Source organism: Nocardioides sp. NPDC058538 (genome assembly GCF_042719275.1).
Taxonomy (GTDB): Bacteria; Actinomycetota; Actinomycetes; order Propionibacteriales; family Nocardioidaceae; genus Nocardioides.
In genome coordinates this window covers 1-57,072 of record NZ_JBHXNY010000021.1, presented here as the reverse complement: position 1 = coordinate 57,072, position 57,072 = coordinate 1, and the positions used below count along the sequence as shown (strand labels likewise).

The window sequence follows — 57,072 nt, the reverse complement described above, 5'->3', positions numbered from 1 at the left end:
GCCGGCGGACGCGTCTGATGCCGATCGCACCCGACAGCACTGCCGTCGTCACCGGCGCCGCGGGCGGGATCGGCCGAGCCCTCGCCGCCCGACTCGTCGCCGAGGGCGTCCGCGTCGTGGTCAATGACATCGACGACGTACGCCTGACCGAGACGGCCAAGGAGATCGGCGCCCACCCGGTGGCCGGCGACGCGGCGTCGGTCGAGGGCGTGGCCCGCCTCGTCGAGGCGGCCAAGGACCACCTCGGCCAGATCGACGCGTGGTACGGGAATGCCGGTATCGACCGCGGCATCGGCCTGGACTGCTCCGAGGAGGACTGGCAGGCGTCGCACGAGGTCAACGTGATGGCCCACGTCCGGGCGGCGCGCCTCCTCGTCCCCGACTGGGTCGAGCGCGGTACCGACTCTGGGGCAGGTCGCTTCGTGGTGACCGCGAGCGCGGCGGGGCTTCTGATGATGGTCGGTACGCCGACCTACTCGGTCACCAAGCACGCCGCGGTCGCCTTCGCGGAGTGGCTCTCGGCGACATATCGCCACCACGGGATCGTCGTCCAGGCGATCTGCCCGCAGGGCGTACAGACCGGGATGCTCGAGCGATCGGGACCGATGGCCGGCCTGCTCAGCCGCGACGGAGCGCTGACCCCCGAGCAGGTCGCCGACGCGGCCTGGGAGGCGACGACCGATGACCGTTTCCTGGTGCTGCCGCACCCGGAGGTGGGCGACTACTACGCCGCGCGGGCGACGCAGACCGACAAGTGGCTCGGCGGGATGAACCGACTCTGGCAGCACGTGGAAGGACAGGTATGAAGGCGTGGCGGATCGGCTCGCTCGGCGAGCCCAAGGACGTGATGCGGCTCGAGGAGGTGCCCGACCCGACCCCCGGGGCCGGACAGCTCGTCGTGAAGGTGCTGGCCAGCCCGGCCAACTTCCCGGATGTCCTGATGGCCCGAGGTCTCTATCAGGTCAAGCCCGAGCTGCCGTTCACCGCGGGCGTCGAGCTGTGCGGTGAGGTCGTCGCGCTCGGCGAAGGCGTGGTCTCGACAGGCTCGACCAGCGAACTGAAGGTCGGCGACCGGGTCATCGGCGGCGGATCGCTGCCGTACGGCGGCTTCGGCGAGCTCGCGCTGATGGACGCCGCGACCACGTTCCCGGCTCCCGAGGCGCTCACCGACGCCGAGGCGTCGAGCCTCTACATCGGCTACCAGACCGGCTGGTTCGCGCTCCACCGCCGCGCCCACATCCAGCCCGGCGAGACGCTGCTCGTGCACGCCGCGGCCGGCGGGGTCGGCAGCGCCGCGATCCAGCTCGGCAAGGCCGCCGGAGCCACCGTGATCGGTGTCGTCGGCGGTCCGGAGAAGGCCGCGGTCGCCAAGCAGCTCGGCGCGGATGTCGTGATCGACCGCCACACCGAGGACTTCGTGAAGGTCGTCAAGGAGGTCACCGGCGGCAAGGGCGCCGACGTGATCTACGACCCGGTCGGTGGCGACACCTACGACCGCTCCACCAAGTGCGTCGCCTTCGAGGGCCGGATCCTGATCATCGGCTTCGCCGGCGGGCGCATCCAGGAGGCAGCGCTCAACCACTCGCTGATCAAGAACTACTCGATCGTCGGGCTCCACTGGGGCCTCTACAACGCGCTCGCGCCCGATCTCGTCGCCCAGTGCCACCGCGAGCTCACCCGGATGGCGGACGAGGGCTCGATCAAGCCGCTGGTCAGCGAGGAGCTGTCCCTGGACGAGGTGGCCGACGGCGTACAGCGCCTTGCCGACGGCACCACCGTCGGACGGGTCGTGTACGTCGCATGAAGGCTGTCATCTTCGACTACGGCGGAGTGCTGACCACGCCCATCGGCGACTCGATCCGGGCCTGGCTGGAGGCTGACGGCATCAAGCCGGAGAGCTTCACGAAGGTGCTCAAGGAGTGGCTGGGCCGCTACGCCGACGCCGGCACCCCGATCCATCGCCTCGAGCTCGGCGAGCTCTCGGTCAAGGAGTTCGACACGCTCCTGGCCGCCCGCCTGGAGACGTACGACGGCAACCCGGTCGATCCCGACGGCGTCCTGTCCCGGCTCTTCGCCGGGATGCGGCCCAACCCGGAGATGTTCGCGCTGGCCGAGGAGCTCCGCGACGCCGGTGTCCGGCTCGCCCTGCTCTCCAACAGCTGGGGCAACTTCTACCCACGCAAGCAGGTCGACGCGCTGTTCGAGGTGGTGGTGATCTCCGAGGAGGTCGCCATGCGCAAGCCGGAGCGGCCGATCTTCGACCGCACCCTGAGCAGGCTCGGCCTACCGGCCGAGGAGTGCCTCTTCATCGACGACGCGGAGCCCAACGTCCTCGGCGCCCGGGCGGTCGGTCTCGACGCACTGCTGCACACAGACCCGGCGAGCACCCGTGCAGCGCTCGCCCGAATGATTCCCACCCTCGGAGGTGCCGCGTGAGTAACACCCCACGACGTCCTCGCTCCGCTCCGGGCGCCGCGGGGACCCCGAAAAACACGACCGAATCCCTGCCCGGGCTCGACCTGGACCGGCTCGGCCCCTGGCTCGCCGAGAACGTCGACGGCGCGGGCAGCACCCTGAGTGCCACCCACATCTCCGGAGGCAAGTCCAACCTGACGTACGCCGTCTCCGACGGCACCCACGAGTGGATCGTCCGGCGCCCGCCGCTGGGGCACGTGCTCGCCACCGCGCACGACATGAAGCGCGAGCACACGGTGATCACCGCGCTGCGCGACACCGACGTGCCGGTGCCGCACACCTACGCGTTCTGTGCCGACGAGGAGGTGCTCGGGGCACCGTTCTACGTGATGGAGAAGGTCGACGGCCGGCCCTATCGCTACGCCCGCGAGCTCGAGCCGCTCGGTGCCGAGCGGACCCGGGCGATCTCGGAGCAGCTCATCGACGTGATGGCCGCGCTGCACGCGGTCGACCCGGCCACGGTCGGACTGAGCGAGTTCGGCCGCCCCGAGGGGTTCCTGTCGCGCCAGGTCAGGCGCTGGAAGAAGCAGCTCGAGGCGTCGTACTCCCGCGATCTCCCCGCAGCCGACGAGCTCCACTCGCTGCTGGAGGCGCGGGTGGGTGCCGCCGAGGCCGCCTCGACCGGGCCGGGCATCGTGCACGGTGACTACCGGCTCGACAACGTCCTCACCGACGGGACCGACCAGATCAGGGCCGTCGTCGACTGGGAGATGGCCACGCTCGGCGACCCGGTCACCGACCTGGCGATCCTGCTCACCTACCAGCGGATGGCCACGGTCTCCGGCGACGGCACCGTGACCGACGTCAGCAACGCCCCCGGCTGGCTCTCCGAGGACGAGATCATCGCCCGCTACGACGCGGCCAGCCCGCGCGACCTGAGCGAGTTCGGCTTCTACCTCGGGCTCGCCGCCTACAAGCTCGCCGCGATCCTCGAGGGGATCCACTACCGCTACCTCAAGGGCCAGACAGTCGGGCCCGGTTTCGACAAGATCGGGGACGGGATCCACCCGCTCCTGGACATGGGCATCACCGCGATGAAGGGACAGTAAGCGTGGACTTCGCACCCGACGCCAGGACCGAGGAGCTCGTCGCCTCGGTATGGGACTTCCAGAAGACGTACGTCGAGCCGAACGAGGCCGTCTTCGACGAGCAGCTCGCGGCTCAGGACGACAAGTGGGCCTGGGACAGCGTCCCGGTACTCGGCGAGATTCGCGCCGAGGCCCGCAAGCGCGGCCTGTGGAACCTCTTCCTGCCCGGTGAGGGCGGGGCGGGGCTGACCAACCTGCAGTACGCCCCGCTGGCCGAGATCACCGGCCGCAGCCACCTCGCGCCGGCCGCGTTCAACTGCGCCGCGCCCGACACGGGCAACATGGAGGTCCTGCACGACTTCGGCAACGAGGCGCAGCAGAAGGAGTGGCTGGAGCCGCTCCTGGAGGGGCAGATCCGCAGCGCCTTCGCGATGACCGAGCCGGCCGTCGCCTCCTCCGACGCGACCAACATCGAGACCTCGATCGCGCTCGACGGCGACGAGTACGTCATCAACGGTCGCAAGTGGTGGATCACCGGCGCGATGAACCCCAACGCCAAGATCCTCATCGTGATGGGCAAGACCGACCCGTCCGCCGAGCGCCACAAGCAGCAGTCGATGATCCTGGTGCCCCGCGACACCCCAGGCCTCACGATCAAGCGGGGCATGGAGGTCTTCGGCTACGACGACCACGACCACGGCGGTCACGCGGAGCTCGTCTTTGAGGACGTACGCGTGCCGGCGGGCAATCTCATCGGCACCGAGGGCATGGGGTTCGCGATCGCGCAGGCTCGCCTGGGCCCGGGCCGTATCCACCACTGCATGCGCTCCATCGGCCTGGCCGAGCGGGCGATCGAGCTGATGTGTGCCCGGGTCGAGGAGCGGGTCGCCTTCGGCAAGCCGCTCTCCGAGCAGGGCGTGATCCGGGACTGGATCGCCGAGTCGCGGGTGCGGATCGAGCAGCTGCGGCTCCTCGTTCTCAAGACCGCCTGGCTGATGGACACGGTCGGCAACAAGGGCGCCCACACCGAGATCCAGGCGATCAAGATCGCCACCCCGGCGACCGTCCAGTGGATCCTCGACAAGGCGATCCAGGCCCATGGCGCCGGCGGTCTCTCCCAGGACTTCCCGCTGGCCAAGTCCTACGCCGGCATCCGCACCCTGCGGTTCGCCGACGGCCCCGACGAGGTGCACAAGAACGCCCTGGCCAAGGCCGAGCTGCGCAAGCAGGCCGCGCGCAGAGAGGGCAGGAAGTGACTCCGGAAGAGGTCCGGAATCGGGTCGAGGAGTTCTTGGCCGAGCATCCGGTCGCGACGACCGAGCCGAGCGCCTTCCTGCACGCTCGCTACCAGGCCGGGCTGGCGTGGGTCGCGTTCCCCGAGGGCCACGGTGGTCTCGGCGCCTCCCGTGCCCTGCAGCCGCTGGTGTCCGACCTCTTCGAGGCGGCCGGCGCCCCCGACAACAACCCGCGACGCAACGGGATCGGGCTCGGCATGGCCGCGCCGACGATCCTGGCCTACGGCACCCCGGAGCAGAAGTCTCGTTTCCTGGAGCCGCTGTGGTGCGGCGACGAGATCTGGTGCCAGCTCTTCTCCGAGCCCGGCGCCGGCTCCGACCTCGCCGGCCTGGCGACCCGAGCCGTCCTCGACGGTGACGAGTGGGTCGTCAACGGGCAGAAGGTGTGGACCTCGGGCGCCCACAACGCCGACTTCGCGATCCTCGTCGCCCGCACCGACCCGGACGTCCCGAAGCATCGTGGTCTGACCTACTTCTTGTGCGATATGCACGATCCGGGGGTCGAGGTGCGGCCGCTGCGCCAGATCACCGGCGAGGCGGAGTTCAACGAGGTCTTCCTGACCGACGTGCGCATCCCCGACGCGCACCGCCTCGGTGCGGTCGGGCAGGGATGGGAGGTCGCCAACGCCACCCTCAACAACGAGCGTGTCGCCATCGGTGGCGCCGCCATGCCCCGCGAGGGCGGGATGCTCGGCGTGGTCGCCGAGTCGTGGCGTACGCATCCGGAGAACCACACCCCGGAGCTGCGCGACCGGCTGCTGAGGCTGTGGGTCGAGTCGGAGGTGGCCCGGCTGACCGGGGCACGACTGCGGCAGAAGCTGGCCGTCGGCCAGCCCGGTCCCGAGGGGTCGGCGATGAAGCTGACCTTCGCCAAGGTCAACCAGCAGCTCACCGGGCTCGATCTGGAGCTGCGCGGCGAGGAGGGTCTTCGCTACGAGGACGGCGACGGCTGGGCGATGGTCCGGCCCGAGCACGTCGACTTCGGCGGCCGCGACGCGGTCTATCGCTACCTGCGCGCCAAAGGCAACTCGATCGAGGGTGGCACCTCGGAGATCCTTCGCAACATCGTGGCCGAGCGAGTCCTCGGTCTGCCCGGGGAGCACCGGGTCGACAAGGACGTTTCCTGGAAGGCCATTCCTCGATGAAGGAGCCCGCGATGAGTGATGACGTGAACCTGCTCGACAACGAGCTCGACGCCGACCTGCGCTCCACGGTCAGGTCGTTCCTGGTCGAGCACTGCTCGCCGGCCGACGTGGTCAAGGCGTACGACGGGGACAGCTCGCTCACCCCGGTCCTGTGGAAGGGGCTCGCCAGCGAGCTCGGGCTTGCGGGGCTGCTGGTCCCGGAGTCCTACGGTGGTGCCGGGGCATCCGCCCGCGAGGCCGCCGTGGTCCTGGAGGAGCTGGGCCGGGCGGTCGCCCCGGTGCCGTTCCTGACCAGCTCCGTCGTCGCGACCTCGGTCCTGCTGGCCGGGCCCACCGAAGCCGGTGCGGAACTGCTGGCCGGACTGGCGTCGGGGGAGCGGACCGCGGCCCTGGTCGTGTCGCTCGCGACCACGACCGTCCAGCCGTTGGAGCCCGTCGCCACCGAGATCCGGTCGGTCGCCGGCGCTCTGGAGGCGGACACGCTCCTGGTGCCGGTGGCGACGCCCGACGGCATCGAGATCAGGGCCGTCCCCGCGGACCGGGCGACGATCACGCCGGTGAGCTCTCTCGACATGACCCGCCAGCTCGCCGATGTCACCCTCGACCCGACCGCCGGCGAGGTGGTCGTGACCGCCGAGCATGGTGCCGAGGGCGTACGTTCCGGTCTGCTGGCCGGGGCCGCGCTGATGGCCTCCGAGCAGGTCGGGGTGGCGCAGTGGTGCCTGACCACGACGGTGGAGTATCTGAAGGTCCGGCGGCAGTTCGGCCGGATCGTCGGTGGCTACCAGGCGCTCAAGCACCGGCTCGCCGACCTCTACACCAGCGTCGAAGGAGCCGGGGCGGCTGCGCGCTACGCCGCCGGGGCGCTGGCTCTCGGAGACGCGAAGGAGACCGAGATCGCGACCCATGTCGCCGCCGCGTACTGCGGTGACCTGGCCGTCACCGCGGCCGAGGAGGCGGTGCAGCTGCACGGCGGCATCGGCATGACCTGGGAGCACCCCGCCCACCTCTACCTGAAGCGCGCCAAGGCCGACCAGATCGCGTACGGCCTCCCCGGCCTCCATCGCGACCGGCTGGGGGCCCTGGTCGACATCTAGCCCGCTGGTCGAGCCCACCCCGCTGGTCGAGCCGCGAGCGCAAGCGAGCGTGTCGAGACCAACACAGTCTCATCGAGCGCCGAGGGGACCGTGTTGGTCTCGACACGCCGTCGTTCGTCCCTCACGACGACGGCTCGACCAGCGGGGGGAGGGGCTACTTCTCTAGTGCCATCAGAGCCAGCGCGAACAGGAGGCGATCACGCGGGTCGGAGATGCTCTTCGCGGTGAGGTCCTGGATCTGCTTGATGCGGTAGATGACCGTGTTGCGGTGGCAGATCAGGTCCTCGGCGGCGTGGGTGGGGGAGCCGCCGTGCGCGATGAGGGCGCGGAGCGTCGCCAGCAGCACGTCGGACTGGTGGGTCGGCTGGGCCAGGATCGGGCCGAGGGTGCGGCGTACGAGCAGCGACGAGACCGCGGGCGAGGCGGTCAGGAGCACCTGCGGCAGACGGTCGTCGACGACCGCGATGTCCGTACGCCCCCGGGGCACCGTCTCCACGGTGTGCGTGGCGAGCTGGAAGGCGGTGCCGAAGCCGCCGAGGTCGTCGGCGGTGGCGATCCCGACCCGGCCCGAGTTGCAGCAGGCGAGCTGCTCGACCAGATCGGCGACGGCCTCCGCGACCGGGCGCGACCCCAACGGGACCAGCCCGAAGTGGTGGTCGCCGCGTACGTGCCAGAAGGACACCAGACCAGCCTTCTCCAGCCGGTCGTCGGGGTTGCGCAGCGGTGAGTCGCGGTTGCCGTCGAAGGCCGCGACCACGCAGGCCATCCGTGCGTCGGCGGCGACCCCGAGGATGTCCTGCACCTCGGCGGCGAACGCGGGGTCGCCACCGCGACCCTCGGCGAGCCCGTCGAGGAGCCGGCCCTGGAGCTGCAGGTCGCGACGCTGCAGCAGCGCCGCCTCCTTCCGGTAGGCCCCTGACATGACCGAGTTCTGCACGTCCAGGTCGGTCCACACCTGGCGCCCGGCGAGCACCATCACCCGGTCGTCGATCCCGAGCTCCTCCTGCTGGTGGACCATTGCCTCCCACAGCATCCGGGTGCCGACGGTGTAGGCGTTGAGGCAGTACTCCAGAGGTACGCCCTGCCGCGCGCGCCGCCGACCGGTGTCACGCCACAGGTCGACCGGATTGGCTCCCGGGGTCATTCCAGCCATGGCCCGGATGCCGCGGCGTACGTGCTCCCGGGTGCTGGAGCGCAGGTCGGCCCGCACCGACGGCTCGGCGTTCTGGTGCCACTCCGGCTGGATCGCGATCAGGGTCAGCGTGATGTCGTCGGCGATCGCGTCCGCCTGGCTCACCAGCGAGGCCCAGGCACGCTCCACCAGCGGACGGAGTTCCGCGTCGGGAGATGTGTCACTCGTCACAGCCATGTGCGGAGCGTCCCACGCCTGCTGCCGCATCCGCCAGCAAACCAGGGAATCTCAGTCGGAGCGCCTGAAAGATTTTGTGCGCACTGCCCATATCCCCACTTGTGCGGAGAGTCCAAAGTGAGAGCCGTCACATAGGCGAAGGGAGCATGATGCAGATGCCTGGCGAAGACCCGCCGCTGTTCGCGGTCGAGGGGGTCTCGGTCCGGTTCGGGGGCGTACGCGCCCTCGAGGACGTCTCCTTGGCGGTCGCGCCCCATGAGGTGCTCGGCGTCATCGGCCCCAACGGTGCCGGCAAGACCACATTGTTCAACGTCGTGTGCGGCTTCGTCAGCCCCGCCGAGGGCGAGCTTCGGCTGCGTGGTGAGACGATCCACGATCTGCGCCCGCACCAGCTCGCCGGCCACGGCATCGCCCGGACCCTGCAGGGGCTCGGGCTCTTCGAGCGGATGACGGTGCTCGACAACGTGATGGTCGGCGCCGACCGTCTCGCCCGCGCCGGCTTCGTACGCGGCCTGCTCGGGCTCGGCCACCGCGACGACGCCCGGCTGGCCGCCAAGGCGCGCGAGGTCCTCGGCGAGCTCGGGATCGAGTCGTACGCCGCCCGCTACCCGGGCAGCCTGCCGTACCCGATCCGGAAGAAGGTCGCGCTCGCGCGCGCCCTGGTGGCCGAGCCGGAGCTGCTGCTCCTCGACGAGCCCGCCAGCGGACTGAGCGCCGAGGAGATGACCGAGCTCGGCGAGATCATCACCGGCCTGACCGAACGCACCGCCGTGATGCTCGTCGAGCACCACATGGACCTGGTGATGTCGGTCTGCCACCGGATCACCGTGCTCGACTTCGGCCGCGTCATCGCCGCCGGTACGCCCGACGAGATCCGCAACGACCCGGCCGTCCTCGCCGCCTACCTGGGCGACCAGATCGAGCACGACGACGCCGCCGAGGTCCACGCCCTGACCGTTGCCGAGGAGGCCTGATGTTCGCCGTCGAGGATCTGAGCGCTGCGTACGGACCTGTCAAGGCGCTCAACGGCGTCACCTTCACCGCGTCGAGAGGCCAGGTCACCGCCGTCCTGGGCGCCAACGGCGCCGGCAAGACCACGCTGCTGCGCACCGTGTCCGGACTGGTGAGGTCCAGCAAGGGCAGCGTGACGCTGAACGGCAAGGACATCACGCGCACCGCGACCGAGAAGCTGACCTCGTACGGCCTCTCCCACGTCCCGGAGGGGCGTGGCGTGATCGCCGAGCTGACCGTCACCGAGAACCTCCGGCTCGGCGGGCTGCACCGTGCGACCGGCTCCGAGCCGATGCCGGTCGAGCGGGTCTTCGAGCTCTTCCCGCGCCTGGGCGAGCGCCGAGAGGCCACCGCCCACATGCTCTCGGGCGGTGAGCGGCAGATGCTCGTCATCGGCCGCGCGCTGATGGCGCGACCGTCCGTACTCCTGCTCGACGAGCCCTCCCTGGGGCTCGCGCCCCGGGTGGTGGCCCAGATCTTCGACCTGCTCCGCGGACTGGTGCAGACCGAGGAGCTGACCGTCGTCCTGGTCGAGCAGAACGCCCGCAGTGCCCTGTCCATCGCTGACCACGGAGTCGTGCTCAACCTCGGCAAGGTCGTCGCCTCGGCGCCGGCCGCCGAGCTGGCCGCCGACGAGCAGCTCCGCCACGCCTATCTCGGGTTCTGAGGAGAAGCAGACATGCAACAGTTTCTCGACACCACCCTCGGAGGGCTGGTCCTGGGCGCGGTCTACGCCGCGTTCGCGCTGGCCCTGTGCCTGATCTGGCGCTCGACCCGGATCGTCAACTTCGCCCAGGCGGCGATGGCGATGGTGACCACCTACATCGCGCTCTCGCTGATCAACGCCGACGTGCCCTACTGGGTCGCCTTCATGGCCGCGATCGCCGCCGGGTTCGGCCTCGGCGCGGTGATCGAGCGGGTGATCATCCGCCCGGTCGAGGGCAAGGCCGAGCTCAACGCGGTGATCCTCACGCTCGGGCTGTTCATGGTGCTCCACGGCCTGACCGCGATCACCTTCGGCGTCCAGCACCGCGGCTTCCCGGCCCCGGTCAGCACCAACGCGATCAACGTCGGGGACACCTCGATCGGGATCACCCCGTTCGGCATCCTCACGATCGTCGTGGTCGCCGTCGTGATGGCCGGGCTCGTGGTCCTCTTCCGCTTCACCGACCTGGGCCTGCGGATGCGAGCCGCGGCGTTCAACGGCGAGGTCTCCCGGCTCCTGGGCGTACGCGTCGGCCGCATGCTCACCCTCGGCTGGGCGCTCGCCGCGGCCGTGGGTGCGGTGGCCGGGATGCTGATCGCCGGCGGCGACCTGGTGAACCCGGCGTTCATGGACCCGTTCGTGATCTACGGCTTCATCGCCGCCGTGCTGGGCGGCCTCGACTCACCGCTCGGGTCGGTGATCGGCGGCCTGATCCTCGGCCTCTCGCTCTCCTACGTCACCGGCTACGTCGGTGAGCACCTGGCGCCGCTGGTCGCGCTCGGAATCTTGATGGTGGTGCTGCTGGTACGTCCCAGCGGCCTCTTCGCGGCCGCTGCGGCCAGGAGGGTCTGACCCATGGAACGACTGCGCTCTCTTCTCGGTCCGCTCGTCCGTCCGGTGACCTCGGTGCCCCTGGCACGACACCTCATCGTGGCCCTGATCGCCTTCGTGGTGGCGATGGCGGTCATCGGCAGCTCCAGCCAATACCTGCAGACCCGCTACGCCGAGATGGCCTACTTCGCAATCGCCGCAGGCGGTCTCACGCTCCTGACCGGCCTCTCCGGCCAGCTCTCGCTGGGCCACGGCGCGCTCATGGCCGTCGGGGCGTACGCCGCCACCCTGGTGCTCGAGCGCACCGGTGGCGAGACCTTGGCCGACGTCTTCGTCGCCCTGATCGTCGCGATCGCGGTCTGTGCCGTGGTCGGGGTGCTGGTCGGGGTCCCGGCGGCGCGGCTGCACGGGCCCTACATCGCCGGCGCGACGCTGACGCTGGCCGTCGCGGTGCCCAGGCTGGCCAACCAGTGGGAGTTTCTCGGCGGCGAGCAGGGCCTCCAGGTGCCCGTGCCCCGAGCCGCCGACCTCCCGGTCTGGATCCAGGACCTGGTCTGGTTCTTCACCGCCGTCGAGATCGACCAGTACTCCTTCCTCGCCTACCTCGGCTGGCTGCTCCTCGCGATCACCTTCGTGGCGCTCGCCAACCTGAGCCGCTCGCGGATCGGTCGTCGCTGGCGCGCGGTGCGGGACGACGACGTCTCCGCCGAGCTGGCCGGCATCCACCTGGGCCGCGCCCGCGTGGTCGCCTTCACCGTCAGCGCCATGGCTGCCGGTCTCGCCGGCGGCCTGATGGCCATGAACGTACGTCTCACGGCGCCGGGCGCGTTCACGATCACGCTCTCGCTGACGCTGCTGGCCGCGGTCGTCCTGGGCGGGCTCGGCAGCCTGACCGGAGCGCTCATCGGGGCCGGCGTACTCGCCTTCCTTCCTCACTTCGCCACCGATCTCGGGGAGTCGGTCGGGCTCAGCGCGACCCAGGCCGCTGAGGTCACCCCGGTGGTCTACGGGCTGGTGCTGATGCTCGTCATCCTCCTCGCTCCGGCGGGGATCGTCGGCAGTCTGCGCACTTTCCTGGCGCGCTCATCTCTCACCTCATCTCTCGGGCAAACCAAGGAGAAGACAACATGAGAAACACTGCACGCAGAGCCGTACAGGTCGTCTGTGTCCTCACCACTGCCTCCCTCCTCGCGGCCTGTGGCGCGGGGCAGGAAAGGCCGTCGGAGGACGGGTCGGCGGTCGGCGTCACCGACACCTCGATCAAGGTCGGTGCGCACTTCCCGCTGACCGGCCCGGCCGCGCCTGGCTACTCGGAGATCCCGTCGGGCCATCAGGCCTTCTATGAGTACGTCAACGACAACGGTGGCGTCCACGGCCGAGACATCGAGATGGTCGTCAAGGACGACGCCTACAACCCGACCAACACCAGCGCCGTCACCAACGACATGATCCTTCAGGACGAGATCTTCGCGATGGTCGGCGGCCTCGGCACCCCCACGCACCGTGCGGTCGTGCAGCGCCTCAACGACGACGGCATCCCCGACCTGTTCGTCTCCAGCGGCTCGCTGCAGTGGGGCGACGACCCGTCCGGCTCGCCGATGACGTTCGGCTGGCAGCCCGACTACGAGATCGAGGGCAAGGTCATCGGTCAGTACGTCAAGGAGAACATGCCCGATGCCAAGGTCGGCCTCTTCCTGCAGGACGACGACTTCGGCGAGGACGGCGAGAAGGGCGCGCGGCAGTTCCTCGACGCCCAGATCGTCGACGTACAGAAGTACACGCCGGGCGGGTCGACCGACTTCTCCCCGCAGATGTCCTCGTTCAAGTCCAAGGGCGTCGACCTGGTGATCGGCTTCAACACGCCGTCCTACACGGCGCTGAGCCAGATCGCCGCGCAGGGCGTCGGCTTCAAGTCGAAGTGGTTCTACTCGAACGTCGGCTCGGACCCGGCGCTCGTCGGCGGGCTGCTGGCCTCGATGACCAAGGGCAAGATCCCGGCCGAGCAGGGCGTGAAGCTGATGGACGGGATGATGACGACCGAGTACATCCCCGGCGTCGACGCTCCTGAGGACGAGTGGGTCAAGCTCTGGCAGAAGGTCTGGGACGAGTACTCCAAGAAGGGCTCGGAGAAGCTGACCAACTACCGGATCTACGGCATGTCGCAGGCCTACACCTTCGTCCAGGCCCTGCAGGCCAACGGCAAGGACCTGACCCGCGAGTCGATCGTGGAGACGATCGAGAAGGACGGCGCCTCCTTCGAAGGCCCCGGGCTGGCTCCGTTCCGGTTCTCCGAGGACTCCCACATGGGGATCTCCGGGATGAGCGTGGTCGAGATCAAGAACGGTGCCTCTGAGCCGCTCACGCCGGTCCTCGTCACCGACATCGGCGACGCCGCCATCGAGGAGGACGACAGCGCCGCCTCGGACGCCCCGCCCTCGTCGGGCATCCCGGAGTGAGCACGGGCGAGTAATCCGGCACCACCTGATACTGATCAGTAGGTTGCCGCATGTTCACGGACCGGCCTCGGTTACAGTGATTAACCCTCACTAACGCCACTGGAGGTGGTCGGTCCGTGAACGTACTCGCACCCGGGAGCGGGGTGGTTGTGACCGGAGCAGCCCGAGGGATCGGGAAGGCCCTGGCCATGCGGTTCGCAGCGGAGGGGTGTCGCGTCGTCGTTGCCGACATCGACGACGCCGAGCTCCGCTCGGTGGCCGACTCGATCGGCGCCCTTGCGGTCCCCGGCGACGCCGCCTCGGCCGCCGGCACCGCGGCTCTCGTGGACGCTGCCCGGGAGGAGCTCGGCAAGATCGACGCCTGGTACGGCAATGCCGGAGTCGAGCGCGGCCGCGGCCTCGAGGCCTCCGACCACGCCTGGATGACCTCGTACGAGGTCAACGTCCTCGCCCACGTACGCGCCGCGCGGCTGCTGCTGCCGGAGTGGGTCGCCCGCGGTGCTGGTCGGTTCGTGGTCACCTCCTCCTCCGCGGGCCTCCTCACGCTGCTCGGCTCCCCCTCCTACGCGGCCACCGAACACGCCGAGATCGCCTTCGCCGAGTGGCTCGCCGCCACCTACCGGCACCAGGGCGTCGTCGCTCAGGCGATCGTCGCGCGCAGCGTGAAGACGGCGATGCTCGAGCGTTCCTCCGGGCTCCCGGGTTTCCGGTCGGCCGAGGGCGCGCTCACCGCCGAGGAGGTCGCCGACGCCGTCTGGGACGCTGGGCAGAGCTCGCAGTTCTGGATCTCGCTCGAGCCCGACGTGGCCGAGGAGTACGCCACGCGTGCCTCCGACGTCGACGCCTGGATCGACGACGTGAACCGTGTCCGGCAGGAGCTCGACCGGACCGACTAGTGGTGCGTCCTGGAAGTTCCTGGATGCTTGGCGTCGTCAGGGTGCGTGCATGGCAAGGCGGCGTCGCGAAGTCATACCGGGCGTCTTTCGAGCGTCGTCAACGCAGCCAGGTGCGTGCCATGGCTGCGCGAAGCGCCTAGGAACTTTCGGGACGCGCCACTAGCCTCGAGGCGTGGAATCTTTGGTCTCGACCTGGCTCAGCGGCCTCGACGGCATCCCGACGCAGGCCCAGAACGTCAACCAGCAGCACTATGCGGCGAGCCTGATGAAGGTGCCCGTCGCGATCGCCGCCTATCGTCTGCGCGACCGCGGGCTGCTGTCGCTGGACGAGCCGATCGCGGTGCATCCCGACTTCGACTCCGCGGTCGTCGGGTCGCGTTTCGAGATGGACCCGGCCGAGGACCAGGACCCCGACACCTGGGCGGCGGTCGGGTCTCCGCTGCCGCTGGGTGATCTCGTACGCCGCTCCCTGACCGTCTCCGGCAACCTGGCCGTCAACCTCGTGCTCGAGCGGGTCGGGCTCGAGGCGGTCGCCGCAGTGCTCGCCGACGCCGGCGTGACGCCGATGACGACGGTCTCGCGGGGGATCGAGGACGCGCCCGCGCGCGAGGCCGGGCTGCAGAACCTGGTGACCGCCAACGACATGGGCAAGCTGCTCACCAAGCTCGCCTCCGGCCGGCTGCTGTCGCCCGAGTCGACCGCAGAGCTGGAGGGGATCCTGGTCGCCCAGGAGTATCGCGACGCGATCCCGCTCGGCGTGCCCGAGGACGCGGTGGTCGGCAACAAGACCGGCTGGATCGACGGCGTACGCCACGACATGGCGATCATCCGGCCCGCCCAGGGCGAACCGCAGGTGATGGTCGTGCTCACGACCGGCCTGGACGACGACGAGTCGGAGTTCCGGATCAGCGAGGTCGCGCGCTATCTGTGGTCGACCCTGTGACTTCTCCGCGCATCGTCGCGGTGCGCACCCAGCGTGTCCGGGTTCCGCTGCACACCCCGTTCGTGACCGCGCTGCGGCGTACGGAGTTCGCGGAGACGGTCGTCGTCACCGTCGAGGACTCCGACGGGTGCGTCGGCTGGGGTGAGGCGCCACAGGTCTGGCGGGTCACCGGGGACTCGCTCGCCGGGTCGGTCGCCGCGTTGGAAGGGCCGATCTCCGACGCTCTGGTCGGGGCCGCCGCGGACCTTTCGGCGGCCGGGTCGATCCAGCAGGCCGTCGTCGGGAACCGGTCGGCCAAGATGGCCGCCGACATCGCGCTTCACGACCTCGTCGCCCGACGTGCCGGGGTGTCAATGGCCGAGCATCTGAACGTGTTGGTTTCGACACGCCTTCGCCTAGCGGCTCCGGCGGCTCAACCAACGCCGAGCCCCCGTTGGTTGAGCCCGGCGAGCGCCAGCGAGCCGGTGTCGAAACCAACACAGCTGCTCACCGACATGACCCTCTCGGTAGGCACCCCCGCCGACCTGGCAGAGGCCGCGGCGGCCCGAGCCCGAGACGGGTTCACGACGCTCAAGGTCAAGGTCGGTACCGACGCGGCCGGCGATGCCGAGCGGGTGCTCGCGGTGCGCGAGGCGGCGCCGGGGTGCGTACTCCGGCTCGACGCCAACACCGGCTGGCGTGCGGACGAGGCGGTGGCGGTGCTGACCACCCTCGCCGACCAGGATGTCGAACTCGAGTTCGTCGAGCAGCCGGTCGCCCGGCGAGACCTGGAGGCGATGGCGTACGTCCGCCGTCATCAGCCCTACAAGATCCTGGCCGACGAGTCGGTCTTCGACCTCGAGGACCTCGTCGACGTCATCCGGGCCGGCGCGGCGGACGCAGTCAACATCAAGCTGGCCAAGTGCGGCGGGATCACACCCGCGATCGAGCTGCTGGAGGTCGCGAAGCGGCACGGCCTCGGCCGTCTCGTCGGCTGCATGATGGAGTCCCACCTCGGCATCGGCGCGGCGGCGGCCCTGGTCGCAGCACTCGGCATCCCCGGCGAGCAGGATCTCGACGCGGGCTGGTGGGCGAAGGCCAGTCCGTATATCGGTGGCACCGGCTACGACGGTCCCCGCATCCTGTTCCCCGAAGCCCCCGGCCTCGGCATCGAAGGAGTCCTCCCATGACCACGGTCAACCAGCCCACCTTCGTCGTGGCCGAGCCCGCCGCTGACGCCGAGCACGAGACCGAGGTCGTCCCCGGCGAGGAGATCGTCGTTCTGAAGACGCAGGGGGACTGGACGTACGTCGTCGTCCCCTCCCACTCCTCGACGAAGGACGAGCGGGGCTATCCCGGCTGGCTGCCGACGGCGGCCCTCGCCGAGCCCACAGCCACGCTGCTGGCCAAGGCCCGGAACTACCTCGGCGTCCCCTACGTCTGGGGCGGCACCACCGAGGCCGGCATCGACTGCTCCGGGCTGGTCTTCCGAGCCGCAGAGGCCATCGGCGTACGTCTCCCGCGAGACGCCCGCGACCAGGCCGCCGCGCTCGCGACGATCGGCCTCGACGAGGTCCGACCAGGCGACCTCTACTTCTTCGCGCACCCGGACGGGCGGGTCATGCACGTCGCGATCGCGACCGCGCAACCCGAGCCCGACGGCGTACGTCCGATGATCCACGCCGACGGTGACAAGATGATCGTCGTCGAGGAACTCATGCCTCCGGACCGCCTCGCCACCCTCGTCAGCGCCGCCCGTCTGTGACGGCTGCGTGACTTATCAGTCGGCGCCGGTGAATTCTCGCGCGCCAGAAGTGACAATTCGGCGTGGTGAGTTAACTTCGAACGTATGACTCGTACAGGGGCACTGAGTCCACACAACCGCGACCTCGCGATCGGCACGATGGTCGGTGCTGCGGGGGAGACCGAGCTCGACGTACTCGTCGTCGGCGGAGGTGTGACCGGCGCCGGCGTGGCGCTGGACGCCGTCACCAGAGGCCTGAGCACGGGCCTGGTCGAGCAGCGCGACCTGGCCTCGGGAACGAGCTCGCGGAGCTCGAAGCTCGTCCACGGCGGACTCCGCTACCTCGAGATGCTCGACTTCGAGCTGGTCCGCGAAGCGCTCCAGGAGCGAGGCCTGCTGCTCAACACCCTGGCCCCGCACCTGGTCCGGCCGGTGCCGTTCCTCTATCCGCTGACGAACCCCGTGTGGGAGCGCGCCTACATCGGTGCCGGCCTCGCGCTCTACGACGGCATGGCGAGCTTCGGCCCGCTCTCCGGGATGGGCAACTCCGGCCTGCCGCGCCACCGTCACCTGACCCGCCGGGGCGTCGCTCGGATCGCCCCCGACTTCCGCACCGACACGATCACCGGCGCGATCCAGTACTACGACGCCCAGGTCGACGACGCCCGCCTGGTCATGACGATCGCGCGCACCGCCGCCTCCCACGGCGCCCACATCGCGACCCGGGTCCAGGTGACCGGGTTCCTGCGCGAGGGCGAGCGGGTCGTCGGGGTCCGAGCCCGCGACCTCGAGCATGACCAGGACCTGGTCATCCGGGCCAAGACGGTCGTCAACGCCGCCGGGGTATGGACCGACGAGATCCAGGCGATGGTCGGCGGCCGCGGCGCCCTGCACGTCAAGGCGTCCAAGGGCATCCACCTCGTCGTCCCGCGCGACCGGATCCGCTCCGAGTCGGGCTTCATCGTCCGCACCGAGAAGTCGGTCCTCTTCGTCATCCCGTGGGGCCGTCACTGGATCATCGGCACCACCGACACCCCCTGGACCTACGACCTCGCCCACCCGGCGGCCTCCAAGACCGACATCGAGTACGTCCTGGAGCACGTCAACGCGATCCTGCGCGTGCCGCTCGACCTCGAGGACGTCGAAGGCGTGTACGCCGGGCTCCGCCCGCTCCTGACCGGCGAGTCCGACCAGACCGCCGCTCTCAGCAGAGAGCACACCGTGGTCACGCCGCTGCCGGGTCTGGTGCTGATCGCGGGCGGCAAGCTGACGACCTACCGGGTGATGGCCAAGGACGCCGTCGACGCCGCTGCCCACTCGCTCGGCACGACCACCAACATGACCCTGCGCGACTCGATCACCGACAAGGTGCGGCTGGTCGGGGCCGAGGGCTTCGAGACCCGCTCCAACCAGCGCGTCCTGCTCGCCCGGCGCTCCGGCCTCCACGTCGCCCGGATCGACCACCTCCTGGGCCGTCACGGCGGCCTGATCGACGACGTGCTCGACCTCATCCAGGAGCGCCGCCCGCTGGCGCTGCCCCTCGAGGGCGCCGAGGACTACCTCGCCGCCGAGGTCGTCTACGCCGTCACCAACGAGGGCGCCCGCCATCTCGACGACGTCCTCGAGCGCCGCACCCGGATCTCGATGGAGACCTTCGACCGCGGCGTAAGCGCTGCCCCGGGGGTCGCCAAGATCATGGCCGACGAGCTCGGCTGGGACGAGCAGCGCGCCAAGGAGGAGGTCGACCACTACCTGCGCCGCATCGAGGCCGAGCGCCGCTCCCAGCTCATGGTCACCGACGAGGACGCCGACCGCGCCCGGCTCGAGGTCGAGGTCTGAGCCTGCGACCCTGCGACGAAGGAGCAGGGTCGCAACGCGAAGAGATCGAGCGAGCGTGCGGCTGAGCTTGCGAAGCCGCATCCGCGGGTCGAGATCAATTCAAGGGGAGCGAATTGCCGTGGCGGAGCAAGCGGTTGACGTAGCAATCTGATCCCATGTTCCTGGTCGCTGATCCTCCCGAGCCGTTGGCCACCGACGACTTCGTGCTCGCGCCGCTGAGTCCCGAGCTGCTCGACCTGGACACCGAGGCCTACCTGGCCAGCCCGGACGTGATCCGCGACCACAGCTGCGGCAGGTGGCCGCTGGAGGGCTTCGGCAGCGACGACAACCTGCCGCTGGTGATCCGGCACTGGTCCGACCACCAGGCGAAACGCGCCTTCACCTACCTCTTCCTCGACCCCGAGGGCACCTCCTCGCTCGGCTGCCTCTACGTGCAGCCCCTGTTCCCCTACCTGGAGGCGATGGGCGCGGATGCCCAGACGCTGTTGAGGTACGCGGGTGGGTCCACCGCCCGGGTCAGCTACTGGCTCCGCCAGGACCGAGAGCCCGGGCTCACCGCATCGGTCGCCGAGCGGCTCGATGAGTGGCTGCGTACGAAATGGCCGTTGGACGCCTATCTCTACAGGGCCACGCCCGCGGAGGAGTGCACCGTGCACGCCCTCGACCGGTTGCTCCTGGACCGCGTCGTGATCGACCTTCCGGCCGAGCAGTACGACTATCTGTGGTGGGCCGCGGATGTTCGCATGGTGAGTTAGTGGGACGGCTGTCTGGCTTCAGAGACGCCGGTCACATACTCTCGGTACATGAGCGCATCGAACCCGACTTCTTCCGGCGGCCCGATCGTCGAGGGCCCGCTCGATCCCGAGCACGACGCCACGGCGTCCCTGGCCCTCGAGCCTGACTACGTCTCTCGCCTGACCGGCCGGGTCGTGGCGACCACGGGGGAGTCCCGAGAGGTCATCAGTCCGCTCAACGGGGCGCCGCTGGCGCACATCCCGCAGTCGAGCGATGACGATGTCGCTGCGGCCTTCGCCAAGGCCCGGGTCGCGCAGGAGAAGTGGGCCGCGACCCCGGTCGCCGAGCGCGAGCGCATCCTGATCAGGCTGCACGACCTCGTCCTCGACCGGCAGGCCGAGATCCTCGACCTGATCGTGCTGGAGTCGGGCAAGGCCCGCAAGCACGCCTTCGACGAGCCGCTCCACATCGCGCTGACCGCCCGGTACTACGGCCGCAGGAGCAGCAAGATCCTCGACACCGAGCGCAAGCTCGGCGTCATCCCCGTGCTCACCCGGGTCGAGCTCAACCACGTCCCCAAGGGCGTCGTCGGCATCATCAGCCCCTGGAACTACCCGTTCACGATGGCGCTCTGCGACGGCATCGCCGCGATCGCCGCCGGCAACGCGGTCGTCATCAAGCCCGACTCGCAGACCATGCTCAGCGCGCTCCTCGGTGCCGAGCTGCTGGCCGAGGCCGGGCTCCCGGAGAACCTGTGGACCGTCGTCGCGGGTCCGGGCTCGAAGATCGGCACCAGCATCATCCAGCGCGCCGACTACGTCTGCTTCACCGGCTCGACCAACACCGGCAAGCTCGTCGCCAAGCAGGCGGCCGAGCGGCTGATCGGCGCCAGCCTCGAGCTCGGCGGTAAGAACCCGATGCTGATCCTGAAGGATGCCGACATCGAGAAGGCGGCCGAGGGTGCGACCCGCGCGGTCTTCTCCAACTCCGGCCAGCTGTGCGTGAGCGTCGAGCGGCTCTTCGTCGACGACAAGGTCTACGACCGGTTCGTGGAGCGCTTCGTCGCCCGCACCCAGGCGATGACTCTCGGCGCCACCCTGGGCTGGGAGAACGACATGGGCACCCTGATCTCGCAGGCCCAGGTCGACACCGCGACGGCCCACGTCGAGGACGCCGTCTCCAAGGGCGCCCGCGTGCTCACCGGTGGCAAGGCCCGCCCCGACCTGGCGCCGTTCTTCTTCGAGCCGACCATCCTCGAGGGCGTCACCCCGGAGATGACCTGCTTCGGCAACGAGACCTTCGGCCCGGTCGTCTCCCTCTACCGCTTCCACAGCGAGGAGGAGGCGATCGAGCGCGCCAACGACGGCGAGTACGGCCTCAACGGCTCGATCTACAGCCGCGACACCGCTCGTGCCCGCCGCATCGCCCGCCAGGTCAAGTGCGGCACGATCAACATCAACGAGGCCTTCGGCGCCACCTTCGCGAGCATCGACGCCCCGATGGGCGGCATGCGCGAGTCCGGCCAGGGCCGTCGCCAGGGTGTCGAGGGCATCCTGCGCTACACCGAGACCCAGTCGGTCGCGTCCCAGGCCATCTTGCGGTTCGCCCCGCAGTTCGGGATGAGCGACCAGGCGTACGCCAAGTTCATGACCGCCTCGCTGCGTGCGCTGAAGGCGCTGGGCCGCGCATGAGCAAGAGCCACTACGACGTACTCGTCATCGGGTCGGGCTTCGGGGGATCGGTCAGCGCGCTGCGGCTGACCGAGAAGGGATACAAGGTCGGAGTGGTCGAGGCTGGTCGCCGGTTCAGCGACGACGAGCTGCCCAACACCTCCTTCGACCTGCGCAAATACCTCTGGGCGCCGGCGATCGGCTGCTACGGCATCCAGCGCATCGACATGGTCAAGGACGCGGTCATCATGGCCGGCGCCGGGGTCGGCGGCGGCTCGCTGGTCTACGCCAACACCCTCTACGAGCCGCTCGACCCGTTCTACGAAGACCCTTCCTGGAGTCACATCACCGACTGGAAGGACGAGCTCGGTCCCTACTACGAGCAGGCCAAGCGGATGCTCGGCGTCACCCTCTACCCCCACCTGACCCCTGCCGACGAGGTCATGCAGAAGGTCGCGGCCGAGGCCGGACGCGGTGACACCTTCCACAAGGCGCCGGTCGGCGTCTTCTTCGGAGGCCCGGGCCAGGTGGAAGGGCAGGAGGTCGCGGACCCCTACTTCGGTGGGGAGGGCCCCGACCGGCGTACGTGCACCAACTGCGGCGAGTGCATGACCGGCTGCCGCCACAACGCCAAGAACACCCTGGTCAAGAACTACCTCTACCTGGCCGAGAAGTTCGGCGCCGAGGTGCACCCGCTGACCACGGTGACGCGCGTCTACCCGGCGAAGACCGGAAGCGGGTACGTCGTCGAGACCCGCTCCACCAAGGCCAAGCTGGGCATCGGCCGGACGAGGCGGTTCACCGCCGACCAGGTGATCTTCTCGGCGGCCTCGCTCGGCACCCAGAAGCTGCTGCACAAGCTCAAGCGCACCGGTGACCTCCCGCAGATCTCCCCGCGCCTGGGTGAGCTGACCCGCACCAACTCCGAGTCGATCCTGGGTGCGATCGCGCCGGACACCGCCATCGACTACACCGAGGGCGTGGCGATCACGTCCTCGTGGCACCCCGACGAGCACACCCACATCGAGCCGGTCCGCTACGGGCACGGCAGCAACGCGATCGCGGCGATGCAGACCGTGCTCACCGAAGGGGGTCCCCATCGCCTCCGCCGGTGGCTCAAGGAGATGTGGCTGCAGCGGCGGTCGCTGCGTACGTTCTACGACTTCAAGCACTGGTCCGAGCGCACCGTCATCGCGCTGGTCATGCAGGCGCTGGACAACTCGATCACGACCTTCCCGAAGCGCACGATCTTCGGGTGGCGGATGTCGTCGAAGCAGGGCCACGGCAAGCCCAACCCGACCTGGATCCCCGCCGGCCTGGACGCCGTGCGGAAGATGGCCGGGGTGATGAGCAGGGGTGAGAAGCCGGGCTATGCCGGCGGCACCATCGGGGAGCCGTTCAACAAGCCGATGACGGCCCACTTCATCGGCGGCTGCACCATCGGCGACTCGGTGGACACCGGTGTGATCGACCCCTACCAGCGGCTCTACGGCTACGACGGCCTGCACGTCGTCGACGGCTCCGCGATCTCCGCCAACCTGGGCGTGAACCCGTCGCTGACGATCACCGCCCAGGCCGAGCGGGCGATGGCGTTCTGGCCCAACAAGGACCAGGCCGACCCGCGACCGGAGCTGGGTGCCGGCTACGCGCGGATCCAGCCCGTCACGCCGGCCTCGCCCGCGGTGCCGGCGAGCGCGCCGGCCGCCTTGCAGCTGCCTATCGTTGACGTACGGTGACCAACCTGTTGCCTAGGTGACACGGGCTGCGCAGGAATTTTCTGGCAGGAAGTTTTTAGTTGACCCGTAACCGTGGTTAAAAGAGTTCGTTGGAGTGATCAGACCCGGGATTGCTCCCTCCCTAATACATGCCGGGTCTTCCGTCCGGGACAGTTCTGCCTCGGGCAATCAGGGCCCGACCACCTCCCTCCCCGGTCGGGCCCTGGTGCATTTCAAGCGAGCAGCAGGAGATTCGGCTCGCGGCGTACGTCCTCGTTAGGATTCGTGCATGACGCAGGCTCCTGGGGCGGAAGAGCACGATCTGGTTCTCGTGGTGGACTTCGGCGCGCAGTATGCGCAGCTGATCGCCCGCCGCGTACGTGAGGCGAAGGTCTACTCCGAGATCGTGCCGCACTCGATGCCGGTCGAGGAGATGCTCGCCAAGAACCCGAAGGCGATCATCCTCTCCGGCGGCCCCTCCAGCGTGTACGCCGAGGACGCCCCCGCCATCGACAACGCCCTCTTCACCGCGGGCACCCCGGTGTTCGGGATGTGCTACGGGTTCCAGCTGATGGCGCAGGGCCTGGGCGGGACCGTCGACGACAACGGGGCGCGGGAGTACGGCCGCACGCCGGTCACCGTCGGTGTCTCCGGCACGCTGCTCAAGGACATCCCGCCGGCCCACAACGTGTGGATGTCGCACGGCGACTCGGTCTCCGAGGCGCCCGAGGGCTTCACCGTGCTCGCAAGCACCGCCGACACCCCGGTGGCCGCCTTCGAGAACGTCGAGAAGCAGCTCGCGGGCGTGCAGTGGCACCCCGAGGTGCTCCACTCCGAGCACGGGCAGAAGGTGCTCGAGCACTTCCTGTGGGACATCGCCGGCGCGCGCCAGACCTGGACCATCGGCAACATCGCCGAGGACCAGATCGAGCGGGTCCGCGAGCAGATCGGTGACCACCGCGCGATCTGCGCGCTCTCGGGTGGCGTCGACTCCGCGGTCGCCGCAGCCATCGTCGCCAAGGCGATCGGTGACCGGCTGACCTGCGTCTACGTCGACCACGGCCTGATGCGGAAGAACGAGTCGGTCGCGATCGAGAAGGCGTTCCGGGAGTCGACCGGCGCCGAGCTGAAGATCGTCGACGCCGAGAAGGAGTTCCTCGACGCGCTCGCCGGGGTCACCGACCCGGAGGAGAAGCGCAAGATCATCGGGCGCGAGTTCATCCGCTGCTTCGAGCGCGCCGAGGTCGAGATCCTCGGCGACAGCGACGAGAAGGTCGCCTTCCTCGTCCAGGGCACCCTCTACCCTGACGTCGTCGAGTCCGGCGGCGGTGCCGGCACCTCCAACATCAAGTCCCACCACAACGTCGGCGGCCTCCCGGAGGACCTCGAGTTCGAGCTGGTCGAGCCGCTGCGTGAGCTCTTCAAGGACGAGGTACGCGCCGTCGGCTCCCAGCTCGGTCTGCCCGACGAGATCGTCCAGCGCCAGCCGTTCCCCGGCCCCGGCCTGGGCATCCGCATCATCGGCGAGGTCACCAAGGAGCGGCTCGACATCCTCCGCGAGGCCGACGCGATCGCCCGCGAGGAGATGACCCTCGCCGGTCTCGACCGCGACATCTGGCAGATGCCGGTCGTGCTGCTCGCCGACGTCCGCTCGGTCGGCGTCCAGGGCGACGGCCGCACCTACGGCCACCCCGTCGTGCTCCGCCCGGTCACCTCCGAGGACGCGATGACCGCCGACTGGGCCCGGCTTCCCTACGAGGTCATGGAGCGCATCTCCACCCGGATCACCAACGAGGTGAGCGAGATCAACCGGGTCACCGTCGACATCACCTCGAAGCCCCCGGGCACCATCGAATGGGAGTGAGTGAGCCGGAATCGCGAGCTTGCTCGTCGATTTCCGGCGAGCGAGCGAGCAGCGACGCGAAGCGTCGCCTGGGAATGAGCCGAGGACCGGCTCCGTCCGTGGACAATGTCCTCCATGACTGAGCCGGATCTCGCTCGACGACTCCTCGACGCCCACGTCGCCCATGAGATGGCGGCGATGCGCGGCGTACGCTTCCTCGATCTCGTCACCGGCGAGATCGACTTCGCGCTGCGCGCTGCCAGTGAGCTGACGCTGGACCAGGTGATGCCTCGCGACCTGATCAAGGAGGTCGCGCTGAAGTACGTCAGCAACTTCCGGCTCCCGGGCGCGATCCCGGAGGTGGCCGGCGCGCTCGCGACGAGGCTCAAGGCGCATCCCGCCAACGACACACCGCTGGGCAAGGTGGTCAGCCGACCGCGGATCGCCGAGCTCGTCGAGGCTCTCGTCGAGATGCGTACGCTGCGCCAGCAGGTCCTGCGCAGTCTGGCCGACAACACCGGGATCCAGGCCGGCGTCGGCACTCTGATGCGTGGCACCGCTCGGGGTGCCGTCGACACCGGCCGCAGGTTCGCCGACAACCTCCCGGGCGGCTCGCTCGGCTTCTCGATCGCCGAACGTGTCGCCGGCCGGATGGCGGACACGGTGAAGGGCACCCCGGTCGGGGCGGCCGTCGACCAGAGCGCTCGCGAGCTCGCGGAGCGGGGCGCCGGAGCGCTGCTCGGATACCTCACCGACACCGCCGCGAGCTCGGTCACCGACGAGGAGGTGCACGACGCGCTGCTGGAAGTCTGGGACGCGCTCGCGACCCGTCCGGTGCGCGAGCTGGCCGACCTGGTCGACGACGAGCAGCTGGTCGCGCTCTTCGTCGGGCTCTACCAGGTCTGGCTCGACGTCCGCGATTCTGAGTACCTGCAGGCCCTGGTCGACACCGGCGTCGACTTCTTCTTCGACACCTACGGGAGCTTCACCCTCGACCGGCTCCTGGAGGAGTGGGGTCTGGGCCGCGATGACCTGGTCGAGGAGGCGCTCCGCTTCGGCCCGCCGGTGATCGAGGCGCTCGCCGAGGCCGGCGTCCTCGAGCAGCTGGTCCGTCGCCGGCTCTCGAGCTTCTACGAGTCACCGGAGGCTCGGGTGCTTCTGGGCTGAGGCCGTGTGCCCCGCCGCCGGGGTGGGTACCGGATCGGGGCAGTAGTCGATCAGGCAGGAGGCACGAGATGGCCGAGACGATCGTCGACGACAGGCTCTGGGAGAACTTCCACCGCGCGGTGAACATGACCTCGCGCGACCTGCGGACGTGGCTCGCAGTGCAGGGCGCGGGGGAGACGACCGAGACCGAACCGGACCGGGCCGGCAGCGCGCTCGGCCACCGGGTGGCCGCCATCCTGGGCAAGCGCCGCGCCGACCTCACCCCCGACGACGTGGACGTGATGCAGCGGGTCGTCGACAAGGTCACCGACCTGCGCGGCGGGGACACCGGCCAGTGGGAGCCGACCGCGGGTGATGCACACTGGCGCCGCCGGCTGATGAACGTCGGCCACGACCCGCTCGCCCCGTGATCGAGCGTCAGCGAGTGAACAGTCCAGACAACACGCGACGCGCCCCTCTGCCGTCCTCAGGACGGGAGGCAGGCGACGTACGACGGTCTGGTCGCCGATCTGCAGGTCGCCGCCGCCGCTCTCGAGAAAAAGTGAAAGGCGATGTCGAGATCGCCGGTGCACGCTCGACGCGTGGGTAAGAGCAACACCACCCACCCTTGAGGAGATCGAGATGAGCACCAACGCACAACGAGCCGGCTGGGTCATCACCGTCCTGGTCACCCTGTTCCTCGGCTTCGACATCGTCACGCACCTGCTACGGGTCGAACCCGTCATGGACTTCAACGACAAGATCGGCGCTCCGGGCTGGTTCCCCGTCGTCTGCGGCGCCGTCCTCGGCCTGTCGCTGGTCGCCTACCACGTCCCGGCCACCCGGGCGATGGGCACGATCCTGATCACCGCGTACCTGGGCGGCGCGGTCACGGTGAACCTGGTCTTCGGGCAGCCGGCCTTCAACACCGTCTTCGCCATCGCCACCGCGGTCCTCGTCTGGGCAGGTGCCTGGCCGCGCGACGAGCGGCTGCGCGGTCTGATCACCGCGTGAGACTGTGGGACGTTCAGCCGGCGTGCGAGGGGGGCTCGCAGCCATGGCGGAGGGTTCGGCCTTGTGAGCGATTCACAAGGCCGGACCCTCTGTCATAGTGACGGGAATGTGCGGGGCCTGGCGAGGATCTCTGGCGGAGCCGTATGGCGCCCTGACTGGACGGAACCGAGAAACGTCCGAGGCTTAGCATGGTTGTCATGAACGTTGAGGACTTCGCCTATGGCGTGCTGATGGAGGCACTGCCGTCCATCCCCGCTGATGTGCTCGAGGTCATCGCGGACGACATCGACGCAGGTGAATATCTGACGTCCTTGATCGAACTGATCGAACGAGCCCCGGAGACCGTCTCCGTGGCGGTCGTCGATGCCCTGGAGGGCCATCTCGAGACCCTTCCCGAAGGGCCGCACCGCAGGGTTGGTGCCGATGCGGTGGCCCGACTCCGGCACCTCAAGAGCGCCTGACCTCACCGGCAGCCTTCGAGCGCCTATCGCCTAGCCGCGGCGCAGTCGCGTGAACGCTCCGAGCACGGTCTGCTCGGAGAGGATGAGGTAGCCGCGCAGCTCCTCAGCGGCCGCAGGGCCGCCCTGCTCGAGGAAGGTCTCGAGCAGGGAGCGGTTGCGTGTGACGAACGGTGCGTGGAGGGCCTCGGGGTTGTCGATCTCGAGGAACGCGAGCCGCAGCTCGGCGGCGATGTCGCGGAACAGGCGCTCCAGGCGCGGGCTGTCGGCGAGGGCGACGATGGCGTCGTGGAACGCCATGTTGGCGGTGCCGACCGTGCGCCAGTCGCGCGCCTCGAGGCTGGTTTCGCCCAGGTCCACTGACTCGCGCATCGCCGTCACCGCGGGATGCAGCGGGGAGCCCGCGGCCAGCGCGGCGGGCTCGACGTAGCGCCGCGCCCGATAGATGTCGACGACGTCCGCCACCGTCGGGGAGGCGACCGAGACTCCGCGATGGGGCACGTGCTCGATGAGGCCCTGCTCGGCCAGCACGCGGAACGCCTCCCGAAGCGTGTTGCGCGAGACCCCGAGCTTCTCGGCGAGCGAGATCTCCGACAGCCGGGTGCCGGGCGCGAACTCGCCGTCGATGATCCGCCGGCGCAGGGCGTTCGTCAGGGTGTCCTCGACATCGGGCATGACCGCATCCTAGGGGAATCGCATCCGCGGACAATCGAAACACCATTTTAACAATGTCGGGTGTTGTTGTAGAACAATCTATGCCATCTTGTACTACACAAGAGAGTGTGGTGCCAGCCACACAGCGATGGCAGGAGTCCCCCATGACCGAGACGACCAGCGCCGAGCGCGCGAAGAGCTTCGCCCGTTCCCGCCGAGGACCCATCCTCGGCGCGATCTTCCTGATGGCCACCTCGGCCATCGGCCCCGGCTTCATCACCCAGACCGCGACCTTCACGGCGCAGCTCGGCGCGGCGTTCGCATTCGCGATCCTGGCTTCGATCCTGATCGACTTCGCGCTGCAGATGAACGTGTGGCGCATGATCACCGTCGCCGGCAAACGGGCCGGCGACCTGGCGAACGAGGCGGTGCCGTACTCCGGTCACCTGCTGGCGACGCTCATCGTGATCGGTGGCCTGGCGTTCAACATCGGCAACATCGCGGGTGCCGGTCTCGGCCTGAACGCCCTGCTGGGCATCGAGCCGAAGGTCGGCGGCCTGCTCTCGGCGCTGCTCGCCATCGGCATCTTCATGTACAAGCGGGCCGGCCGCGTCGTCGACATGGTCGTGCTCGTGCTCGGTCTGCTGATGATCGGGCTGACGCTCTTCGTCGCGATCGCGTCGCAGCCTCCGGTCGGCGACGCGCTGCGCCAGACCTTCGTGCCCGGCACGCTCAACTTCGCGACGATCACCACGATCGTGGGCGGCACCGTCGGCGGCTACATCACCTACGCGGGCGCCCACCGCTACCTCGACTCCGGTCTGACCGGCCCCGAGCACGTCCCGGCCGTGCACCGCGCCTCGATGAGCGGCATCCTGGTCACGGGGATCATGCGCTACGTACTCTTCCTCGCGATCCTCGGTGTGGTGGCCTCCGGCGTCACCCTCGACTTCTCGAGCCAGGCGGCCAACCCTGCCGGTCAGGCGTTCGGCGCCGTGCTCGGTGACGCGGGCATCCGCATCTTCGGCGCGATCTTCTGGGCCGCGGCGATCACCTCGGTCATCGGCGCCGCCTACACCTCGGCCACCTTCATCTCGACCTTCTCGAAGAGGCTTGGAGCGGGGTGGCCGCTGCAGCTCGCGACCGTCGCCTTCATCTTGGTCTCCCTCGTCCTCTACCTGCTGATCGGTGCCGCACCCGCGGCGATCCTGGTCTTCGTCGGCGGCTTCAACGGTCTGATCCTCCCGATCGGCATGTCGATCTTCATGTACATCGGCTGGTTCCGTCAGCGCGACGTCCTCCGCGGCTACCGCTACCCGGTGTGGCTGCTGGCTCTGGGGACGACCGCGACCCTGCTCAGCTGGTACATGGGCATCGTCTCGATCCGCCCGATCTTCGCCTTCATCGGCATTGGAGCGTGAACACCGTGAACAACAAGGCAACCATCGACCTGAACTCCGACCTCGGAGAGAACGCACCCGACCGAGTGGTCGCCGACGACGCCGCGATGCTCGCGATCGTCTCGAGCGCCAACGTCGCCTGCGGGTTCCACGCCGGCACTCCCGAAGGGATCCGTACGACGCTCGCAGACGCCGTCGCCAACGGCGTCACGATCGGTGCGCACCCCGGCTACCGCGACTACGAGAACTTCGGACGTCGCGCCATGGACATCGAGTCCGCGACGCTGCAGGCCCACGTCGAGTACCAGCTCGGCTCCCTGCTCGGCCTGACCTCGTCGGTCGGCGGCGCGGTCCGCTACGTGAAGCCGCACGGCGCGCTCTACAACACGATCGCGCGCGACGAGCGGCAGGCACGTGACGTGGTCGCCGCGGTCAAGGCGATCGACCCGTCCCTCGTGCTGCTCGGGCTCGCGGGCGGCGTCGTGCTCGACGTCGCCGAGAGCGCCGGGCTCGCGACGGCCGCGGAGGCCTTCGCGGACCGCGCCTACACGCCCGGCGGCGAGCTGGTCTCGCGCGCCGAGCCCGGCGCGGTCCTGCACGACGCCGACGCCGTCGCGGCCCGCATGCTGCGGCTCGCGCGCGAGGGCGTCGTCGAGGCGATCGACGGCACCGATGTCGCCGTACGCGCCGACTCGATCTGCGTGCACGGCGACAGCGACGGGGCGATCCGGATGGCAGCCGCGACCCGCACCCTGCTCGAGGCCGAGGGCATCGTGATCGCCCCGTTCGCCGGAGCCGCGGCATGACCGCGAGCATCACCCAGCTCGCCCAGGCTCGTGCCGCGCGCACCTCGTACCGGACGGGCGAGGTCGCACCGACGAGCGGCGTCGCCCACGGCCTGGTGCAGGCGAACCTGATCTCCGTGCCGGCCGACTGGGCCTTCGAGGTGCTGCTCTTCGCGCAGCGCAACCCGAAGCCGTGCCCGGTGCTCGAGGTGCTCGACCCGGGCGCGTACGAGTCGACGCTGGCGCCCGGCTCCGACCTGCGCACCGACATCCCGGCGTACCGGATCTGGCGTGATGGCGTGCTGACCGAGGAGGTCACCGACGCGAGCGCGGCTTGGGAGGAGCACCCCGACCTGGTCTCGTTCCTGATCGGCTGCAGCTTCACGTTCGAGGCGGGCCTGGCCGACGCCGAGATCCCGATCCGCCACCAGGAGCTCGGCCGCAACGTGCCGATGTACCGGACCTCCCGCCCGTGCGCTCCCGCCGGGCGCCTGAGCGGCGACATGGTGGTCTCGATGCGTCCGATCCCCGCTGATCGCGTCGCCGATGCCGTACGCATCTCCGGGCGCTATCCGGCGGTGCACGGTGCGCCGGTGCATGTCGGCGACCCCGCGTCGCTCGGCATCGCCGACCTCGCCGCTCCCGAGTTCGGGGACCCGCCGGAGGTGCGCGACGGCGAGGTGCCGGTCTTCTGGGCCTGCGGGGTCACACCACAGGCCGCAATCATGGACTCGCGTCCGCCGTTCGCGCTCACCCACGCGCCCGGCCACATGTTCATCACCGACGTACGGGATTCGGAGTATCTGGCGTGAGGCACGTTCTCATCGCATCGGATCAGGCGCTGCTGGTCGAGGAAGACGACCTCGAGGGCGCGATGCGGCTGCACGCGGCGCTCGTGGCCGCGCCGCCGACCGGCGTCGTCGAGCTGGTGCCCGCGGCTCGGACGGTGCTCGTCCGGTTCGACCCGACCCTGGTCGACGAGGCCACTCTCGCCAAGGAGTTGGCCCGCGTCGAAGCCGTCCACGGTGGCCTTCCGACCGCCGGCTCGGTGACCATCGGCGTGAGATACGACGGTCAGGATCTCGACGAGGTCGCCGAGCTGCTCGGGGTCAGCGCCGAGCAGGTGGTCGCGCGTCATGCGGCCGCGACGTGGCGGGTGGCCTTCACCGGCTACGCGCCGGGCTTCGGCTACCTCGTCGGCGACGACGCGCTCTTCGACGTACCGCGGCGCCCCTCTCCGCGCACCCGGATCCCGGCGGGCTCGGTCGGGCTGGCCGGGACGTTCTCGGGCGTCTACCCCCGGGAGAGCCCCGGTGGCTGGCAGCTGATCGGGCGTACGGACGCGCCGATGTGGGATCTGCGCCGGGATCCGCCCGCCCTGCTCGCGCCCGGGATGACCGTGCGGTTCGAGCGGCTCGAGCGGGAGTCGGTCTCGGTCGCCGCACCGGCTGCGCCGACCGATGCTGCCGAGCACCCCTTCGCAGTCGAGGTCGTACGTCCCGGCCTGCAGCTGGTGCTCGAGGACCTCGGCCGCCCCGGCCATGCCGCCCTCGGCGTCTCCGCGTCGGGAGCGGCCGACCGCCGCGCCCTGCGGGCCGCGAACCGCGCCGTGGGGAACGCTCCGGGAGCGGCAGGTTTCGAGCTCGCCGGTGGCGGTGCGGTCCTGCGCTTCACCGGCCCGGCGGTCGTGGCGGTCACGGGCGCTCCTGCCGAGACGACGGTCGTACGCACCGACGGCCCCTCGCTCCCCGTCGGGCACGGCGTCGCCACCGCCCTCGAGGACGGCGAGGAGCTGCGCCTCGGCGCAGTGGGCTCCGGACTGCGCACGCTGATCGCCGTCCGCGGTGGCCTGGATCTTCCGCCGGCGCTCGGCAGCCTCTCGAGCGACACGCTCGCGGGCCTCGGCCCCGGCGACCTCGGCGGCCGTCCCCTGCGCGCAGGGGATGTCGTGCCGCTGCACGGCCCCGCGGCCGCGCCCCATGCGGTGGACCCGGACCCCGCTCCCGTCGACTCGCTGCCCGCGCCCGGTGACACGGTCGAGCTACGCGTCGTACTCGGCCCGCGCGAGGACTGGTTCACCCCGGCCGGCGTACGCACCCTGGTCGAGCAGGAGTGGACCGTCACGCCCCGCTCCGACCGCGTCGGCGTACGTCTCGAAGGCGCCGTCCCGCTCGCTCGCGACATCACCGGCGAGCTGCCGAGCGAGGGGGCGGTGACCGGCGCGATCCAGGTGCCGCCCGACGGCCAGCCCGTGCTTTTCCTTCCGGACCACCCGCTCACCGGCGGCTATCCGATCATCGGCGCGGTCATCGACCGCGACCTGGACCTGGCCGGTCAGCTGCCGCCCGGGGTCCGCATCCGCTTCCGACCCGTCGCGCCTGTTGTGCCGACGTCCGAGACCCGAGGAGAATGATATGCGCAGGGTGCTCATCGCCAACAGGGGAGAGATCGCCGTCCGCGTCGTGCGGGCGGTTGCCGAGGCCGGCCTCGTGTCGGTCGCCGTCTACGCCGATCAGGACGCCGACGCGCTGCACGTGCGTCTGGCCGACGAGGCGTACGTGCTCGGTGGGTCCACCGCCGCCGAGTCCTATCTCAGCATCGAATGGCTCATGGCCGCGGCGCAGGCCTCCGGCGCCGACGCGGTGCATCCGGGCTACGGGTTCCTCTCGGAGAGCGCCGAGTTCGCGCGCGCCGTCGAGGCCGCCGGCCTGATCTGGATCGGCCCGGCCCCTGCGAGCATCGACAGCCTCGGCGACAAGATCACCGCGCGCCGGATCGCGCAGAGCGTGGGCGCGCCGCTCGTGGCGGGCACCGACCGGCCGCTGGAGTCGGCCGACGAGGCGGTCGCGTTCGCGCGCGAGCACGGGCTTCCCATCGCGATCAAGGCGGCCTTCGGTGGTGGCGGTCGCGGGCTGAAGGTCGCCCGCGAGCTCGACGATGTCGCCGATGCCTTCGACTCCGCCTCGCGCGAGGCGCTGGCCGCGTTCGGTCGCGGTGAGTGCTTCGTCGAGCGGTTCTTGGAGCGTCCGCGGCACATCGAGGCGCAGGTGCTCGGCGACGGCACCGGGCACGTCGTGGTCGTCGGCGACAGGGACTGCTCGCTGCAGCGCCGCAACCAGAAGCTCGTCGAGGAGGCGCCCGCGCCAGGGCTGACGGAGGAGCAGCGTCGCCGCATCCACGACGCCGCGCGTGACATCTGCGCCGCGGTCTCCTACCGCGGGGCCGGGACCGTCGAGTTCCTGATGGGCGAGGACGGGGTGATCTCGTTCCTCGAGGTGAACACCCGCCTCCAGGTCGAGCACCCGATCACCGAGGCCGTCACCGGCGTCGACCTCGTCGCGGAGCAGCTGCGCATCGCCGCGGGCGAGGGACTCTCGTTCTCGGAGACGCCGGCGCCGACGGGCCATGCGATCGAGCTGCGGATCAACGCCGAGGACCCGGGCCGCGGATTTCTGCCGAGCCCCGGCGTCGTGACCGGCCTGCGGGTCCCCGCCGGGCCAGGGGTGCGCTGGGACGCCGGGATCGAGGCGGGCGACACGGTGCAGAGCGCCTTCGACTCGCTGATCGCCAAGCTGATCGTGCACGCGCCGGACCGGGACACCGCCGTCGTACGTGCCCGCCGCGCGCTCCGCGAGCTCAGCGTCGAGGGGGTCGCGACCGTCGTACCCTTCGCTCGCGTCCTGCTCGACGACCCGGCCTTCTCTACCGCCGGGTTCGCGGTGCACACGCAGTGGATCGAGACCACGCTGATGCCGCGCCTGGAGACGCAGCGGCGCCCCGAGCCGGCGCCCGTGCAGCCGCTTCGGCGGGTGCCGATCGAGATCGACGGACGCCGGGTCATGCTCGGGCTCCCCGATGAGCTGCTGCGGGGGATCGCCGCAGGCGGGCCGGTCGCGACCGACGCCGGGCCGGCGGCCGCCGACCCCGCCGTGCTCGAGGCCACCGTCCCCGGAGTACTCGTCGACTGGCTCGTCCCCGACGGCGAGCAGGTCACCGAGGGCCAGGACGTCGCGGTCATCGACGCCATGAAGATGGAGACCCGCGTCGCCGCACACCGTGCGGGAGTGCTCTCCCGCGGCACCGACGTGGGTGGGACGGTCGCGATCGGGGACGTGCTCGGGAAGATCGAGTAGCTCTACGCGGTGTGGTCGATGATCGCCGGGACGACCGTGTCCCAGGTCGAGGGCGGGGGTGGCTCGTGGCCGACGCCGTCGAGGACGAGGAGCGTCGCGTCAGGGATGTCGCGGGCGAGGATCTCGCCGTGACCGATCGGGAACAGCGGGTCACGGGTGCCGTGGATGACCAGCGTCGGGGCGGCGATGTCGGCCAGGGTCGCCTCGACCGGCTCACCGTCGCTCATCGCCTGGTGGTTGGCGAAGCTCGGCCGCATGTCCGGCGTGCGGCGTACGACCCGCTCGACGACCGCCCGCATCCTGACCTCGTCGTAGCCCTCCGGGACGAACGCCCGCTGGTCCTCGACCAGCATCGACACCAGGGCTTCGTGGTCGTCGGGATCCGGGACCGTGGTCGTGGCCGCCTTCGCGAAGAAGTCGGCCAGCTCCTCGCCGATCGGCGGCAGGTCGGGTACGCCGTCGAAGGCCGGTGAGGTCTCGTTGAGGATCAGCGTCTCGACCCTCTCCGGATAGAGCACCGCCGCACACTGGGCCAGCGCCCCGCCCATCGAGATGCCGAAGATGTGGCCCTTGTCGAGGCCGAAGGCGTCGAGCAGAGCCGGGATGTCCGCGATCATGTCGCGCCCGGTGTAGCCCGGCTCTCCCGGTGGCCAGGTCGTCGAGCGGCCGGTGTCGCGGTGGTCGTAGCGGATCACGAACCTCCGGCCCGCGGCGAGCGCCTGGCAGAAGTCGTCCTCCCAGTAGTCCATCGAGGCGCTCATCCCACCGACGAGCAGGATCGGCGGGTCCGCCGGACTCCCGAACGTCTCGACGCACAGCTCGATCCCGTTGACCGCCAGTGTCAGTTCGCCCATGGCGTCCAGCAAACGGGCGGGTCGGAGCCGCGTCAAGCGCTTAAGGCGTGGCGTACGCGTCGATCTCGCCGCGCAGCCGGATCTTGACGTCGTCGGGTGCGTAGGAGACGTCGACGGCGGCACGGGCGAGGTCGGCGATGCCGGCGGTGTCGAGGCTGAGGAGGTCGGCTGCGATCTCGTACTCCTGGTTGAGCGTGGTCGCGAACATCGGCGGGTCGTCGGAGTTGATCGTGACCGGCACTCCGGCATCGACGAACGTCTTCAGCGGGTGCTCCTCGAGCGTCGCGACGGCCCCGGTGGCGACGTTGGACGAGGGACAGACCTCGAGCGGGATCCGGTGCTCGGCGAGGTGGGCGAGCAGGGCCGGATCCTGGGCCGCCGAGGTGCCGTGGCCGATCCGCTCGGCCCTCAGCACGGTCAGGGCGTCCCAGATCGTCTGCGGTCCGGTGGTCTCGCCGGCGTGCGGCAGCGAGCGGAGCCCCGCGGCACGGGCCGCGTCGAAGTGCCTCTCGAACTGCGGCCGGGGAACCCCCACCTCGGGTCCACCGAGTCCGAACCCGATGAGCGCCTCCGGGCCGTGGTCGACGGCGTACGCCAGGGTCGCATCGGCCGCCGGGATCCCCGACTCGCCCGGGATGTCGTAGATCCAGCGCAGCGTGATCCCGAAATCGCGCTCGGCTCCCACCCGGGCGTCCTCGAGTGCCTCGGTGTAGGCCTCGATCGCCATCCCGGCGTGCCCGGTCTGCCCGGGCTCGCGCACGGCCAGGTCCGGGCGTACGGAGGTGTAGGGCGTGCAGGTCAGCTCGGCGTAACGGACCTGCTGGGTCTGCGCCAGGTCGCGCGCGATCTCGTAGGTCAGGTAGCGGATGTCCTCCGGCGTACGGACCAGGTCGACGACCGAGAGGTAGACCTCGATGAAGTGCGCGAAGTCGCTGAACGTGAAGTACTCCCGCAGCAGCTCGATGTCGGCCGGCACCGTCCCCGGATGCCGCGCCGCCAGCTCCGCGACGATCCGCGGCGAAGCCGACCCGACGTGGTGGACATGGAGCTCGGCCTTGGGCAGCCCGGCGATGAAGGTCTTCAGGTCACTCACGCCCCGATCCTCACACGAGGGTTCGCCCTCCCGCGACTCCGTTTCTCGGCTTCGCCACCAAGACTCCGAGTCCGGACCGATCCGCGTACGCAGGGCACGATGTAGCCTCAGGCTCACTGGCTGGTTAGGGGGAGAGATGCGGGCGATCCACCACTGGGACCTCTGGGTCGACGACTTCGAGACCGCTTCGGGGGAGTGGGGCTGGCTCTTCGGCGAGCTCGGCTGGGAGGCCGGCGAGAAGGGTCACTTCTGGGAGGCGTCGGACGGGACGTACGTCTTCATGGAGCACTCCACGGACCAGCACGGCACGCAGGACCGGCTCCGGCCCGGCGTCAACCACATCGCGTTCATGATCGATGACCGAGACCAGCTCGACAGGATGCGGGCGGCGTCGACCGAGCACGGCTGGCACGAGATGTACGCCGACCGCTACCCGCACGCCGGCGGCGACGAGCACACGGCGCTCTACCTGGAGAGCTCTGAGGGGTTCGAGGTCGAGATCGTGCTGGAGATCGACGACCTCACGGCCTAGCGCTCCTGGTCCCCGTCGTCGCTGTCGTCGATGATGTGCATCGCAGCCTCCTCGGCGGAGGCGCCGGCGCCGTCGATGCCGGCATCGATCCCGTAGAGCTCGGACTCCGCGTCCTCGCCCTCGCCACGGTCGGGGTCGACCAGCCGCCCCGCTCGCTGGTTGCCGACCTCGCGGCCGTCAGGGTCGTCGCTCTCCTCGGCATCGTCGTACTCGACCGCGTAGGGATCCGGCTCCGGCACCTCCTGGTGGCGGCGCTGGTCGATGCACTCCCGGTGCTCCTCCTCCCAGGGCGTGTTGCCGTAGTCGGTGGAGTAGCGGTCGGCGGTGACGATGCCGTGGTCGAGCTCGTCGCGCACCTCACCTTCGAGAACGTCCCCGGAGAGCGCGTCCTCACCGGTGATCTGGTCCTCGTCGTCGACACTGTAGTCGCCGTAGTTCTCGCGCGATTCGCTCACTAGAGTCTCCTGATCGGCCGGGCATTGGGGTCATGACGGCCCCCTTCGGTAACGTTAACCCGGTCCGGTATGGAGTGGAACCGGACGGAAACATACGACGCGGGGATCGACCAAGGGAGCAGAGCAGATGGCGCCTCGCGCCCGATTGGCGGTGGCGGCCGTTGCCGTGCTCGCCGGCGCCTCGATCGCGCTCGGCGCGATGCCCGAATCGGCCGGGCCGCTGGGGTCGCTGGGATCTCTGGCCGGGAACGCCTTCGCGCGCGACAACGACGGCGTGGTGCCCTCGACTCCGACATCGACGCCCGACTGGGCGCCCTACTCCACCCAGCCCAACATCCTCATGATCACGGCCGACGACCTCGCCTACGAGGATCTCGAGTTCATGCCCCACACCCGCAGCCTCCTGGCCGCGCAGGGCACCTCGCTGACCGAGGCGATCGCCCCCACGCCGATCTGCGTGCCGGCCCGCGCGTCGCTGCTGACCGGGCAGTACAGCCAGAACCACCACACCGTGACGATCAACGGCGAACGCGGTGGCTACCAGTCGATGGACCACACCGGCACGCTGCCCGAGGCGCTGCAGAGCGCCGGCTACGACACCCTCTTCGCCGGCAAGTACCTCAACGGCTACGGCCTCGACGGGACCGCCAAGGACGTGCCGCCCGGGTGGACCGACTGGCGGGCGACGACCGACATGTCGACCTACAACTTCATCCGGCCGCGGATCAACCACAACGGCAAGCTCACGACCTACAACCGCTACACGACGTACGTCATGCGGGACCAGGCCAACGAGATGATCTCGGCGCCGGAGCGTGCCGACAAGCCGTGGTACATGTGGCTCAACTACGTGGCACCGCACCACGGTGGACCCGATGAGCCGGAAGACCCGGAGGGCACCAGCACGACCAGGCCGGCGGAGGAGGACAAGCACTCCTTCGACGGTCTCGAGCTGCCGGACACTCCCTACATGTTCCGCACCCCGACCGATGCGCCGCGGATCTCGGCATCGCGCAAGCACTTCGACGCGCAGGGCCGCGCCGAGCTGCGGATCGCGCACGAGCAGCGGGTCGAGGCCGTCCAGTCGCTCGACCGCGCGGTCGCCAGCCACGTACTCCGCCTGCAGGAGACCGGCCAGCTCGACAACACCATCATCATCTTCTCCTCGGACAACGGCTACACCACCGGCGGCCACAACATCAACGGCAAGCTGATGCACTACCGCGAGACGCAGCGGATCCCGGTGATCCTGCGCGGCCCGGGCATCCCGGCCGGACGGACCCTGGCCACCGGGGTCGGCAACCCCGACATCGCCACCACGATCATGGCGGTCGCCGGCGCCGAGCCGGGGCGGACCCAGGACGGCGTCAACATCATGCCGTGGCTCGAGGCCCCCGCGCAGGACCGGGTGATCCCGCTCTCCGCCTGGCGGGTCAACGACGGCTCCAAGCAGATCTACTCGGGGATCCGCTTCGGTGACTGGACCTATGCCCGCTTCTCCGACGGCAGCGAAGAGCTCTACGACCTGGCCGAGGACCCCTACCAGATCCGGTCGCTCGCACTGCTCCCCGAGTACGCCGACGAGCTGGCCGAGCTGCGTGGGCTGAGCGAGAAGTACGCCGACTGTGCCGGTGACACCTGCCCGAAGGAGTTCTACCCGGCGGACTGATCGTCCAGGTCGGCCGCGCAGCGGAACCCCAGGTTGCCAGCGGTCGAGTCGGGCGGGCTGCTGGAGCGCGCCGAGAGCCGGTAGCGGTGGCAGTAGGAGTCGTGGCAGAGGTAGGAGCCGCCGCGCATGACCCGGGTCAGGCCCTCGGCGGGGCCCCGCGGGTCCGCGGAGGAGCCGGAGTCGACGAGGTCGGCGTAGTAGGTCGGCGAGAACCAGTCCGCGCACCACTCCCAGACGTTGCCGATCATCTGGAACAGCCCGAAGCCGTTGGGTTCGTACGTCCGCACCGGCGCGGTCGTGACGAACCCGTCGTCGGCGGTGTTGGTGTCCGGGAAGACTCCCTGCCAGACGTTGGCGTGGTGGGTGCCGTCCTGCTCCAGGTCGTCGCCCCACGGGAACCGCGAGCCGGCGAGACCGCCGCGGGCGGCGTGCTCCCACTCGGCCTCGGTCGGCAGCCTGGTCCCGGCCCAGTCGCAGTACGCCTGCGCGTCGTCGTGGGAGACGTGCACGACCGGGTGGTTGCCGCGGCGCCCGACGTTGGAGCCGGGGCCCTCCGGCGCCCGCCAGGAGGCGGCGCGTACGCCGAGCCACCAGGGTGCCTCGGGCGAGCGGCCCAGGACATCGCGTGGCGAGCCTTCGAAGGCCAGGTGGAAGACGGCCGAGAAGCCCTCTCGTTCGGCCGTGGTGACGTGTCCGGTCGCCTTCACGAACCGGGCGAACTCCTCGTTGGTGACCGCGGTCGCGTCCAGCCGGAAGGCGGGCAGGTCGACCGCGTGCACCGGACCTTCGCCATCGGCCTGGTAGCCCTCGCCGAACGAGTCCCCGGCGGCGTACGTCCCGCCGGGGAGGTCGACAAGGGTCCGGCGGCGCTTGCGGGGCAGCGCCGGCGGGCGCTGGGCCGGATCGGGGCTGGGCCCGCGGGTCGCGCCGAAGGTGAGGTCGGAAGGCACGCCCACCAGCCTACGAGCTGTGCCTATTGCTTCGGGCTTCGCTTCAGCCGGTGTACGTCGCCTTCAGACTGCCCGCGCTCGCCACGATCTTCCCCTTCTTGCCGGTGACCATCAGGCCGGGCGTGCGGGCCTTCCCGGTGGCGTCGGCCTTGATCTTGACCGTGCAGGTGGGTTTCTTGCCGGCACACTTGAAGTCACCCGTCGGCCGGTAGGTGATCGTCGTCGTCTGGTTGTCGGCCAACCCCTCGACGTAGGCCGCCATGTAGGTGCACTTCGGCTTCCCCTTGGGGCACGAGCGCTCGACCGTGTGCCACTCCATCCGGGCCGCGGCCGCCTTGCCGCAGAGCTTGGCCGGCTCGCCGGCGCGGACCGTGCCCCAGGCGTACGTCACCTTGGTGGTCGCCTCTACGCAAGCCTCGGTGCCGCCCTTGGCGACCGGCAGCGTGTAGGTGAGCTCCGGGTCCTCGCCGGCGGTGGGCTGGGTGGCGCCGTCGTCGATGGAGGCGATGCCGGAGGTGACCGCCGGGGCGGTGACCTTCAGCGTGACCTCGCGGTAGCCCGCGGCGGCGGCTCCGGTCGGCGCCTCGGGTGTGCGGGCGTAGCAGCTGTCGAGGTGGGTGATCGTGGCGACGTTCTTGGCGGCGAGGTCCTCGTCGGTGAGCCGCAGGTTGGTGACGGCCAGGACACCGGCGATCGCCGGGCGGCCGACCTCCCGCACGCATCGGGGGTCATCGAGCGTCCAGGCGTCCGCGACCTGCCTGCTCCAGCTGTTGGCGCCGCCGTCGGCGCAGTCGAGCAGTTCGGAGTACCACTGCGAGCCCAGCGCCGAGGGCCACTCCCCGGCATAGCTGAACCCGCTGCCGGTCTTGGTGACCACTCCGGCATCGGCGAGCCCGGCGCTGCCCTTGTCCTTGACCATGGCGTCCCCGGCGCAGCGGATCTGCTCCGGGGTGGCCCAGGCCGGGGTGTCGCCGGCGAGGGCGAGAGTGCGCGCTACGTCCTTCTCGGCACCGCGCAGCGGACCGATCTCGCCGGTGAAGTAAGCCCACGCCGAGGTGCCGAGGAAGGCCACGGCGACGAGCACGCCGACGCTCACGAGCCAGCGCAGCGCCAGGCGTACAGGGCGGCCCCGGTCGCGCCGCCGCCGTGGCAGCGGCGGCAGCCCGAGCCGTCGCCGACGGGCCTCCTCAGCCGCCGCGTTGGCGAGCTCGGTGGGTTTCGGTTGTTGCTGAGCGGTACTGCCGGTGGGGTCGGACATCTCACTCTTCCTCGAGACGGTTCAGCGAGGATCGTAGAGGGTAGCCGTTTCCGATACCCCCTGCCACTTCTCGACGGGGGCATGGGCGTCGTGTGACCGGCACACCGGTCATACGACTGGAATTCCAGTCATATGACCGTTAGAGGTTCATCGCGTCCCGTACAACGTCGTCCGTTCGCGTACGTCGCGCTCGATGCCTGCGCCGATCTCCTCGAGCTCGGCGACGGTCTTTGCCGAGCCGTGCTCGGAGCCGGCCATCCGGGAGATGGTCTCTTCCATCAGGGTGCCGCCGAGGTCGTTGGCGCCGGCTTGGAGCATGGCCCTGGTGCCGTCGATGCCGAGCTTGACCCAGCTCGTCTGGATGTTGTCGATGCGGCCGTGGAGCATGATCCTCGCCAGCGCGTGGACGGCGAGGTTGTCGCGCATGGTCGGGCCCGGGCGGGCGGCGCCGGCGAGGTAGATCGGGGCGCTGGTGTGGACGAAGGGAAGCGGCACGAACTCGGTCAGCTCGGCGTTTCCGTGCTCGCGGGCCTGGTCCTGGATGCCGGCCAGGACGCGGAGGTGGCCGACCCAGTGGCGCGGGTTGTCGACGTGGCCGTACATCATCGTCGAGGTCGTCGGGATGCCGACGCGGTGGGCCGTGGAGACGATCTCGATCCAGGTCTTCGCGGGTAGCTTGCCCTTGGTCAGGACCCAGCGGACCTCGTCGTCGAGGATCTCGGCTGCGGTGCCCGGGAGCGAGCCCAGGCCGGCCTCGCGGACCTTGATCAGGAAGTCCTCGATGGAGAGTCCGGTGCGGGAGGTGCCGTTGACGATCTCCATCGGGGAGAAGGCGTGCACGTGCATCTCCGGCACCCGCTGCCTGACGGCCTGGACGAGGTCGAAGTACGCCGTCGAGGGGAGCTCGGGGTCGATCCCGCCCTGCATGCAGACCTCGGTGGCGCCCAGGTTCCAGGCCTCCTCGGCACGGTCGGCGACCTGGTCCAGATCCAGGGAGTACGCATCGGCGTCGGTCTTGCGCTGGGCGAAGGCGCAGAACCGGCAGCCGACGTAGCAGACGTTGGTGAAGTTGATGTTGCGGTTGACGACGTACGTCACGGTGTCGCCGTTGACCTCTTTGCGTAGGTCATCGGCGAGCTTGGTGACCTGGCGCAGCAGGTCGCCCTCGGCGGTCATCAGGGTCAGCGCGTGCTCGTCGGAGAGGTTGCCGGGGTCCTTCTCGGCCGCGGCGAGAGCCGCATGCCCCTCCGCGTGCAGAACCGCGGGAGCGCCGGTCGCGGTGGCCGCCTCCCGCACGGCGTCCCAGTCGCCGTAGACCGTCTCGAAGTCGTCGCGCCGGTCGTTGGTGCGCCCGGTGGTGTCGACGGAGGCGTGCAGGTCGACCCGGCCGGCCGCGGTGAAGCCACCGTCCGGCTCCTGCCAGGGGTGGCCCTCGGGCCGGACGCCGTCGCGGGCCAGGCCGTCCGCGTCGGCGAGCGCCTCGACGTGGGAGAGGACCCGTGGGTCGATCCAGGACTGGCCGTCGCGCAGGGTGCCGGCGACGTACTCCGGATGGACGGTCAGTCGGGCCTTCAGCTGGAAGCCGGCCTCGGCGGTGACCTGGCGCAGCGCGTCCAGCGAGGGCCAGGGGCGCTCGGGGTTGACGTGGTCGGGCGTGAGCGGCGAGACGCCGCCCCAGTCGTCGATGCCGGCGCCGAGCAGCGCCCGGCACTCGTCGAGGTCGACCAGGTTGGGTGGCGCCTGGACCCGGGCCTTGGGGCCCAGGACGATCCGGGTCACGGCGATCGCGGCCAGATACTCATCCAGCCCAAGGTCGTCGACATGACGCATCGCGGTCGACGGCTTGGCCCGGAAGTTCTGGACGATGATCTCCTGCAGCCCGGCGTAGGCCTTGTGCACCTTCCGCAGCGCGAAGATCGTCTCCGCGCGCTCGGTGAGGTTCTCGCCGATGCCGACCAGGAGTCCGCTGGTGAACGGGATCGAGAGACGACCGGCGTCCTCGAGCACCCGTAGCCGCACCGCGGGATCCTTGTCGGGCGAGCCGAAATGGGCCTCGCCCTTGGTCTCGAAGAGCCTCCGGCTGGTGGTCTCCAGCATCATCCCCATCGAGGGGGAGACCGGCTTGAGCCGGTTCATCTCCTCCCACGACATCACCCCGGGGTTGAGGTGGGGGAGCAGACCGGTCTCCTCGAGCACCCGGATCGCCATCGCCCGCACGTAGTCGAGGGTCGACTCATAGCCACGCGACTCCAGCCACTCGCGCGCCTCGGGCCAGCGGTCCTCGGGCCGGTCGCCGAGGGTGAACAGCGCCTCCAGACAGCCCAGCTTCGCACCCTCGGCGGCGATCTCCAGGATCTCATCAGGGCTCAGGTAGGGCTCGCGGCCCTCCCGCTCCGCCTGCCCCGGTGTCTCGACGAACGTGCAGTAGTGACATCGGTCCCGGCACAGCTTGGTGATCGGGATGAAGACCTTCGGGGAGTACGTCACTGTCCCGGGTCGTCCGGCCGCGACCAGTCCGGCGTCACGGACCTTCGCCGCGGCGGTGGTCAGTCGTTCGAGGTCATCGCCTCTGGCCGCGAGGAGTGCCGAAGCCTCCGCCACGTCCAGGGCTGCGCCGCGTTCGGCCCGGGCCAGCGCCCGGCGGATCTGCTGAGGTGTCGGCTGCTCGCTCATCACCAAGCAGCCTAGTAGCCACCGCCCAGTTGTCGAACTAGTTGTCGATCTGAGCGCTCGCACCGGGGGCTGTGGCGACGAACTTGTCCGTCCAGTCCTGCGGGCCCGACCACTGGACGACGGCGCCCCGGCCGTCGCCGGCTGGAGTGCCTGGATAGGTGCACTGAGCGCCCTTCGCCTCCGAGCACTTACCGCCGTTGCGGGTGAGCTTCACGTTGAACTTCTTGCCGGGCTCGAAGCCCTCGAAGTTGAGCTGCCACGTGTTGCACGCGATCTTCCGCTTCGTGTAGGTCGGGTCGGTGCACTTGTCGAGCTTGTCCCAGGTGAGCTTCTTCGGCTCGGCCTTGCCGCACGCGTCGGCGTCGGTGGCCTTCTCGGTGCCCCAGGCGAAGTTGACGGTGGTCTTGACCGCGATGCAGCCCTCGACACCACCCTCGGTGACGGGGAGCTCGTAGGTAGAGCCCTTGAGCTCCTCGTAGCTGCCGCTGCCCTTCTTGGCGATCCCGATCACCGACTGCCCGCCGGGAGCAGTGGGCTCCTGCACGTCGAAGTCGACCTGCATGTAGGCAGGCTTGGGGGTCACCTTGGCGCCGAGGGCGTCGGCCTTGACGTAGCACGCGTCGAGGGCCTGGACGGCCTTGTCGCTGGCCGGGCCGGCGGCGCCGGTGTCGCCGTCCTTGAGGAGGTCCCCGACCGCGAGGAGGCCGGCCATGGAGGTCTTGTCGACCTCCTTCTCCATGCAGCGGGTGTCGCCGACCTTCCAGTTGTCGCCGATCTCGGTCGCCCAGGACTCGGTGCAGTCGAGCATGCCCTGGGTGAACTTCATCGCGTCGTCGGCGGGCCAGTCGCCGGTGTAGGTCCAGTCGTCGCCCGCGTCCACGACGCCGTGGGAGCGCAGCTCGGCCGCGGGAACCTTCCCGACCAGGGTCTCGGCCGCGCAGGTCATCTGGTCCTCGGTGGCCCAGCCCGGCTTGGGTACGCCACTGGCGATCGCCTCGGCCGCCTTGGCGTCGTCGCCGTGGAGACCGAAGATGCCGAAGCCCTGGGTGAAGATGCCGACGCCGAGGAGCAGGACCGCGGCGACCCCGCCGCCGACGATGGCGTAGAGCTTCTTCTTGTCGCCGCCGTTGCCCTGGCCGGCGCTGGAGTGGTGCGACGGCAGCCACTCGGGCTGGCCGCCGCCGGCGCCGGTGCCGCCGGTCGAGGACGCGGCGGCGGCGGCGGCCGCGGTGTGGGGCAGGCCCTTGCCGCTGTGCACGACGGTGGAGTCGGTCTCGTTGGCGAGCGGGGCGGGAGGCGGGGTGCCTTCGCCCGGGCGCTTGACGATCGTCGGCTGGGCTTCGGCCTCGGGGACCGGCGTGCCGCCGCCGGAGGTCCCGCTCGCGGTCGTGTCGTAGCTGACGCCGGGACGGGAGCCGAGATCGGCGGCGCCCGCTCCGGCGACAGCGCCGATGACCCCACCACCCAGACCGGACTCCTCGAGCCGGTCGGCGGCCTTGTCGAGGGCCTTGGAGAGCTCAGCCGCGGTGCGGAAGCGGTTCTCCGGCTTCTTCGCCAGCGCCCGCTGGATGATCGGGTTGATCAGGTCGGCGCCCGGCGTCGAGGCGGGCAGCCTCGGCACCGGGCTGTTGATGTGGGCGCTCATCAGCTCGAAGTCGGTGCCGACGTAGGGGGCCTTGCCGGTCAGGCAGGCCCACAGCAGACAGCCGGCGGCGTAGATGTCGCCCGCCGCGGTCGCCTGCTCACCCATGTGACGCTCGGGCGACATGTAAGGCAGCGAGCCCACCACCGAGCCGGCCCGGGTCACGTTGGAGTCGCCCTCGGTCGCGATGCCGAAGTCGGTGAGGTAGGGGACGAGCTCGCCCTCCTGGCGCTCCCACAGGAGCACGTTGGACGGCTTCACGTCGCGGTGGACCACACCGGCGCGGTGCGCGTCGAAGAGGGCGTCGCTGACGTCACCGACCAGGCGCAGCGCCTGGACGGTCTCCAGCTGCCCCTGGGTCTTCAGCCAGCCGTGCAGGTCGCCATCGGGGACGTACTCGGTGACGAGGTAGACCGTGCCCTCGACCTCGCCGTACTCGATGATCTGCACGATGTTGCGCGAGCGCAGCTTGGCCAGGATGTTGGCTTCCCGCTCGAAGCGGGTGATGAAGTCCTTGTCGACCGTGAGTGAGGGCAGCACCAGCTTCAGCGCCACCTTGCGTCGCAGTGCCGGGTCCTTCGCCTGGTAGACGACACCCATGCCACCTTGACCCAGGACCCGCTCGATCACGTAGCGACCGAACTGCTCGCCTTCCTGGGGGAACGCAACCATCTTTTAGAACCTCGCCCTGATTTTTTTACCCGATTCCAGACCTCTGCCGAAACCCTAGCGTCCCGTCAACGATCGTCGTGCGGCAACGCCACGGGCGAGACCAAAAGTTAAGAAGGCCTTAGTTGGGAAGTACCGCCTTGAGACCGTCGACCTCGGCGGTGAACCGGTCCTTCCAGCCCTTGGGTGCGGTCCAGTTGGTCCAGGTGCCGCTCGGCTTGGTGACGAAGGCCCTGTCCGAGCACGATCCGGAGGCCGACCGGCAGTTTCCGCCGTTGAGCTTCAGCTTGATCGTGACGCTGGAGAGGAGCTCATAGCCCTCGTAGCGGAGCGTCCAGGAGCTGCACGGGGCGTACTTCGGCTGGGCGCACGACTTGTCCTTCGTCCACCACAGCCGGCGGTCCTTCGCCTTCCCGCAGGCCTCGCTCTCGCTGGTCTTGGTGGTGCCCCAGGGGTAGTTGATCGAGGCCTGGAAGGTCGCGCAGCCCTCCTGGCCGCCTTCGCGAACTGGGATGTTGACCTTCCCGCCGGTCACCGGGGCCCACTCCGAGGAGTCGGCGGACTTCGCCTGCACGACCACCTCGCTGCCCTCGACGGTCGGTGACGTGACTGCGAAGTCTACGCCGAGCACGGCGGGGGTCGCCGTCGCGGCGGGCGCGGTGAGCTCGTCGCTGACGTAGCACTCATCGAGCGCGGCGACCGCCTTGTCGGCCTGCTTCGTGACGCCGGCGTCCTCGACCTCCATGACCTGGGTGGTGATCAGGCCGGCCATCGCGGTCTCGTCGACGTCGCCGAGGCAGTCGGTGTCGGTCAGGGCCCACTCCTTGCCGATCGCCTTGCTCCAGTCACCCGAGCAGGAGAGCAGACCCTCGGAGTACGTCGTCGCCTGCTGTCCCCGCCACGCGCCGGTGTAGGTCACCGACTCGCCGGAGATCTGGATCAGCCCGGCCTTGCGCAGGGCGTCGCTGCGCTCGTCCTTGACCAGCTGCTCGGCGGCACACTTGGCGTCCCCGGCCGAGGCCCAGGTCGGCTTCGGCGCGTCCGCGGCGATCGCGGTCACCGCCTTCTTGTCCTCGGCGCTCAGCGGGCCGAACCCGAGACGCCCGGTGAAGAACGCCCACGCCCCCGTGCCGAGCAGCGCGACGAGCACCACCGCGCCCGCGGCGCCGAGCCCGATCAGCAGCCCCTTGTTGCTCTTCTTCGGCTGCTGGTGGTGCGGCGGCAGCCCATAGCCCGTGGCGTACGCAACCGGTGGCTGCCCTGGAGGCGGCCCGTAGCCGCCGGGCGGTGCCGCGGGCATCGCCATCGTCGGTGGCGGCGGGGGCGGTGCCGTCGGCGGCTGAGCAGGCGGGGGCGACGAGGGTGGGGGTGATGACGGAGGGGCCGACGACGGGGGAGGCGGAGGCGGCGGCGGAGTGGGGCTCGCGCTGGGGATCCGGGTCGCGTCCGGGTCGATGGGGTTCGCCGGTCCAGGCGCCGGAGGCGGCGTGGGCCGCGGCGTACCGGGTCTCGTCTTGTCCTGGTCGTCTGGCCCCATGTCGCACGTCCCGCATGTCAGTGAAGTGGAGCGACCGGGCCGAGCGACCCGAGTCGTAGGCACATCGTAAAGACACTTCGCGGATTTCGCAGCCGGGCCCTCAGTACTGGCCAGGATTGCGCGGCCCGGGCTGCGGTCGGCCACGAAGATCAGGCTGGCCCCGGAGGTCCCGAGGGGGCCGCGGGCCGCGCATGGGCGCGTGCTGGGCCGCGGGCATCGGAACCCGACCGGCCGCCGGATGCGGCGAACGAACTCTCGTTCGCCCGCGGGCGAGCCTGCTCGGCCACCAGATGACGTCGCCCAGATCGAGGTTGATGGCGGTGACCAGGATGGAGCGGACGACGAGGGTGTCGAGGAGTACGCCGAGGGCGATCGCCAGGCCGATCTCTATGAAGCTCACGTGCGGCAGCGTGGTGAGCACCGCGAACGTCGCGGCCAAGACGATACCGGCGCTGGTGATGACGCCGCCGGTCGCCGAGAGGGCGACCAGGGACGCGCGCCGGGTGTCGCCATGGGCGACGACCTCCTCACGGACCCGGTGCATCAGGAAGATGTTGTAGTCGATGCCCAGCGCGACCAGGAACACGAAGACGAACAGCGGGAACTCGCGGCCCTGTCCGGCGAATCCCATCGCGTCGAAGATGATCGCCGAGAGGCCGAGCGCGGCGCCGAAGCTGAGCACGACCGTGGCCATCAGCAGCATCGGTGAGAGGACCGAGCGGAGCAGGATCATCAAGATGATCAGCACCAGCCCGAGCACCAACGGCATCACGACCTTGGTGTCCCGGTCGGTCGCCGAGGCCATGTCGAGCTGGATCGCGGCGGTGCCGGTGGCGAGCGCGTCGGCGCCGTCGACGTTGTGGACGACGCTGCGTACGTCCTCGACGGTGTCGAACGACGCCTTCGACATCGGGTCGGTGGCGAGCGGGACCGCGGTCAGCGCGACCTGGTGGGTGCCGTCGGTGACCGGGGTGACGCCGTCGTAGCCGGCCTTCGTCAGCGCCTCGGCGATGTCCTTCTCGGTGCCCTGGGCCGAGACGACCTGGATCGGGTTGGAGGGGTCGCCGAGGTCGTGCTCCTCGAGCACCCGGTCGCCGATCAGCGACGGGAAGTCCTTGGTGTACGTCTCCGAGCTGTCCAGCGTGGTGATGTTGAGCATCGAGAGCCCACCGCAGCAGGCCAGCAGCGCCGCGGCGGTGCCGATCCAGACCGCCCGGGGCCGCTTCCGGATCCAGTCGCCGAGCCGCGCCCAGATGCCGCCGGTCTTCTCGCCGGAGGTGCCGTACGCCGGTTTGACCGGCCAGAACACCCAGCGACCCGTGATCACCAGCAGGGCCGGGAGCAGGGTCAACATCACGACCAGGCCGGCGACGATGCCGATCGCGCAGACCGGGCCGAGACTCGCCGTCGAACCCATGGTGGCGACCATCAGGCCGAGCATGCCGACGGTGACCGTGCCGGCCGAGGCGATGATCGCCGGCGCCGACCCGCGCAGCGCCGCCGCCATCGCCTTGTGCCGGTCCTCGTGACGGCCGAGCTCTTCGCGATAGCGGGCGATGAGCAGCAGCGCGTAGTCGGTGCCGGCGCCGAAGACGAGCACGTCGAGGATCGCCCGGTTCATCTGGTTGAGGGTCAGCCCGGCGTACATCGCGCAGAGATAGACGACCCCCATCGACACGACCAGCGCGACCAGCACCGAGACGAGCGGGAGGAACCACAGCACCGGGCTGCGGTAGGTGATCAGCAGGATCACGATGACCACGCCCGCGGCGGCGTAGAGCAGCGCACCGCCGATGCCGGCGCCGGCCTCCATCTGGTCGGCCGTGGAACCGCCCGCGCCGCCGATGTAGACGTCGACGCCGTCGATCTTCGTCATCTCGACCAGGTCGTCCCGCAGTTCGAGCAGCGCGGTCGGGTCCTCGTCGGCGTAGTTGACCACGAGCGAGACGGTGGCGACCTCGCCGTCGGCGGAGACCAGACCCTGCTTCTGGCCCTTCTTCTCCCCGGTCGGGTAGGCGATCGCGGGCATGACGGGCTGATCAGGCTTGCTCTCCTGGGTGACCACCCCGTCCAGGGAGGCGATCTCCGGGATCTGCAGCACGATCGCGGTGTAGTCGGACTTCGTCAGACCACCCTCGCGGTGGTAGACGATCGTCGTGGTCAGGTCGTCGGGGTCCTGCACCTTGGCGAGCTCGTCGATCGCCTGGGTCGACTCCGCGTTGGCCGGGAGCCAGTCGGAGTTGTCGTGGGACTCGACATCGCCGAGCTTGCCGGTCAGCGGCCCCATCAGGATCAGCATCACCAGCCAGAAACCGAGCACGACCCACTTGGTGACGGGTCCGGTGATGGCGCCGACGATCCGCTCAGACATGCGCCCCATGCAACCAATGCCCGTGGGGGCAGCGTCACATCGGGACGTCCGGGGCGGTCGTGGGTGTAAGGGAGTTCACACGCCCGTCCGGGATCAGACCAGCCACTCCTTGACCTGGGCGATCGACGCGAGACCGTCGGTGCCGAAGGCGGGGGTCACCTGGAGGCTGGTCACGCCGGCCTCCTTGAAGGCCGCGATCCGCTCCTTCACGAACGACTCCGGCCCGACCAGGTTGCCGGCCTCGAGCCAGGCGTCGGGGACCTCGGCCTCTGCGTCACGCTTGTGACCGTCGAGGTAGAGGTCCTGGATCTTCTTGGCCGCGTCCCCGAAGCCGTACTTCACGGCCATGTCGTTGTAGAAGTTCTTGCCGCGGGCGCCCATGCCGCCGACGTACAGCGCCAGCAGTCCACGCATCGTGTCGCGGTGGCGCTTGGCCTCGTCGGGGTCGTCGGTGATCGCGAGGAGGCCGCCGGCGGAGATCTCGAGCGGCTTCAGGTCGGCCGAGCGCTTGGCCAGGCCCTTGTCGATGGCCTCGCCCCAGACCTCGCGGGCCTTGTCGGGCAGGAACTGGAACGGCAGCCAGCCGTCGGCGATCTCGGCGGTCATGGCGACGTTGTTGTCACCGAGCGCGGCCACCCACAGCGGGGTGTCGGCACGCTCGGGCCGGTTGAGCAGCTTGAGCGGCTTGCCGAGGCCGGTGCCCTGGTCGGCCGGCAGCGGGATCTTGTAGAGCCCGTCGCTCTGCAGCCGTTCGCCCCGCAGGCCGGCGCGCAGCAGGCCGATGATCTCGCGGGTGCGGGTCAACGGCTTGTCGTACGCCACCCCGTGGAAGCCCTCGATGACCTGGGGCCCGCTCGCCCCGAGGCCCAGGATCGCGCGGCCGCCGGAGACGTTGTCGAGACCGGCCGCGGTCTGGAGCAGCGCTCCCGGCGTACGGCTGTAGATGTTGAGGATGCCCGCGCCGAGCTCGACGGTCTCGGTCTTGGCGGCCAGGTAGCCGAGCAGCGAGACCGCGTCGAAGCCGTACGGCTCGGCGACCCAGAGCTGGTCGAGCCCCGCCTTCTCCAGGCCGACGACCTGGTCTGCGGTCTCGCGCGGGTTGCCGAAGTAGGTCAAGGGCATCGCAAGCTTCATGCTGGGCTGCTTCATGCTGGGGAGGCTACCGTGACCGTGTGACGGAGATCAGGTTCGGATACAAGGCGTCCAACGAGCAGTTCGCACCCACGGAGCTGCTGAACTACGGAGTGATGGCGGAGGAGCAGGGTTTCGACTCGGTCTTCATCTCCGACCATCTCCAGCCCTGGCGGCACGACGGCGGTCACGCGCCTTTCGCGATGACCTGGCTGGGCGCGCTCGGTGCGCGCACGGAGCGCATCGTGATGGGCACCTCGGTGCTCACCCCGACGTTCCGCTACCACCCGGCGATCGTGGCGCAGTCCTTCGCGACCCTGGGCTCGCTCTTCCCTGACCGCGTCGTGCTCGGGATGGGCACCGGCGAGGCGATGAACGAGGCCCCGCTGGGCATCGAGTGGCCCGAGGGCAAGGTGCGCTTCGCGCGCTTCCGCGAGGCCGTACGGGTGATCAAGAAGCTCTGGTCCGAGGACCGGGTCACCTTCGAGGGCGACTACTACCAGCTCGACCGGGCGACCATCTACGACAAGCCGACCACGCCGGTCCCGATCTACCTGGCCGGCAGCGGCCCGGCCGCCACCAAGTACGCCGGGCGTGCCGGTGACGGCTACATCACCACCTCCGGCAAGGGCGCCGAGCTCTACACCGACACGCTGCTCCCGGCCGTACGGACCGGCATCGAGCTCTCCGAGCGCAAGCCGGAGGACGTGGACATGATGATCGAGGTCAAGGTCTCCTTCGACCACGACCTGGAGCAGGCGATGGAGGCGACCCGCTTCTGGGGTGCTCTCGGTCTCACCCCCGAGCAGAAGCACTCCGTCGAGGACCCGGTGGAGATGCAGCGTCTCGCCGACGCGCTCCCGACCGAGGCGACCGCCAAGAGGTTCATCGTGTCGACCGACCCCGACGAGCACGTCGCCAGGATCAAGGAATACCTCGACATGGGCTTCACCCACCTGGTCTTCCACGCCCCGGGCCCGGACCAGGCGAAGTTCCTGAAGCTCTACGGCGACGAGATCCTCCCGAAGCTGCGCGGTCTCGTCTGAGTCTCGGAGACGAACCAGGGCCCCGGCCGGGAGACCCACTCACTCGCACAGCGGCCGGGACCCTGGGAGGACCGCCCCACATACGTGGTACGTCGTCCGGATGGATTGCGTTGCACCAGTTTGACTTTGATTGCAAAATTCGGGTCGGGAGTGTCGTTCGGGGCCTACGCTCACCGCCATGAGCGCGATGGGTGACCCGTTCGTGGATGCCGCCGAGAAGCACCGGCGCGAGCTGCGGGTGCACTGTTACCGGATGGTGGCGAGCTTCGACGAGGCCGAGGACCTCGTGCAGGAGACCCTGGTCAAGGCCTGGGAGCGGCGCGACCAGCTGACCGACCCCGAGGCGATGCGAGCGTGGCTCTACCGGATCGCGACCAACACCTGCCTCGACTTCCTGCGCCGAAACGAACGGCGGCCGAAGACGTACGCCCCGCTGCCGGGGTTCGACCACGGCACCGGTGAGCCCCCGGAGCTGCTGGAGTGGCTCCAGCCGTTCCCGGACTCCCTGCTCGAGCCGGAGCGTCCGGAGGAGGAGGCGGTCGCGCGGGAGACGATCGAGCTGGTCTTCCTCACCGCGATCCAGCACCTGACCCCGCAGCAGCGGGCGGCCTTCGTCTTCCGCGAGGTGCTCGGCTGGTCGGCCGCCGAGACCGCGGCCGCGCTCTCGGTCAGTGTCCCCACGGTCAACTCGCTGCTCCAGCGGGCCAAGCCGGCGCTCCGCCGGCATCTGCCCGAGGACCGGTCGACATGGCGCACCGAGGGGCCGAGCGAGGAGGAGCGGAAGGTCATCGACGCCTACATCGCGGCCGGGGCGAGCAATTGGCGCGAGGGCATCGCCGACCTGCTGACCAGCGACGCCGTGCTGACCATGCCGCCGAACCCGTTCTGGTTCACCACCCGCGACGCGCTGCTGTCGTTCGTCCTGCCCAACCTCGATCCGACCTCGCCGACCTACCTGGGTGAATGGAAGTTCATCGCGGCGCAGGCCAACCGGATGCCAGCGGTCGCGGGCTACGTACGTCGCCCGGGCACCACGATCTACCGCCCGCAGACGCTCGACGTGCTCCGGATCGTCGACGGCCGGCTCGCCCAGATCACCACCTTCGAGCCGCATCTCTTCCCCGCCTTCGGGCTCCCGCAGGCGCTCACCTGAGAAAGTTTGCGCCTACCCGATGAGTTGCCGGCCCGGCGTACGTCCTAACGGGCAGATCACGCACACCAGGTGCGCGAGGACAGCTCAGGAGACATCATGAACGCACAGCTTCAGGACCGCACCGCCATCGTCTGGGGCGGCGCGGGTGACATCGGCTCGACGACCGCGAAGACCTTCGCCGAGGCGGGCGCGAAGGTCTACCTCGCCGGCCGCACCGAGGCCACCCTGGCGGCCAAAGCCGAGGAGGTCGGCGCGGCCGGCTACGGGGTGGTCGACATCCTCGACGAGGACGCGGTGGCCGCCTTCGTGGCGCGGGTGGTCGCCGAGACCGGCTCGCTCGACATCTCGTTCAACGTCGCCGACCGCGGGGATATCCAGGGGCAGGCGCTGCTGGAGATCTCGGCCGCGGACTACACCCAGCCGGTCGTACGCGGCATCGCCGGCTCCTTCCACACCGCCCGCGCGGCCGCGCGGCAGATGGTGGCGCAGGGCCGCGGCGTCGTGCTGGCGCTCGACTCCGGCTCCGCACGCGGCTCGGCGCCCGGCATGGGAGGCACCAGCGCCGCCGACGGTGCCCTCGACGCGCTGGTTCGTGATCTCGCCGCGGAGGTCGGGCCCTCGGGCGTACGCGTCGTGGGGATCTGGACCGCCGGGATCACCGAGACGTTCACCGCGGAGAAGTTCGAGCGGGTCCTCGGGACGCGGCTCCCGGAGGAGGCCCTCGACGGGATCCGTGCGAACCTCGACGGCATGCGGATGACCAAGCGGTCGCCGCGGCTGAAGGAGGTCGCCGACACCGCGACCTTCCTCGCCTCGGACGGCGCCGGCGCGATCACGGGCACCTGGCTGAACGTGACCAGCGGCATGTATCCGAGCTGAGCCAGGTTAGGGCATGTCGGGCAAATCCACGCCCGCTGCGCGGCGGTTCGCATCCGATCTGGCTGCGTTGCCGCCACTCGACAGCCACCAGGATGCCTTCGTGGCTGGCGCCTTGCCAGATCGGCCCGAACCGCCGCTCGCGGCCGCCGTGTCTTTACCCGACATGCCCTAAGGTTCCCGGCATGTCCTGGACCAGGGGTGAGCCGCTCACCGACGTACATCGGGAGCGGCTCATCGCCGCGGGGCTCGAGCCGGAGGTGCTCGTCGGGCTCGAGCTGAGCGAGATCACCGGACCGTTGCCGGAGTGGTGGCACGAGGGTGGCAATGCGCTCTACCTGCGTGACGGGTTCCCGCTCGATGAGCGACTGATCGAGCTGCTCGGGTTCTACCCGTTCTCCGACGCGCTGATCGTGGTCGCGACCGACATCACCTCGATGCAGGCGCTGCTGGTCGGCGGCGACTCGCCGACGATCTTCATCGGCCCGGACACGAGCCTGGTCTGGGGCGAGATCTACTGCGGGGGCGGCTCCGCGGTGATCCTCTCCGGTGGTCTCGTCGCGACCTCCCGCGCGCAGATCGATGCCCGCAACGGCGGCTCGATCGTGGCTGCCCGCGACCAGCTCTGGGCGGCCAACGTCTACGTCGCGACCGACGACATGCACCGGCTGGAGGACGGTGAGACGGGGCAGCGGATCAATCCGTACGGCGCCAACATCCGCTTCGGCGAGCACGTCTGGCTCGGCCGCGACGTGATCGTCACCGGCCACGCCGAGATCGGTGACGGTGCCGTCGTCGGCATGCGCGCGATGGTCCGCAACCAGAAGGTCGAGCCGCGCACGGCCGTCGTCGGCGTCCCCGCCCGGCTGATCCGCGAGAACGTCGTCTGGTCCGGCGAGGACACTCCCTGAGGGGGACCCAGGGGGACCGAACCGGCCGTGCTTGATCAAAGATGGCCCGCCGCTCGTAACGTCCCATTCACATTGCGCCCGCCGCGGCGTCGCTGCCGGCACGCACGCTTGGCGCCATGGCATCGGCCCACCGTCCCCTTGTGATCGGCCATCGCGGAGCGCCCGGCTATCTGCCGGAGCACTCCTTGGAGTCCTACCGCCTGGCGCTGCGTCAGGGCGTGGACGCGCTCGAGACGGACGTGGTGATGACGAGCGACGGGGTGATGGTGCTCCGCCACGAGAACGAGCTCTCCCGCACCACGGACGTGGCCTCGCGCCCGGAGTTCGCGGAGCGGCGTACGACCAAGGTCATCAGCGGCAAGAAGTGGACCGGCTGGTTCACCGAGGACTTCACCTTCTCCGAGCTGCTCAGCCTCGGGGCGCCGACCACGAGCCAGCCGATCATCACCCTCGACACGCTGCTGCTGCTCGTCGCCGACGAGTCGCGGCGCCGCGGACGGCGGGTCGGGCTGCACGTGGAGGTCAAGCACCCGACGTACTTCGCCTCCATCGGCCTTCCCGTCACCGAGACCCTGCTGCAGACTCTCGCCGACCACGGCGTCGAAGGCTGGAACAGTCTCCCGGGCCTGCCCTCCCAGCGGCTGTGGCTGCAGAGCTTCGACGAGGCGTGGGTCCGCGAGATGAGCACCCGCACCGACCTCCCGCTGGTGCAGCTGGTCGACAAGAAGTGGGGCGCGGTCGACTGCGCGGAGATCGCGACGTACGCCCAGGCCATCGGCCCCAAGAAGTCGATGGTCCGCAAGAAGGGCCAGCCACCCACCGGCTTGGCCGACGAGGCCCATCGGCACGGTCTGCTGGTCTTCGTCTGGACCCTGAAAGCCGGCCGCGACCAGGCGAATCGCCTCTTCGAGGCCGGTGTGGACGGGGTGTTCGCCGACTACCCGAACCGCCCGATCGCGGCCTTGGTCGACATCTCACAGGTACAAACCGCCTGAGCGTGGCGCCCGCACGTAGGGTGTGGGGCATGCCGCCCCTCAACGCGGACCGCGCGGTCCTGATCGCCGCTCGGGAGGTCCTGCTCAGGGACCCCCGCGCGACCATGGCCGCGGTCGCAGAGGAGGCCGGGATGGGCGTCGCCGGGCTCTATCGCCGCTACGCCAACAAGCAGGCGCTGTTGCGGGCCGTCGCCGCCGACAGCTACCGCCGCTACATCGCCTTCGCGGAGGCGGCGCTGAGCGACACCGACGACCCGTGGCACGCATTCACGGGTTTCCTGCGCCAGGTGCTCGACGACGGGCTCCCGCGGCTCACCCTCGCTCTGCGCGACGAGGTCAGCTTCGACCAGGGCCTGCGTGACCTGGACAAACTCGCTGTCGACACCACCAACCGCCTCCTGCGCGGCGCCCGTGGCAGCGGCATCCTCCGCCCCGACGTCACCCGCGCCGACATCACCGTTCTCCTCGAGCAGATCAGTCGCATCGACGTAGGAGACGACGTACGCAGCGCCGCCCTGCGCCGCCGATACCTCGCCCTCGTCTGCGACGGCCTGCGCGCCGAGGCAGCCAGCCGCCGCCTCCCCGGTCCGCCTCCGCATGAGGCCGAGCTGATCGGGCGATGGGCGGGGGAGATCTCCAGCGTCTCCTAGCTTGTCGGTCGTCTTCTGGGGCTAACTCGTCGAGTCCTGGGTTGGTCTCAGTTCGCCGCGCTGGAGGTGAGCGTGGCTTCGTGTTGGTGTTTCGCCGCCGACGCTTGGTTCGATTGTTTCTCGATCGCGCGCCGCGTCAAGGCGACGACGAGACTCACGAAAAGTGCCCGCGAAACACCTTCGGTGCCTCATCTAGGAGTGCCCGCGAACCGGTGATCCTCGGGGTGTATGAGGAGTGTG

The 57,072-nt window shown here is 69.9% G+C and carries 51 protein-coding genes and 1 pseudogene (1 of these 52 only partly in view); 40 read left to right on the top strand and 12 right to left on the bottom strand.

Annotation, left to right across the window (positions count from 1 at the left end):
- The 8 genes in view from ACFWQC_RS18645 to ACFWQC_RS18610 are tightly spaced (at most 11 nt apart) and all read left to right on the top strand, a layout consistent with a single transcriptional unit that may run on beyond the window.
- A protein-coding gene (locus tag ACFWQC_RS18645) for an SDR family oxidoreductase (RefSeq protein ID WP_378681045.1) crosses the window boundary here: on the top strand, positions 1-18 show its 3' end. 738 nt of this gene lie to the left of the window's left edge; the window shows 18 of its 756 coding nt (coding positions 739-756); its start codon lies off the left edge, out of view; the stop codon is at positions 16-18.
- Positions 18-806 (top strand): SDR family NAD(P)-dependent oxidoreductase, encoded by a 789-nt coding sequence (locus tag ACFWQC_RS18640; protein ID WP_378681042.1) that lies wholly within the window; start codon positions 18-20, stop codon positions 804-806. Before ACFWQC_RS18645 ends, ACFWQC_RS18640 begins: the two co-directional genes overlap by 1 nt.
- Entirely contained in the window at positions 803-1,804 is a 1,002-nt protein-coding gene (locus ACFWQC_RS18635) for an NADPH:quinone oxidoreductase family protein (RefSeq protein ID WP_378681039.1), read from the top strand. Before ACFWQC_RS18640 ends, ACFWQC_RS18635 begins: the two co-directional genes overlap by 4 nt.
- Positions 1,801-2,436 (top strand): HAD family hydrolase, encoded by a 636-nt coding sequence (locus ACFWQC_RS18630; protein ID WP_378681036.1) that lies wholly within the window; start codon positions 1,801-1,803, stop codon positions 2,434-2,436. Before ACFWQC_RS18635 ends, ACFWQC_RS18630 begins: the two co-directional genes overlap by 4 nt.
- A complete protein-coding gene (locus ACFWQC_RS18625; RefSeq protein ID WP_378681033.1) occupies positions 2,433-3,524 on the top strand; it encodes a phosphotransferase family protein in 1,092 nt (363 codons plus the stop codon). Before ACFWQC_RS18630 ends, ACFWQC_RS18625 begins: the two co-directional genes overlap by 4 nt.
- Positions 3,525-3,526: 2 nt before the next feature.
- On the top strand, positions 3,527-4,759 hold the full coding sequence (locus tag ACFWQC_RS18620; RefSeq protein WP_378681030.1) for an acyl-CoA dehydrogenase family protein: 1,233 nt from the start codon (positions 3,527-3,529) through the stop codon (positions 4,757-4,759).
- Complete coding sequence (locus ACFWQC_RS18615) at positions 4,756-5,943, top strand: acyl-CoA dehydrogenase family protein (RefSeq protein ID WP_378681027.1); 1,188 nt, start codon at positions 4,756-4,758, stop codon at positions 5,941-5,943. Before ACFWQC_RS18620 ends, ACFWQC_RS18615 begins: the two co-directional genes overlap by 4 nt.
- A gap of 11 nt (positions 5,944-5,954) precedes the next feature.
- Complete coding sequence (locus ACFWQC_RS18610; RefSeq protein ID WP_378681024.1) at positions 5,955-7,040, top strand: acyl-CoA dehydrogenase family protein; 1,086 nt, start codon at positions 5,955-5,957, stop codon at positions 7,038-7,040.
- Positions 7,041-7,194: 154 nt separating this feature from the next.
- Here ACFWQC_RS18610 and ACFWQC_RS18605 read toward each other — a convergent pair whose 3' ends face one another.
- The gene (locus ACFWQC_RS18605; RefSeq protein ID WP_378681021.1) at positions 7,195-8,409 is read right to left on the bottom strand and encodes a PucR family transcriptional regulator; all 1,215 of its coding nucleotides are present in this window, start codon (positions 8,407-8,409) and stop codon (positions 7,195-7,197) included.
- A 155-nt stretch (positions 8,410-8,564) separates the two neighbouring features.
- Between ACFWQC_RS18605 and ACFWQC_RS18600 the strand changes: the two genes are divergently transcribed.
- From ACFWQC_RS18600 to ACFWQC_RS18515, 18 genes are all read left to right on the top strand, one after another.
- Complete coding sequence (locus ACFWQC_RS18600) at positions 8,565-9,383, top strand: ABC transporter ATP-binding protein (protein WP_378681018.1); 819 nt, start codon at positions 8,565-8,567, stop codon at positions 9,381-9,383.
- Positions 9,383-10,087: an ABC transporter ATP-binding protein gene (locus tag ACFWQC_RS18595; RefSeq protein ID WP_378681015.1), complete on the top strand. Its 705-nt coding sequence runs from the start codon at positions 9,383-9,385 to the stop codon at positions 10,085-10,087. The genes ACFWQC_RS18600 and ACFWQC_RS18595 overlap by 1 nt, the downstream gene beginning before the upstream one ends.
- A 12-nt stretch (positions 10,088-10,099) precedes the next feature.
- Positions 10,100-10,978: a branched-chain amino acid ABC transporter permease gene (locus tag ACFWQC_RS18590; protein WP_378681012.1), complete on the top strand. Its 879-nt coding sequence runs from the start codon at positions 10,100-10,102 to the stop codon at positions 10,976-10,978.
- A gap of 3 nt (positions 10,979-10,981) precedes the next feature.
- Complete coding sequence (locus ACFWQC_RS18585) at positions 10,982-12,088, top strand: branched-chain amino acid ABC transporter permease (RefSeq protein ID WP_378681009.1); 1,107 nt, start codon at positions 10,982-10,984, stop codon at positions 12,086-12,088.
- On the top strand, positions 12,085-13,413 hold the full coding sequence (locus ACFWQC_RS18580; RefSeq protein WP_378681006.1) for an ABC transporter substrate-binding protein: 1,329 nt from the start codon (positions 12,085-12,087) through the stop codon (positions 13,411-13,413). Before ACFWQC_RS18585 ends, ACFWQC_RS18580 begins: the two co-directional genes overlap by 4 nt.
- 116 nt (positions 13,414-13,529) lie before the next feature.
- A complete protein-coding gene (locus tag ACFWQC_RS18575; protein WP_378681003.1) occupies positions 13,530-14,309 on the top strand; it encodes an SDR family oxidoreductase in 780 nt (259 codons plus the stop codon).
- A 172-nt stretch (positions 14,310-14,481) separates the two neighbouring features.
- Complete coding sequence (locus ACFWQC_RS18570) at positions 14,482-15,252, top strand: serine hydrolase (protein ID WP_378681000.1); 771 nt, start codon at positions 14,482-14,484, stop codon at positions 15,250-15,252.
- Entirely contained in the window at positions 15,249-16,421 is a 1,173-nt protein-coding gene (locus ACFWQC_RS18565) for a dipeptide epimerase (protein WP_378680997.1), read from the top strand. The genes ACFWQC_RS18570 and ACFWQC_RS18565 overlap by 4 nt, the downstream gene beginning before the upstream one ends.
- Positions 16,418-16,996, top strand: a complete 579-nt coding sequence (locus ACFWQC_RS18560; RefSeq protein ID WP_378680994.1) for a C40 family peptidase — start codon at positions 16,418-16,420, stop codon at positions 16,994-16,996. The genes ACFWQC_RS18565 and ACFWQC_RS18560 overlap by 4 nt, the downstream gene beginning before the upstream one ends.
- Before the next feature lie 84 nt (positions 16,997-17,080).
- Positions 17,081-18,814 (top strand): glycerol-3-phosphate dehydrogenase/oxidase, encoded by a 1,734-nt coding sequence (locus ACFWQC_RS18555; RefSeq protein ID WP_378680992.1) that lies wholly within the window; start codon positions 17,081-17,083, stop codon positions 18,812-18,814.
- 155 nt (positions 18,815-18,969) lie between these two features.
- Entirely contained in the window at positions 18,970-19,569 is a 600-nt protein-coding gene (locus tag ACFWQC_RS18550; RefSeq protein WP_378680989.1) for a hypothetical protein, read from the top strand.
- 48 nt (positions 19,570-19,617) lie between these two features.
- Positions 19,618-21,240 carry a succinic semialdehyde dehydrogenase gene (locus ACFWQC_RS18545; RefSeq protein ID WP_378680986.1) on the top strand — a complete coding sequence of 541 codons (1,623 nt, stop codon included), beginning with the start codon at positions 19,618-19,620 and terminating at the stop codon, positions 21,238-21,240.
- Positions 21,237-22,955 (top strand): GMC oxidoreductase, encoded by a 1,719-nt coding sequence (locus ACFWQC_RS18540; RefSeq protein ID WP_378680983.1) that lies wholly within the window; start codon positions 21,237-21,239, stop codon positions 22,953-22,955. The genes ACFWQC_RS18545 and ACFWQC_RS18540 overlap by 4 nt, the downstream gene beginning before the upstream one ends.
- A 268-nt stretch (positions 22,956-23,223) precedes the next feature.
- Positions 23,224-24,798: a glutamine-hydrolyzing GMP synthase gene (guaA, locus tag ACFWQC_RS18535; protein WP_378680980.1), complete on the top strand. Its 1,575-nt coding sequence runs from the start codon at positions 23,224-23,226 to the stop codon at positions 24,796-24,798.
- Between the two features lie 114 nt (positions 24,799-24,912).
- Positions 24,913-25,944: a hypothetical protein gene (locus tag ACFWQC_RS18530; RefSeq protein WP_378680977.1), complete on the top strand. Its 1,032-nt coding sequence runs from the start codon at positions 24,913-24,915 to the stop codon at positions 25,942-25,944.
- Between the two features lie 68 nt (positions 25,945-26,012).
- The gene (locus tag ACFWQC_RS18525) at positions 26,013-26,354 is read left to right on the top strand and encodes a DUF3140 domain-containing protein (protein WP_378680974.1); all 342 of its coding nucleotides are present in this window, start codon (positions 26,013-26,015) and stop codon (positions 26,352-26,354) included.
- A gap of 211 nt (positions 26,355-26,565) precedes the next feature.
- The gene (locus ACFWQC_RS18520; RefSeq protein WP_378680972.1) at positions 26,566-26,937 is read left to right on the top strand and encodes a DoxX family protein; all 372 of its coding nucleotides are present in this window, start codon (positions 26,566-26,568) and stop codon (positions 26,935-26,937) included.
- Between the two features lie 197 nt (positions 26,938-27,134).
- Positions 27,135-27,398 carry a hypothetical protein gene (locus tag ACFWQC_RS18515; protein ID WP_328527302.1) on the top strand — a complete coding sequence of 88 codons (264 nt, stop codon included), beginning with the start codon at positions 27,135-27,137 and terminating at the stop codon, positions 27,396-27,398.
- Between the two features lie 30 nt (positions 27,399-27,428).
- On the opposite strand, the gene ACFWQC_RS18510 is transcribed toward ACFWQC_RS18515, so the two are convergent.
- Positions 27,429-28,070: a GntR family transcriptional regulator gene (locus ACFWQC_RS18510; protein ID WP_355020760.1), complete on the bottom strand. Its 642-nt coding sequence runs from the start codon at positions 28,068-28,070 to the stop codon at positions 27,429-27,431.
- A 143-nt stretch (positions 28,071-28,213) separates the two neighbouring features.
- Between ACFWQC_RS18510 and ACFWQC_RS18505 the strand changes: the two genes are divergently transcribed.
- From ACFWQC_RS18505 to ACFWQC_RS18480, 6 genes and pseudogenes are all read left to right on the top strand, one after another.
- Positions 28,214-29,470 carry an NRAMP family divalent metal transporter gene (locus tag ACFWQC_RS18505; RefSeq protein WP_378680968.1) on the top strand — a complete coding sequence of 419 codons (1,257 nt, stop codon included), beginning with the start codon at positions 28,214-28,216 and terminating at the stop codon, positions 29,468-29,470.
- A gap of 5 nt (positions 29,471-29,475) precedes the next feature.
- Positions 29,476-30,255, top strand: a complete 780-nt coding sequence (locus ACFWQC_RS18500) for a LamB/YcsF family protein (RefSeq protein WP_378680965.1) — start codon at positions 29,476-29,478, stop codon at positions 30,253-30,255.
- A complete protein-coding gene (locus tag ACFWQC_RS18495) occupies positions 30,252-31,046 on the top strand; it encodes a putative hydro-lyase (RefSeq protein ID WP_378680962.1) in 795 nt (264 codons plus the stop codon). Before ACFWQC_RS18500 ends, ACFWQC_RS18495 begins: the two co-directional genes overlap by 4 nt.
- Positions 31,043-31,645, top strand: a pseudogene (locus ACFWQC_RS18490) (allophanate hydrolase subunit 1); the annotation flags it as partial. The gene ACFWQC_RS18495 and the pseudogene ACFWQC_RS18490, both read left to right, overlap by 4 nt.
- A complete protein-coding gene (locus ACFWQC_RS18485; protein ID WP_378681194.1) occupies positions 31,628-32,647 on the top strand; it encodes a biotin-dependent carboxyltransferase family protein in 1,020 nt (339 codons plus the stop codon). The pseudogene ACFWQC_RS18490 and the gene ACFWQC_RS18485, both read left to right, overlap by 18 nt.
- A gap of 1 nt (position 32,648) precedes the next feature.
- Complete coding sequence (locus ACFWQC_RS18480; RefSeq protein ID WP_378680959.1) at positions 32,649-34,367, top strand: acetyl/propionyl/methylcrotonyl-CoA carboxylase subunit alpha; 1,719 nt, start codon at positions 32,649-32,651, stop codon at positions 34,365-34,367.
- Between the two features lie 2 nt (positions 34,368-34,369).
- Here the strand turns inward: ACFWQC_RS18480 and ACFWQC_RS18475 are convergent, their stop codons facing one another.
- Positions 34,370-35,221: an alpha/beta fold hydrolase gene (locus ACFWQC_RS18475; RefSeq protein WP_378680956.1), complete on the bottom strand. Its 852-nt coding sequence runs from the start codon at positions 35,219-35,221 to the stop codon at positions 34,370-34,372.
- 40 nt (positions 35,222-35,261) lie between these two features.
- Complete coding sequence (locus ACFWQC_RS18470; RefSeq protein WP_378680953.1) at positions 35,262-36,314, bottom strand: adenosine deaminase; 1,053 nt, start codon at positions 36,312-36,314, stop codon at positions 35,262-35,264.
- Between the two features lie 136 nt (positions 36,315-36,450).
- Between ACFWQC_RS18470 and ACFWQC_RS18465 the strand changes: the two genes are divergently transcribed.
- Positions 36,451-36,846, top strand: a complete 396-nt coding sequence (locus tag ACFWQC_RS18465; protein ID WP_378680950.1) for a VOC family protein — start codon at positions 36,451-36,453, stop codon at positions 36,844-36,846.
- Here the strand turns inward: ACFWQC_RS18465 and ACFWQC_RS18460 are convergent.
- The gene (locus ACFWQC_RS18460) at positions 36,843-37,301 is read right to left on the bottom strand and encodes a DUF5709 domain-containing protein (protein ID WP_378680947.1); all 459 of its coding nucleotides are present in this window, start codon (positions 37,299-37,301) and stop codon (positions 36,843-36,845) included. The two genes, ACFWQC_RS18465 and ACFWQC_RS18460, sit on opposite strands and share 4 nt — an antisense overlap.
- A 127-nt stretch (positions 37,302-37,428) precedes the next feature.
- Between ACFWQC_RS18460 and ACFWQC_RS18455 the strand changes: the two genes are divergently transcribed.
- Positions 37,429-38,970: a sulfatase-like hydrolase/transferase gene (locus ACFWQC_RS18455; protein WP_378680944.1), complete on the top strand. Its 1,542-nt coding sequence runs from the start codon at positions 37,429-37,431 to the stop codon at positions 38,968-38,970.
- Here ACFWQC_RS18455 and ACFWQC_RS18450 read toward each other — a convergent pair.
- From ACFWQC_RS18450 to ACFWQC_RS18420, 7 genes are all read right to left on the bottom strand, one after another.
- Complete coding sequence (locus tag ACFWQC_RS18450) at positions 38,955-39,920, bottom strand: formylglycine-generating enzyme family protein (protein WP_378680941.1); 966 nt, start codon at positions 39,918-39,920, stop codon at positions 38,955-38,957. The genes ACFWQC_RS18455 and ACFWQC_RS18450 overlap by 16 nt on opposite strands.
- 43 nt (positions 39,921-39,963) lie before the next feature.
- Positions 39,964-41,178, bottom strand: a complete 1,215-nt coding sequence (locus ACFWQC_RS18445; protein WP_378680939.1) for a hypothetical protein — start codon at positions 41,176-41,178, stop codon at positions 39,964-39,966.
- Positions 41,179-41,325: 147 nt separating this feature from the next.
- Positions 41,326-43,851 carry a bifunctional FO biosynthesis protein CofGH gene (locus ACFWQC_RS18440; protein ID WP_378680936.1) on the bottom strand — a complete coding sequence of 842 codons (2,526 nt, stop codon included), beginning with the start codon at positions 43,849-43,851 and terminating at the stop codon, positions 41,326-41,328.
- A 37-nt stretch (positions 43,852-43,888) separates the two neighbouring features.
- Positions 43,889-46,165 (bottom strand): protein kinase, encoded by a 2,277-nt coding sequence (locus ACFWQC_RS18435; RefSeq protein ID WP_378680933.1) that lies wholly within the window; start codon positions 46,163-46,165, stop codon positions 43,889-43,891.
- A gap of 118 nt (positions 46,166-46,283) precedes the next feature.
- Positions 46,284-47,462: a hypothetical protein gene (locus ACFWQC_RS18430; RefSeq protein WP_378680930.1), complete on the bottom strand. Its 1,179-nt coding sequence runs from the start codon at positions 47,460-47,462 to the stop codon at positions 46,284-46,286.
- A gap of 337 nt (positions 47,463-47,799) precedes the next feature.
- Positions 47,800-50,070 carry an MMPL family transporter gene (locus tag ACFWQC_RS18425; protein ID WP_378680927.1) on the bottom strand — a complete coding sequence of 757 codons (2,271 nt, stop codon included), beginning with the start codon at positions 50,068-50,070 and terminating at the stop codon, positions 47,800-47,802.
- A 93-nt stretch (positions 50,071-50,163) separates the two neighbouring features.
- Positions 50,164-51,219 carry an LLM class F420-dependent oxidoreductase gene (locus tag ACFWQC_RS18420; RefSeq protein ID WP_378680924.1) on the bottom strand — a complete coding sequence of 352 codons (1,056 nt, stop codon included), beginning with the start codon at positions 51,217-51,219 and terminating at the stop codon, positions 50,164-50,166.
- A gap of 23 nt (positions 51,220-51,242) precedes the next feature.
- Here ACFWQC_RS18420 and fgd point away from each other — a divergent pair, with 23 nt between their 5' ends.
- The 6 genes from fgd to ACFWQC_RS18390 all read left to right on the top strand — a co-directional run bounded on the left by fgd (position 51,243) and on the right by ACFWQC_RS18390 (position 56,832).
- Complete coding sequence (fgd, locus tag ACFWQC_RS18415) at positions 51,243-52,247, top strand: glucose-6-phosphate dehydrogenase (coenzyme-F420) (RefSeq protein ID WP_378680921.1); 1,005 nt, start codon at positions 51,243-51,245, stop codon at positions 52,245-52,247.
- A gap of 178 nt (positions 52,248-52,425) precedes the next feature.
- Positions 52,426-53,400, top strand: coding sequence for an RNA polymerase subunit sigma-70 (locus ACFWQC_RS18410; RefSeq protein ID WP_378680918.1), 975 nt, complete (start codon positions 52,426-52,428; stop codon positions 53,398-53,400).
- A gap of 96 nt (positions 53,401-53,496) precedes the next feature.
- The gene (locus tag ACFWQC_RS18405) at positions 53,497-54,279 is read left to right on the top strand and encodes an SDR family NAD(P)-dependent oxidoreductase (RefSeq protein ID WP_378680915.1); all 783 of its coding nucleotides are present in this window, start codon (positions 53,497-53,499) and stop codon (positions 54,277-54,279) included.
- Positions 54,280-54,461: 182 nt separating this feature from the next.
- On the top strand, positions 54,462-55,187 hold the full coding sequence (locus ACFWQC_RS18400) for an acyltransferase (RefSeq protein ID WP_378680912.1): 726 nt from the start codon (positions 54,462-54,464) through the stop codon (positions 55,185-55,187).
- A 116-nt stretch (positions 55,188-55,303) separates the two neighbouring features.
- Positions 55,304-56,182, top strand: coding sequence for a glycerophosphodiester phosphodiesterase family protein (locus tag ACFWQC_RS18395; RefSeq protein ID WP_378680909.1), 879 nt, complete (start codon positions 55,304-55,306; stop codon positions 56,180-56,182).
- A gap of 29 nt (positions 56,183-56,211) precedes the next feature.
- Entirely contained in the window at positions 56,212-56,832 is a 621-nt protein-coding gene (locus ACFWQC_RS18390; protein ID WP_378680906.1) for a TetR/AcrR family transcriptional regulator, read from the top strand.
- Positions 56,833-57,072 lie beyond the last annotated feature (240 nt).

Bases quoted from the DNA above. Each gene is read 5' to 3' on its own strand.
- ACFWQC_RS18640 (WP_378681042.1), top strand. From the start codon at position 18: ATGCCGATCGCACCCGACAGCACTGCCGTCGTCACCGGCGCCGCGGGC.
- ACFWQC_RS18635 (WP_378681039.1), top strand. From the start codon at position 803: ATGAAGGCGTGGCGGATCGGCTCGCTCGGCGAGCCCAAGGACGTGATG.
- ACFWQC_RS18630 (WP_378681036.1), top strand. From the start codon at position 1,801: ATGAAGGCTGTCATCTTCGACTACGGCGGAGTGCTGACCACGCCCATC.
- ACFWQC_RS18610 (WP_378681024.1), top strand. From the start codon at position 5,955: ATGAGTGATGACGTGAACCTGCTCGACAACGAGCTCGACGCCGACCTG.
- ACFWQC_RS18605 (WP_378681021.1), bottom strand. From the start codon at position 8,409: ATGGCTGTGACGAGTGACACATCTCCCGACGCGGAACTCCGTCCGCTG.
- ACFWQC_RS18600 (WP_378681018.1), top strand. From the start codon at position 8,565: ATGCCTGGCGAAGACCCGCCGCTGTTCGCGGTCGAGGGGGTCTCGGTC.
- ACFWQC_RS18595 (WP_378681015.1), top strand. From the start codon at position 9,383: ATGTTCGCCGTCGAGGATCTGAGCGCTGCGTACGGACCTGTCAAGGCG.
- ACFWQC_RS18590 (WP_378681012.1), top strand. From the start codon at position 10,100: ATGCAACAGTTTCTCGACACCACCCTCGGAGGGCTGGTCCTGGGCGCG.
- ACFWQC_RS18585 (WP_378681009.1), top strand. From the start codon at position 10,982: ATGGAACGACTGCGCTCTCTTCTCGGTCCGCTCGTCCGTCCGGTGACC.
- ACFWQC_RS18580 (WP_378681006.1), top strand. From the start codon at position 12,085: ATGAGAAACACTGCACGCAGAGCCGTACAGGTCGTCTGTGTCCTCACC.
- ACFWQC_RS18560 (WP_378680994.1), top strand. From the start codon at position 16,418: ATGACCACGGTCAACCAGCCCACCTTCGTCGTGGCCGAGCCCGCCGCT.
- ACFWQC_RS18555 (WP_378680992.1), top strand. From the start codon at position 17,081: ATGACTCGTACAGGGGCACTGAGTCCACACAACCGCGACCTCGCGATC.
- ACFWQC_RS18550 (WP_378680989.1), top strand. From the start codon at position 18,970: ATGTTCCTGGTCGCTGATCCTCCCGAGCCGTTGGCCACCGACGACTTC.
- ACFWQC_RS18545 (WP_378680986.1), top strand. From the start codon at position 19,618: ATGAGCGCATCGAACCCGACTTCTTCCGGCGGCCCGATCGTCGAGGGC.
- ACFWQC_RS18540 (WP_378680983.1), top strand. From the start codon at position 21,237: ATGAGCAAGAGCCACTACGACGTACTCGTCATCGGGTCGGGCTTCGGG.
- guaA (WP_378680980.1), top strand. From the start codon at position 23,224: ATGACGCAGGCTCCTGGGGCGGAAGAGCACGATCTGGTTCTCGTGGTG.
- ACFWQC_RS18530 (WP_378680977.1), top strand. From the start codon at position 24,913: ATGACTGAGCCGGATCTCGCTCGACGACTCCTCGACGCCCACGTCGCC.
- ACFWQC_RS18525 (WP_378680974.1), top strand. From the start codon at position 26,013: ATGGCCGAGACGATCGTCGACGACAGGCTCTGGGAGAACTTCCACCGC.
- ACFWQC_RS18520 (WP_378680972.1), top strand. From the start codon at position 26,566: ATGAGCACCAACGCACAACGAGCCGGCTGGGTCATCACCGTCCTGGTC.
- ACFWQC_RS18515 (WP_328527302.1), top strand. From the start codon at position 27,135: ATGAACGTTGAGGACTTCGCCTATGGCGTGCTGATGGAGGCACTGCCG.
- ACFWQC_RS18510 (WP_355020760.1), bottom strand. From the start codon at position 28,070: ATGCCCGATGTCGAGGACACCCTGACGAACGCCCTGCGCCGGCGGATC.
- ACFWQC_RS18505 (WP_378680968.1), top strand. From the start codon at position 28,214: ATGACCGAGACGACCAGCGCCGAGCGCGCGAAGAGCTTCGCCCGTTCC.
- ACFWQC_RS18495 (WP_378680962.1), top strand. From the start codon at position 30,252: ATGACCGCGAGCATCACCCAGCTCGCCCAGGCTCGTGCCGCGCGCACC.
- ACFWQC_RS18485 (WP_378681194.1), top strand. From the start codon at position 31,628: ATGACCGTGCGGTTCGAGCGGCTCGAGCGGGAGTCGGTCTCGGTCGCC.
- ACFWQC_RS18480 (WP_378680959.1), top strand. From the start codon at position 32,649: ATGCGCAGGGTGCTCATCGCCAACAGGGGAGAGATCGCCGTCCGCGTC.
- ACFWQC_RS18475 (WP_378680956.1), bottom strand. From the start codon at position 35,221: ATGGGCGAACTGACACTGGCGGTCAACGGGATCGAGCTGTGCGTCGAG.
- ACFWQC_RS18465 (WP_378680950.1), top strand. From the start codon at position 36,451: ATGCGGGCGATCCACCACTGGGACCTCTGGGTCGACGACTTCGAGACC.
- ACFWQC_RS18455 (WP_378680944.1), top strand. From the start codon at position 37,429: ATGGCGCCTCGCGCCCGATTGGCGGTGGCGGCCGTTGCCGTGCTCGCC.
- ACFWQC_RS18445 (WP_378680939.1), bottom strand. From the start codon at position 41,178: ATGTCCGACCCCACCGGCAGTACCGCTCAGCAACAACCGAAACCCACC.
- ACFWQC_RS18440 (WP_378680936.1), bottom strand. From the start codon at position 43,851: ATGAGCGAGCAGCCGACACCTCAGCAGATCCGCCGGGCGCTGGCCCGG.
- ACFWQC_RS18435 (WP_378680933.1), bottom strand. From the start codon at position 46,165: ATGGTTGCGTTCCCCCAGGAAGGCGAGCAGTTCGGTCGCTACGTGATC.
- ACFWQC_RS18430 (WP_378680930.1), bottom strand. From the start codon at position 47,462: ATGCCCGCGGCACCGCCCGGCGGCTACGGGCCGCCTCCAGGGCAGCCA.
- ACFWQC_RS18425 (WP_378680927.1), bottom strand. From the start codon at position 50,070: ATGTCTGAGCGGATCGTCGGCGCCATCACCGGACCCGTCACCAAGTGG.
- ACFWQC_RS18420 (WP_378680924.1), bottom strand. From the start codon at position 51,219: ATGAAGCAGCCCAGCATGAAGCTTGCGATGCCCTTGACCTACTTCGGC.
- ACFWQC_RS18410 (WP_378680918.1), top strand. From the start codon at position 52,426: ATGAGCGCGATGGGTGACCCGTTCGTGGATGCCGCCGAGAAGCACCGG.
- ACFWQC_RS18405 (WP_378680915.1), top strand. From the start codon at position 53,497: ATGAACGCACAGCTTCAGGACCGCACCGCCATCGTCTGGGGCGGCGCG.
- ACFWQC_RS18400 (WP_378680912.1), top strand. From the start codon at position 54,462: ATGTCCTGGACCAGGGGTGAGCCGCTCACCGACGTACATCGGGAGCGG.
- ACFWQC_RS18395 (WP_378680909.1), top strand. From the start codon at position 55,304: ATGGCATCGGCCCACCGTCCCCTTGTGATCGGCCATCGCGGAGCGCCC.
- ACFWQC_RS18390 (WP_378680906.1), top strand. From the start codon at position 56,212: ATGCCGCCCCTCAACGCGGACCGCGCGGTCCTGATCGCCGCTCGGGAG.